Genomic DNA, 52,726 nt, shown 5'->3' on the forward strand with positions numbered 1-52,726 from the left:
CCCCCAAGGCCTCGGCCAAGGCCCGGGGGGGGCTTTGGGTCACGGCCAGCCCCGCCCCCCAGCGCTCCACATTCTCCAAAAGCCCCTTAAGCCGCTTCCCATCCACCTCGTTGGCGAGGAGAAGCCCCTTCCCCCCCATCCGGGCGGCGAGGTGGGTGGTCTTGCCCCCCGGGGCCGCCGCCAAGTCCAAGACCCTTTCCCCGGGCCTCGGGTCCAGGAGAACCCCCACCGCCTGGGCGCTTGGCTCCTGGATGTAGTAAAGCCCGGCGTAGAAGAAGGGGTGGGGGCCGGGCCTCGAGGCCTCCTCATAGTAGAAGCCCTCTTCGCACCAGGGGATGGGCCATAGGCCCCAGGGGGAGATCCGCCGAAAGGCCTCGGGGGAAAGCTTCAGGGTGTTCACCCTAAGGCCATAGGTGCGCCTTCCCTCCGTGAGGGCCTTGAGGAAGGCAGGGAACTCCTCCCCCAAAAGCCCGGCCATCCGGGTGAGGAAGGCCTTGGGCAGCACCCGAGTACCCTAGCACGGGAGGCCCCAGGGCCTCAAGGGATACCATGGGCCCATGATCGTGGCCCTGGGCGCTGACCTGGTGGAGATCGCCCGCGTGGAGAGGCTTTTCGCCCGCCACGGGGAAAGGGCCTTAAGGCGGCTTTTCCACGAGGAGGAGGCGGCCTACGCCCTCGCCCGCCAAAACCCCTTCCCGAGCCTCGCCGCCCGCCTCGCCGCCAAGGAGGCCTTCCAGAAGTGCTGGCCGGAAGGCCTCGCCTGGCGGGATGTCTGGGTGGGGATGGAAGGGAAAAAGCCCGTCCTCCGCTTCGCCCCTTCCCTGGGGAGACGCCTGGAAGAGGCGGGCCTCCTCGCCCACCTCACCCTAAGCCACGAGCGGGCCTACGCCCTCGCCGTGGTGGTCTTGGTCAAGGGACGAGGCGAAGGATAAGGGCGTAGCGGTACCCCTCTCCCCGACCGGCGGCGAGGGCCCCCATCACCATGTTGTAGAGGGCGAGGCCCAAGAGGAAAACCCCGAGGGGGAGGACCAGGACCAGCCCCACCACGGTCAGGGCCAGAAGGAGGAGGAAAAGCCCGTAGAGGGTGTAGCTGATCTGTCCGTTCAGGGATTCCTTGGCGTGGGCCTGGACGAAGGGGCTCCTCGGCCCCCAGAGGAGGATGGCGAGGGGAAGGAGGATCTGGCCGATGAGGACGAAGTACCCCACCAGGGGGGCGAGGTGGGCCACCGCGGCCCAGGTGCGGTCCCTGTCGGTCTGAGGAGCATCCATGGCGGAGAGCCTACCCCAGGTGGGCCGCCTTCTGCAAGGGGCACCCCTTTGGGGTTGTGGTAGCCTTGTTCTTTGTGCGGGATGTCCTCGAGGTCCTGGAGTTCCCGAGGGTGCGAGCCCTTCTCGCGGAGCGGGCCAAGACCCCCTTGGGGCGGGAGCTTGCCCTGAGCCTCTCCCCCCTCTCCCGCGAGGAGGCGGAAAGGCGCCACCAGCTCACCCAGGAGGCCTTAAGCTACCCCTACGCCCTCCCCGAGGCCGGGGCCCTGAGGGAGGCCTACCAGAGGGCAGTCCAGGGGGCGAGGCTTTCGGGCCCTGAGCTCCTAAAGGCGGCCCAGGTCCTGGAGGAGGCCATGGGCCTCAAGGCGGAGCTCCTTCCCCTCGGGAACGCCCTGAGCCAGGTGGCGGAGGGCATCGCCGACCACGAGGCCTTCCTCGCCCGGGTGAGGAAGGCCCTGGACGAGGAGGGGGCGGTGAAGGACGAGGCCAGCCCCCGCCTCCTGCAGATCCGCCGGGAGCTCAACCCCCTGCGCCAGGAGATCCTGAACCGCCTCTACGCCCTTATGGACCGGCACCGGGAGGCTGTCCAGGACCGCTTCGTCACCCTAAGGCGGGAACGCTACTGCATCCCCGTACGGGTCGGGATGGCCCAGAGGATCCCCGGAATCCTCCTGGACGAGTCCGAGTCCGGGGCCACCCTCTTCGTGGAGCCCCTCTCCGTGATCAAGCTCAACAACCGCCTCTACGCCCTGCGGCTGGAGGAGGAGGAGGAGGTGAACCGCATTCTGCGGGAGCTCTCCGAGCGCCTGGCCCAGGACCCGGGGGTGCCGGGGACGCTGGGGGCTTTGGGCCTTCTGGACCTCGTCCAGGCCCAGGCGGCCCTGAGCAGGGACCTCGGGCTCTCCCGGCCCCGGTTCGGGGAGCGCTACGAGCTCGGGGAGGCCTTCCATCCCCTCATAGAAAACCCGGTGAGGAACAGCTTCGCCCTGGACGAGGAGCGCCGCCTCCTCCTCATCTCCGGGCCCAACATGGGGGGGAAGACCGCCCTCCTCAAGGCCCTGGGCCTCGCCGTCCTCATGGCCCAGTCCGGCCTCTTCGTGGCGGCCAGGCGGGCCACCCTGGCCTGGCCCGACCGGGTGTATGCCGACATCGGGGACGAGCAGTCGCTGCAGGAGAGCCTATCCACCTTCGCCGGGCACCTCCGGCGCCTGAAGGAGATGCTGGAGGGGGCCACGCAGGGGAGCCTCGTCCTCATTGACGAGCTGGGGAGCGGCACCGACCCCGAGGAGGGGGCGGCCCTCTCCCAGGCCATCCTCGAGGCCCTCCTGGAGCGGGGGGTCAAGGGGATGGTCACCACCCACCTCTCCCCCCTGAAGGCCTTCGCCCAGGGGAGGGAGGGGATTCTGAACGCCTCCATGCGCTTTGACCTCGAGGCCTTGCGCCCCACCTACGAGCTCGTCCTGGGGGTGCCGGGCCGGAGCTACGCCCTTTCCATCGCCAGGAGGCTCGCCCTGCCCGAAGGGGTCCTCAAGCGGGCCGAGGCCCTCCTCCCCGAGGGGGGGAGGCTCGAGGCCCTCCTGGAGGAGCTGGAAAGGGAAAGGCTTCGCCTGGAGGAGGAGAGGCGGCGCCTGGAGGAGGCGCTCAGGGAGGCCGAGGCCCTGAGGCAACGGCTGGAGGCCCGGGAAAGGGGGTTTGAGGAGGAAAGGAAGAGGCGCCTGGAGGCCCTGGAGGAGGAGGTGCGGGCCGAACTGCGCAGGGTGGAGGCCGAGCTCAAGGCCCTCAAGGAGAAGGCCCGGACCGAGGGCAAGCGGGACGCGCTCCGGGAGCTCATGGCCCTCAAGGAGCGGTACGCCAGGAAGGCCCCGCCCCCACCCCCCCCGGACCTGGCCCCGGGGCAGGCGGTGGAAATCCCCTCTCTGGGCAAACGGGGCCGGGTGCTGGAGCTAAAGGGGGAGGAGGCCTTGGTCCAGGTGGGCCCGGTGAAGATGCGCTTCAAGGCCAAGGAGCTTCGGCCCCTCCTCGAGGCGGAATCCCCCAAACCTCTCCTCGCCAAACCCCGCCGGGAGGTGAGGGAGGTGGACCTCCGGGGCCTCACGGTGGAGGAGGCCCTCCTGGAGGTGAATAGCGCCCTGGAAGAGGCCCGCGCCCTGGGGCTTCCCACCCTCCGCCTCCTTCACGGAAAGGGCACGGGGGCCCTGCGCCAGGCCATCCGGGAGGCCCTGCGCAAGGACAAGCGGGTGGAAAGCCTCGCCGACGCGCCGCCCCACGAGGGGGGACACGGGGTCACGGTGGTGTTCCTCAAGGACTCCTAGCGAAACAGGGTGAGAACCCCAAGAACCACCGCAATCGCCGTGAAGTAGAGCATGGCCTTGTTGAAGGCCGTGTTGATCTCGCCCTTCACCTCCTGGCGAAGCCCAGAGATCTCGGCCTTCACCTCCTGCCTTAGGCCATTGAACTTTTCCTCCATCTCCTGCCGAAGGCCGGCGATCTCACCCTTCACCTCCTGCCGGAGGCCGTTAAACCCCTCCTCCATCCCCTGCCGAAGGCCAGAGATCTCCCCCTTCACCTCCTGCCGGAGGCCGTTGAACCTCTCCTCCATCCCTTGGCGGAGCCCGGAGATCTCGGCCTTCACCTCCTGGCGGAGAAGGTCTATCCTCGCCTCCAGAGCGGACACCCGGTCGGGGAGGACGGCCATCACGCCCTCCACGATGCCCTCCAGCTTGTAGAGGCGTTCCTCTAGGGTCATCTGGCTTTCAGGATAGCAGAATCAGGGCCCTCCCGAACCGCCCTCGTGGGACCCCTCAGAAAGGGGCCTGCCTTCCACCTCGGCGATGCGCGCCCGCACCGCCTGGGGGAGAGGGGCGGGCCTTCCCCCCTCCAGCCACACCAACACGGCAAGCCCCCGGGCCGCAGGAACCCCGTTCGCCAGGATGAGGTGCTCCATGCGCAGGCTGGAGCGCCCCATGCCCAAGGCCCGCACCCCTACCAGGACCTCGTCCTCCAGCAGAATGGGCTTCAGATAGTCCACCTCCACCCGGGCCACCACGAAGTGGCCCTCTTCCAGCCAGTCCGGAGAGATCCGCTGGAAGTAGCGGATGCGAGCGAGCTCCATGTAGGAGAGGTGGACCGCGTTGTTCACGTGCCCCAGGGGGTCCAGGTCCCGGAAGCGGACGTCCACGCGCACCCTGACGGGAAACGCCTCCAGCATAGGCCCCCAGTTTACCCTTCCCGAGCCCTCCCGGGTTCGGGGGGATCTGACCCGCGGGTCAGGTATAGTGGGGGCATGACTGAGACCACCTGGGACCTAACCCCTCTCTTCCCCGGCCTGGAAAGCCCCGAGTTCCAGAGGGCCTGGGAGGGCCTCAAGGGGAGGATCGGGAGGCTAAAGGAGCTTCTGGAAAAGCAGGCTCTCCTCCTGGAGGTCCTCGAGGCCCTGGACGCGCTTTTGGAGGAGGCCACCCCCCTCCAGGCCTACCTCTACGCCCGCTACAGCGCCGACACCCGAGACGAGGCCGCCCTGGCCAAGCTCTCCGAGCTGGAGGTCCTCCTCTTGGACTTTAGGCGCCTCACCCCCCGCCTCACCCGGTACCTGGCCCTGCAGGACCCCGAGGAGGCCGGCCCTTACCGCCTTCTGGTGGAAGAGGCCAAGGAGGAGGCCCTCCACCTGATGCCCGAAGGCGAGGAAGTTCTGGCGGCGGAGCTCAGCCTTTCGGGCCGGCAGGCCTGGAACAAGCTCCACGAGAGCCTCACGAGCCAGATCACCGCTCTCCTAGACGGGGAGGAGATGCCCATCACCAAGGTGCGGAACCTCTACTTCCACCCCGAGGAAGCCGTGCGGAGGAGGGCCTATGAGGCGGAGCTCAAGGCCTGGGAGGCCCACGAGGTGCCCCTGGCCTTCGCCCTAAACGGGGTGAAGGGAGAGGCCTCGGTCCTGAACCGGAGGAGGGGCTATAGGGACGACCTCGAGCCCACCCTCCTCAAGAACCGCATCCCCAGGAAGGTCCTCGCCGCCATGCAGGAGGCGGTGCGGGAAAGCCTCCCCCTCTTTTGGCGCTACTTCCTCCTTAAGGCCAAGGCCCTGGGGAAAGAGCGCTTGGACTGGTGGGACCTCTTCGCCCCCATCGGCCGGGGGAGGCGGTGGACCTTGGAGGAGGCGAGGAGCTTTCTGGTGGAAAAGCTCGCCCCCTTCCTCCCCAGGGCGGCCGAGGTGGCGGAAAGGGCCTTTCGTGAGCGCTGGATGGACCTCCTCCCCCGCCAGGGCAAGGTGGGCGGGGCCTACTGCATGCCGCAGGGCCAGGGGAAAAGCCTCATCCTCGCCAACTACGAGGAGAGCTTTGAGTCCGTCTCCACCCTGGCCCACGAGCTGGGCCACGCCTACCACAACCTGGCCCTGGCCCGGGTCCCCGCGAGCCTCCGCGATGTCCCCATGACCCTGGCGGAAACCGCCAGCATCATGAACGAGACCCTGGTGGTGGAGGCGGCCCTAAAGGAAGCCTCCCCTGAGGAGGGCCTCCTCATCCTGGACGCTTACCTGCAGGGGGCGGCCCAAGTGGTGGTGGACATCCATAGCCGCTTCCTCTTTGAGTCCTGGGTGTTTGCAAGGCGGAAGGCACGGGAACTTTCCCCGAGGGAGTTCAGGGAGCTCATGGTGCGGGCCCAGGACGAGGCCTACGGGGAGGCGCTCGCCACCCGCCACCCCTACATGTGGGCGGTGAAGGGCCACTACTACGGGGCCGACTTCTACAACTACCCCTACACCTTTGGCCTCCTCTTCGGGCTTGCCGTCTACCAGGAGGCCAAGGAGGACCCCGCCTTCGCCGAAGGCTACGAGGCCCTCCTCGCCGAGTCCGGCATGCACCGGGCCAAGGAGCTCGCCCTGCGCTTCGGCTTTGACCTGGAAAGCCCCGCCTTCTGGCGAAAGGCCCTGAAGGTGCTGGAGGAAAAGGTGGAGGAGCTTACGCGCCGCCTACCGGCCCCCTAGGGCTTGTCCCCCACGTGGACGGCCGCCACCCCGAAGGTGAGGAGCTCGTAGCGCACGGAAAACCCCGCCTCCTCCATCATGGCCTTCAGGGCCTCAGGCCTGGGAAAGGCCTCCACGCTTTCGGGCAGGTAGCGGTAGGCCCCGAAGTTTCCCGAGATCAGGCCCCCGAGGAAGGGGAGGACCCTCTGGAAGTAGACCCGGTAGACCAGGCCGAAGGCGCCTCCGGGAGGCGGGGGGAACTCCAGGATCACGAGCCTCCCCCCGGGGGAAAGGACCCGGAAAAGCTCGGCGAGGGCCTTCCTGTAGTCGGCGAAGTTGCGGAAGCCAAAGGCGACGGTGACCGCGTCAAAGGCCCCCTCGGGGAAGGGTAGGGCCAGGGCGTCCGCCTCGAGGAAGGTCACAGGAAGCCCAAGGTCCCGGGCTTTCCTGCGGGCGATCTCCAGCATGGGCGGGGCGAAGTCCGCCCCCACCACCTCCGCTTCCCCCGCCCGGGCCTTGAGGAGGAGGGCCAGGTCCCCCGTGCCCGTGGCCAGGTCCAGGATACGCCTCGGGGCCTTCTCCAGGGCGAGCTCCACCGCCCGCCTCCGCCAGCGGAGGTCCGCCCCGAAGGAGAGGAGGCGGTTGAGGAGATCGTACCGAGGGGCGATCTCGGAGAACATCCGGCGCACCCGCCTCGCCTTTTCCTCGGGGGAAGCCGCCACGAGGGGAAGTCTAAGGGGGTCGCCTTGGGTTTGGCAACGGCGAAGGCCAGGGCCTCGAGGGGGGGCCCCTTTGGCCTAGGGTACAATCGGGGGCGTGCGGGCGGACTCTAGGCGCCTGGGACTTCTCGTTCTCCTCGGCGGGGGCCTCACCCTCCTCCTTTGGTACCTGGCCCCCTGGGCGGTACCCCATCGGCTCTTCGGCGGGGAGGGGGTGCTCCTCAACCCCTTCGGCCACCACCTGCCCACAGGGGGCCTTCCCCACGGCTACCGGGACGCGTGGCTCTTCCCGTGCTTCTCCCTCGCCCTGGCCTGGCTCCTCCTCAGCCTGGGCCTGCCCTGGCGGGCCGGGCCCAGGGGGCTCTACCTGGCGGGGGCCCTGGGCCTGGGGCTCTTCCTCCTCACCTACCTCCTCTTCCAAAGGAGCGTGGCCGAGGTCAACTGGGGGGCGGAACGGCCCCTCCTCCGCCGCTACAGCCTGGGCCTCGGAAGCTACGCCACCTTGGGCTACAGCCTCTACCTCCTCCTCCTCGCCCGGGTCTATTCCCCAGGGGGGCTCGCCTTCCTGGTGCGCAGGCGGGAGGTGGTGGTGCCCCTCTTTTCCCTCCTCCTCGCTTCCCTTCTAGGGGGGGCCATGGTGGCGGTCCTCAAGGAGAGCCCCGGCACGGCAGGGAGCCTGCGGGAGGCCCTCATGCTCAAGCTGGACCTGGTCACCTACGCCTACCAGCTCCTCTACAGCCCCCTGGTGAACCCTTCCGGCTTTCTGCAAAGCCTCCTCCTCGCCACGCCCCTGATCTTCACCGGGCTTTCCGTGGCCTTGGGCTTCCGGGGCGGCCTCTTCAACATCGGCGCTCCGGGCCAGCTCATCCTGGGGGCCATCGCCGCCATGCTGGTGGGGGTCTACCTCCCGGGCCCCCGGGCCCTCGTCCTGCCCCTCGCCGTGCTCGCCGCCGCCCTGGCCGGGGGGCTTTGGGGAGCGCTGGTGGGCTGGCTCAAGGCCCGCTTCGGGGCCCACGAGGTCATCAACACCATCATGTTCAACTACATCGCCGCAAGCCTCTTCCTCTTCCTCATCTCCGCCAACGAGTACAAGTTCCTCGGCCACACCCTCTACCTCCCCTTCAAGTACCCCGGCTACGAGGCCCGGAGCTACGAGGTCCGCCCCGAGGCCAGGATCCCCCTCTGGACCGACCTCCTGGCCCCCGGGGGGGAGCTCTCCTTCGCCCTGCCCCTGGCCCTCCTCCTCGGCCTTTTGGGCTACCTCCTGGTGCGGAGGAGCCTGGGGCACCGGGTCCTGGCCGCCTTTCTCCTGGGGACGGCGGGGTACGCGGTGGGGGGGCTTCTCCCCGGCATCCCCGTGAGCTTCGGCCCCGACCTCACCTCGGTGCGCCTCAACGGGGCCTTCCTCCTCGCGGTCTTGGCCCTCTTCTTCTTCCACCTCTACGTCTTCCGCACCGTGGGGGGGTACGAGCTCAGGGCCATGGGCCTCGCCCCCAAGGCGGCGGAGTACGGGGGGGTGCCTCCCGGAAAGAAGGCCGTCCTCATCCTCTTCCTCTCCGGGGCCTTGGCCGGGCTCGCCGCCACCCACTACGTCCTGGGGGGCGGGATTGACGAGTACCGCCTGAAACAATCCCTTCCCTATTCCGTGGGCTTTGACGGGATCGCCGTGGCCCTCATGGGGCAGAACACCCCCCTCGGGGTGGGCCTCGCCGCCTGGCTCTTCGGCATTCTCCTCACCGGGGGGCTCCAGGTGAACCTGCAGCTCGGCATCAGCCGGGAGCTGGTGGCGGTCCTCCAGGCCCTCGTGGTCCTCTTCATCGCCGCAGGGGGCTTCCTGCCCCGCTACTTCACCGATCCCCTGAGGGCCGCAGAGGTGGAGCTCAGGGAAGAGGCGGCGAGGGGGTGAGGGGATGAACCTGGACGCGGCCTTTCTCACCGCCCTCCTCCTCTCCACCCTGCGCCAGACCACCCCCCTTCTCCTCACCGCCTTAGGGGGAATGTTTTCCGAAAGGAGCGGGGTGACCAACATCGCCCTCGAGGGCATCCTCCTCTTCGGCGCCCTCACGGCCGCGGTGGTGGTGGAGCGCCTCGAGGCCGCCCTCGGCCCCGGGCCCCACCCCTGGCTCCCCTGGGTAGGGGTGCTCGCCGCCATGGGGGTGGGGGGGCTTGTGGCCTTCGTGCACGCCCTGGTTTCCATCCGATACCGGGCGGACCAGATCATCAGCGCCACCGCCCTCAACCTTCTGGCCCTGGGGGCCCCCAGCCTCGTCCTCACCTACTTCTACGGGAACGCCACCAGCTCCAAGGAGGTGGCGAACCGCCTCCCCCTCCTCCTCGGCCTCTCCCCCCTCGTCTACCTGGCCTTCCTCCTGGTGCCCGTGGCCTGGTGGGTCCTCTTCAAGACCCCCTTCGGCCTCCGCCTCCGGGCCGTGGGGGAGCACCCCGAGGCCGCGGACACCCTGGGGGTGAACGTCCACCGCATGCGCTATGTGGGGGTCGTCCTCTCTGGCGTCCTCGCGGGCCTCGCCGGGGCCTACCTCTCCATCGGCTTCCTGAACCAGTTCGTGCGGGGAATGTCGGCGGGGATGGGCTTCATCGCCTTGGCGGCCATGATCTTCGGCAACTGGCACCCCCTGGGGATCCTCCTCTCCACCCTCCTCTTTGGCTTCGCCTCGGCCCTAGCCATCCAGCTCCAGGGCACGGAGATCCTGCCCGCCGTTTTGGTCCAGGCCTTCCCCTACGTGGTCACGGTGCTGGTCCTGGCGGGGTTCATCGGCAGGAGCCGTCCCCCAGGGGCGGTGGGCAAGCCCTACGAGAAGTGAAGCCTCCTTAGGCGCCCGAGGCGGAAGAAGAGCCGGAGGCGGCTTCCGTCCCGGAAGGCGAGCTCCACCCCGCCCCCAAAGAGGGCGAAGCCCATAAGCCCTTCCGCCCCCTCCCCCTGGGCGAAGCGGGCATGGCCGTCTTGCCGCAGGTAGAGGAAGCCCTCCTCCAGCCACACCTGGGCCTCGGTCCCCTGGCGGTTCAGGGCCAGGCGGCGCACCCTCCGGGCCCAGACCTCGGCCTCGCTCACGGCGTGAAGGCCTCCTCGGCGGGGCGGCCGTAGAGGCCCTTGCCGTAGTAGAGGAGGGAAAGGCCGGGCAAGGGCCTCCCCTTTTCGTCCAGAAAGCCCTCCTCCTCCCACACCGCCACCACCCGCCCCACGAAGAGGTCGTGGTCCCCGAAGGGCCGCACCTCCACGAGCTCCAGCTCGTAGGCGGCGTAGGCCCCCTCCAGGATGGGCACCCCAAAGTGGCCCAGGAAGTGGGGGGCCCGGCCCTTGTCCACCTCCCGGCCCGAATGGCTTCCCAGCCAGTGGACCAGGGCCCCTTGGGCGTGGGGGTGAAAGCTCGCCGAGAAGCGCCGGGCCTTTAGCAGTAGCCCGTGGGTGAAGCGCTTGGGACTGATGGAGACCCCGAAGAGGGGCGGGTCGGCGGAAAGCCCCGTGTTCCACACGGCGGGGCAGAAGTTCACCCTCTCCCCCGCCCGCACCTCCACCACGGCGGGGACGCCGGGGTAGTAGTGGTAGAAGGCGGGGAGGGGGCCTTGGGGCAGGTAGCTCCTCACACGAGCTCCTCCTTGGGAACCTCCAGGCTCTTCCCGTCCTCCAAAAGCACCTCCACCGTGCCCTTCAGGGGGTTGAGCTTCTGCACCTTGCCGCAGAGGCCCGCCTTGGTGCAGACGCGGGCGTTTTTGCGGGGAAGGTCCTTGAGAAGCTCCTGGTAGACGGGGTGCTCGTAGGCCAGGCAGCAGAGGAGCCTCCCGCAGGGGCCCGAGATCTTCTCGGGGGAGAGGGGGAGCTGCTGGTCCCGGGCGAGCTTGATGGAGACCTGGGCGAACCCCTGGAGCCAGGTGGAGCAGCACGACTCCATGCCGCAGGCCCCCAAGGCGCCCAGGTAGCGGGCCTCCTCCCGGGGGCCCTCGGCCACGAACTCCACCCGCACCCGGTAGCGCTCCTGGAGCTCCCGGGTGAAGCGCCTGAGGTTGACCCGCTCTTCTGCGGCGTAGTGCACGGCGAGGTGGCGGCCGTCCAGGGTGAAGTCGCACCCCAAGACCTTGGCCGCCACCCCCTCCTCCTTGAGGCGGGCCTTCAGGTAGAAGAGGGCCTCCTCCCCCCTGGCCCGAAGCTGCGCCGCCCGGTCCAGGTCCTCCTTGGTGGCCAGGCGCACCACCTCCCCCGCCTCCCGCTCCCGCCTCGGGGGGGTGCGCACCCGGCCCACCTCGAGGCCCCGGCTGGTGCGCACCACCACGTAGGCGTCCAGGGGCGGGGGCTCCCCCTGGAAGCGGAAGTAGCGGAGAAGGGGGGTGCGGAAGCGGACGCCCACAGTCATAGCTCTAAGTCTAAGGCCAGGCGGGCCAAGACCAGGTCGGGGCTCACGTAGGCCTCCAGGGCCTCCCGCGCCCTATCCAAGGCCAGGAGGGCCCGGGGGCGGTCCCGGAGGAGGGCGCGGAGGAGGTAAAACCCCTCCTCCTCGGCCAAAAGCTCCTCCAAAAGGCCAAGGCGCTCTAAGGGGGGGCTTTCCAGAAGCCGCCTCGCCCGCTCCAGCCTCTCGGGGAAGGCGGGGTCGGCCAGGGCCCGGAAGAGGCGACCCGGGGCCCCGGCGGCGTAGGCCAGGAGGTGGGGGTCCTGGGTGAAGCGCCTTAGCCTCTCCTCGGGCACGGGGCCAAAGGGCACCTCCAGGGCCCGGCTCGCCAGGGTGGGGAGGAGGGTCTTTCGGCTTGGGGCGATGAGGACGATGCGCCCGTAGGAGGGGGGCTCCTCCAGGAGCTTGAGGAGCGCGTTGGCCGCGGCCTCGGTGAGGAGGTGAGCCGAGTCCAGAAGGGCCACCTTCACCCGCTCCCGGGGGTGGGTTTGGAACCAGGCGAAGAGGGGCTCCACCTCCTCCAGGCGCACCTCCTTCTCCCCGCGCAGGCCCCGCTCCTTTGGACCCACCTCCAGGAGGTCGGGGTGGGCCTCCAGGGAGGGCGGGGGGAAACCCCGGTTCAGGCCCTGGGCGTACCAGCGGGCCACGAGGCGCCTTCCCACCCCCTCAGGGCCGGAGAAGAGGAGGGTGGCGGCCCCAAGCCTCGGCAGGAGCTCCAGCACCCCCTCGTGGCCGACTATTCCCCCAGGGTGAGCCGGGTGTAGAGCCATAGGGGAAACCCCTCCTCGGCGAGGCGGTGGCCCACGTCCTCCAAGGGGTAGGCCACCCGGAAGAACTCCAGCCGCTCCCCCTCCCAAAGGAGGAAGGCGGCCCCCGGAACCCCGTCCCGGGGCTGGCCCACGGAGCCCGGGTTCACCAGGGCCCGCACCCCCGGGGGAAGGAGGAGCTCCCCCCCTTGGGGAAAGGCCTGGTAGCGCACCCAAGGGCGGGGGCCAGGAAGCTCCAAAAAGGCCCCCGCCAGGTGGGTGTGCCCGTGGAGGGCGAGGCGGGCCCCGGTGCAGCCGAAGGCCTCCCGGGCCAGGGCGAGGTCGTCCAGGTACTCCAGGGGATCGCAGGGGCTCCCGTGCACGAGGAGCGTCCCCTCCACCTCCCTCTGCCAGGGCCAGGAGGCCAGGAAGTCCAGGTGGCGGGGGGAGAGCCTCTCCCGCTGCCAGGCCAGGATCTCCATCACCGCCCCCTTCACGGGGAGGCGGTCCAGGGCCAAAAGCCAGGCGTCGTGGTTGCCCAAGACGCACTCCGCCCCCACCTCCAAAAGCCAGTCCAGGACCCGGTCCCCGTCCGGGTAGTAGCCCACCGCGTCCCCCAGGAAGAGCACCCGGTCAAAGGCCGGGGCCCCTTGGAGCACGGCCTCGAGGGCGGGCCAGTTCCCGTGGATGTCGGAGAGGACCAGGTAGCGCACGGGGTTTAGGATAGCATGAGCCCATGGCCTCTCTGCTTCTAGAACGCCTCTCCCAAGACCTCGAGGTCCTCTCGGAGCACGTGCGGGCCTGCCTGGACGAGTTCGGCACCCTCCTCTGCTACCTGGAGGGGGGAAGGGGAGGGCGCACCACCCTCCTCCACGCCCCCTACACCGAGGCCATCCCCGTCCTGAAGGCCCTAAATGGCCTGGCCTTCCGGGGGCGCCTCCTCCTCGCCCTGGACCCCTCCCCCCTCTGCCCCACCCGGGAAGGCCTTCCCCTCAGCGGCCCCACCCGCACCCCCCTGGCCCGCCTCCTCGAGGTCCACCGGCCCCACCGCCTCCTCCTCGCCTTTCCCGGCCAGGGCCTGGGGATCCGCTTCCCGGGGGGTAAGGAGACCGAGGGGGGCTGGCGCCCCCTGGAGGCGGAGGGCGAGCCCCTGGTCCTCCACGTCCAGGCCCCCACGGGCCTCACCTACCCGGAGGTGCGGGCCTACGAGGCCTGGGAGAGCCCGCCCCTGCCCCTCCCCCTGCCCCAGGGGGAAGGCCCCTACCTGGGGGCCGTGGGCTTCGCCCTGGGGGTTCCCACCTATGGGGTTGGGCTGGTAAACTTGGGGCCAGACCTGGAGGCGGTCCTCGGCCTCGGGTAAGGGAGGGAAGTATGGTCTATATCGCGCTCTTCGCCCTGGGGGCGGCCCTGGTGACCCTGCTCTTCTACCTCATCCTCAACCCCCGCGTCCTCACCACCGAGGGGGAGACCTTTGACCTGCGCTTCATCCTCTTCATGCTGATCCTGATCGTCCTCGCCGCGGGCACCGTGGCCTTCATGCTGCTCCTGGGCCGCATGCACCACCTGCTCTAGTCCCCCAAGCTCTGGAGGTAGGCCAGGTCCTCCTCCAGGGCGGACCGGGTGGCCTCGAGGACCGGCAGGAAGGCCTCGGGGAACTCCGTTTTCAGGTGGGCCACGCAGCGGAGAAGCCCCTCCACCAGCTCCCGCTCCTGCTCCCGCCGCCTCCTGCCCCCCCGGAGGGCGCTTCGCGCCAGGTGGTGGAGCCTCCCCACCAGGCAGGCCCGAGGCTCGCCCCCCACCCCCTGGCAGGGGAGGCCTTCGGCCCCAAAGCAGCGGGCGTAGGCCTCCTCGTAGAGGGGGCCGAGCTCCGGATGGCCAAGGAGGGCAGGCCCCAAGGGGCCTGCGTGGGCCGCGGCCAGGCGCAGATAACGGGCATGGCGAGCCCAGCGAACCCGGGCCTCCTCCCCCATGCCCTGAGCTTACACCCCAGGGGCGGGACAAATGACCCCAGTTTAGGGTTCCTGCTGGGGGTGGCCTGAGAGCCGAAAAGGGCGCCTCAGGCCGGCCTGGGCGATGGAGCGGGCCTCCTCCGGGGCCCAGGAGAGGGCCAGCACCCCCCGGTAGGCCCTCAAGGCCCGCTCCCTCTCCCCGGCCAGGTCCAAAAGCTGCCCGAAGCGGGCGAGGACGTAGCCCGGTAGGTACTCGGGGTGCTGGAAATCCCCCCGCACCACCTCCTCCATGAGGCTCAAGGCCTCCCGCCACTCCCCCGCCGCCAGGTACACCTGGGCCGCGAGGTACAGGGCCTCGGGGCTCCCGAGGGCAAAAAGCCCCTCCAGGAGCTTTCCCCAGTCGTCCTCCTCCCTGAGCTGCCAGGCCCGGTCTAAAAGGGCCCTCTCCCTTTCTGCCTCTCCTGGCTCGTGGGCCTTGGGTAGGGCCTCAGGAAAGGCCTCGGCCAAAAAGGGGTAATCCAGGAGGTCCGCCACCACCGCCCCTTCCTTCCCCCGTAGGGCCTCCGCCACCCGCGCCATGCGCCTTTTGCGGAAGCCCGTGGCCGGGCCCTCCCCGAAGGCCTGGGCGAAGCCCCCGTAAACCTCCCTAAGCCGGCCCAGGAAGGCCTCTGAGGCCAGGGCCTCTGGGGTGAGAGGCTCCTTCAGGAGGGCGAGGAGGGCCTCGTCAAAGGCGGCCATCCGCTCCAGGTGGAGCCTCCCCCCGGGAAACTGGCCCAGGGCCTCCCGGAAGGCCTCGGCCTCGGCCTTAAGGTGGGCCTCCTCGTCCAGGGCCACCACAGGGATGCCCCTCTCCTCCGCCCAGGGCAGGAGGTGGAAGAGGAGGGGGTCCTCCTCCCGCCAGCGCCCCTCTTTCAGCCCCTCCTCCGAGTGGGAGGCCAGGTAGAGGACGGGGGGCTTGGCCCTTTCCAGGATGGAAAGGACCGTGGCGGCGTTGTAGCGTGGGTGCAGGATGTGGAAGGCCCCGAGGGAGGGCAGGAGCACCATCCTCACCATCTTAGACCTGCGGGAGCGGAACTACCGCCTGGCCGTGGTGAACGGCTGGCTGGTGTGGCTAGGGGACGCCTTTCTCAACCCCAACATCGTCCTCTCGGGTTTCGCCGCCAAGCTTGGGGCCCCCGGGGCCTTCATCGGCCTCCTCCCCGCCCTCCTCCAGGCGGGGGGGATGGTGCCCCAGGCCTTCCTCGCCCCCTGGGTGGCGAGGCTTCCCCGGAAGATCGTGCTCTACCGGAAGGTGGCCGCCCTGAGGCTTTCCGGGGTCCTCCTCATGGCCCTCTCCGCCCTCCTCTTTGGGCAAAACCCCTCCCTCCTTCTCCTGGGCTTCCTCCTGGGCCTTCTCCTGAACGCCCTCTTCACCGGGGTCTCTAGCCTCCCCTTCTGGGAGGTGGTGGCCAAGACCACGCCCCCAGGGAGGCGGGCCGCCCTCTTCTCCGCCCGGAACCTGGTGGGGGGGCTTCTCGCCTTCCTGGCGGGGTTTGGGGTGCGGGAGGTGCTTGCCCTTCCCCTCCCCTTCCCCCTGCCCTACGCCCTCCTCTTCGCCCTGGGGGCCTTGGCCTACGGCGCAGGCTGGTACCTCTTCGGCCTCACCGACGAGCCTGAGGAAGCCCCTAAGGAGGCGAGGCTGGACCTTAAAGCCCCCCTCCTTCGCCCCGCCTTCCGCCGCTACCTGGGGGTGCGCCTTCTCCTCGCCCTCGCGGGCCTCGCCGAGCCCTTCTACGCCGCCTACGCCGTGCGGGTCCTGGGGCAGGGGAAGGAGCTCGGCCTTTACCTCGCCCTCTACGCCCTGGCCTTCACCCTCTCCAACCTCCTCTGGGCCCGGATGGCGGCCAGGGGGTCCAGGGGGGTGCTCCAGGTGGGGGCGGGCCTTGCCCTCCTCGCGCCCCTCCTCGCCCTTTCCCTCTCCCCCGGCCTCTTCGGCCTGGTCTTCCTCCTCCAGGGGGCCTACCTGGCCGCCTTGGGCCTCGCCACCACCACCTACCTCCTGAACCTGGCCCCACCCGGGGAAAGGAGCGCCGCCATCGGCCTCGCCAACACCCTGGCGGGCCTTTTCGCCTTCTCCCCGGTCCTCGGGGGGTACCTGGCGGACCGCCTGGGCTTCGCCGCCCTTTTCCTCTTGGCCGCCCTCCTCTACGCCCTAGCCCTCCTCCTGGGGAGGAGGCTCCCGGAGGAGGGCTAAGGCACTATAGTGAAGGGCATGACCGTGTACCTGCCGGATGGGAAGGCCCTGGACCTGCCCGAGGGGGCCACGGCCAAGGACGTGGCCCGGGCCCTAGGGCCCGCCTGGGAGCGGGAGGCGGTGGGGGCCATTGTGAATGGGGAGCTCTACGACCTCCTGAAGCCCCTCCCGGAGGGGGCGAAGGTGCGCCTCCTCACGGAGAAGGACCCCGAGTACCAACACCTCTTCCGCCACACCCTGGCCCACGTCCTGGCCCAGGCGGTGAAGGAGCACTTCCGGGAAAAGGGCTACGACCCGGAACGCGTCAAGCTGGGGGTGGGGCCGGTGGTGGAGAAGGGCTTTTACTACGACATAGACGCCCCCGAGCCCCTCTCGGAGGAGGACCTTCCCGCCCTAGAGGAGAGGATGCGCAGGATCCTCAAGCGGGACCTCCCCTTGAGGCGCTTCGTCCTCTCGCGGGAGGAGGCCTTAGCCCGCTACCGGGGGAAGGACCCCTACAAGACGGAGCTCATAGAGGAGATCCCCGAGGGGGAGGAGATCAGCTTCTACCAGCAGGGGGAGGGGGAGGAGGGCTTCACCGACCTCTGCCGGGGGCCCCACGTCCCCTCCACGGGCAGGATCCCCCCCCACTTCCGGCTCACCCACGTGGCCGGGGCCTACTTTAGGGGGGACGAAAGGCGCCCCATGCTGCAAAGGGTCTACGGGGTGGCCTTCCGCACCGCCGAGGAGCTTAAGGAGTACCTCTGGCAGCTGGAGGAGGCCAAAAGGCGGGACCACAGGCGGCTTGGGCGGGAGCTGGAGCTCTTCCTCCTTGACCCCATGGTGGGGAAGGGCCTGGTGCTTTGGCTTCCCCGGGGGAACGCCATCCGGGAGGAGCTCATGGCCTTCATGCGGGAGGAGCAGGTCAGGCGGGGCTACCAGCTCGTCACCACCCCCCACATCGGGAGCCTGGAGCTCTACAAGACCTCGGGCCACTACCCCTACTACGCGGAAAGCCAGTTCCCCCCCATGCGGCTAGAGGAACGGGGCGAGGGCGCCCCGCCGGAAGGCGAACGGGTTCTGGAGGAGTACCTCCTCAAGCCCATGAACTGCCCCCACCACATAAGGATCTACGCCTACCGCAAGCGCTCCTACCGGGAGCTTCCCCTAAGGCTTGCCGAGTTCGGCACGGTCTACCGCTACGAGAAGCCGGGGGAGCTTCTGGGCCTCACCCGGGTAAGGGGCTTCACCCAGGACGACGCCCACCTCTTCTGCACCCCCGAGCAGGTGAAGGGGGAATTTCTGGGCGTCTTGGACCTGGTGCTGAAGGTCTTCGCCACCCTGGGCCTCAAGGAGTACCGGGCCCGGATCGGCACCCGCGACCCCAAGAGCGGCAAGTACGTGGGGGAGGAGGCCAAGTGGGCCCTGGCCGAGCGGCAGATTGAGGAGGCCGCGGCCGAGGCCGGGCTTCAGTACACGGTGGAGCCGGGGGACGCCGCCTTCTACGGGCCCAAGCTGGACTTCGTGGTGAAGGACGCCCTGGGGAGGGAGTGGCAGCTCGGCACCATCCAGGTGGACTACAACCTGCCCGAGCGCTTCGGCCTAAGCTACGTGGGGAAGGACGGGGAGGAGCACCGCCCGGTGATGCTCCACCGGGCTCCCTTCGGCTCTTTGGAGCGCTTCATCGGCATCCTCATTGAGCACTTCGCCGGGGACTTCCCCCTTTGGCTTGCCCCGGAGCAGGTTTTGGTGGTGCCGGTCTCGGAGAAGCAGGAGGACTACGCCCTCCTGGTGGCGGGAAGGCTGAAGGAGGCGGGCCTGAGGGCCGAGGCCGACCTCCGCCCCGAAAGGATGCAGGCCAGGATTCGGGACGCCGAGCTGAGGAAGGTGCCCTACGTCCTGGTGGTGGGGGAGAAGGAGAAGGCCGAGGGGACGGTGAGCGTGCGCCGGCGCCACCGGGGGAACCTGGGAGCCATGCCCCTCGCCGCCTTCCTGGAAGGGGTCCTCCGGGAGTACCGGGAAAGAAGGCTGGAATCGGTTTTCTGATGCGGGCTCGCTCCACCCTCTTCACCCTCTTTTTGGAGTACGTTTACCCGGAGAGGCAGACTCCCGCGCGGGCCCTGGTGGCCATGATGGAGGCCCTGGGGTTTTCGGAGATGGCGGTGCGGGCGGCGCTTTCCCGGAGCGCCAAGCGGGGCTGGGTGGTGGCCTCCAGGGAGGGCCGGACCGCCCGGTACGCCCTCTCCGACCGGGTCTATTGGCAGGTGGGCCAGGTGCGGCGCCGCCTCTACGGGCCCCTTCCCCCCTGGGACGGCTCCTTTCTCCTGGTATTGCCGGAGGAGCCGAGGGCGCGGGGGGAGAGGGAGCGCTTCCGCCGGGAGATGGCCCTTCTGGGCTACGGGAGCCTGCAAAGCGGGGTCTACCTGGGGGTGAGCGCCGAGCCCAAGGCCACCCGGGAGCTCCTCGCCTTCTACGGCCTAAAGGCCACCTTCTTCCGGGGCGCGCCCCTGGGGCAGGAAGGGGCGTGGCTTGGGGCCTTTCCCCTGGAGCGGGCGGAGGCCCACTACCGGGTCTTGGACCTGGAGGGCCCCCTCCCCCAGGACCCCCTCGAGGCCTTCCGCACCCTCACCCGCCTGGTCCACGAGATGCGCAAGATCCTCTTCCTGGACCCCCTCCTGCCCCCCGAGCTCCTGCCCCCGGGGTTTTCCGGGCTTCCCTTGAGGCGGCGCTTCCTCGAGGTGCGGGAGGCGCTTAAGGGGCGGGCCCTCCCCTTCCTTAAGGCCCTGGGCCTTCCCCTTAAGGCCCTCTCACCCGAGGCCCGGTAAGCTTAGGGGGATGCGGCGCTTTGGTTTCCTGCTTTTCCTCTCCCTCGCCCAGGCCCAGGTGGTCCTCCCCTTCTGGCACACGGCGGGCCCCCCGGGGGACCGGGTGCTTTTGGAGGCGGTCCAGAGCTTCAACGAGAGCCAGAAGGCCTACCGCATAGAGCCCCGCTACGTGGGGGACTACCGCGAGGCGGGGGTGAAGCTCCTCTCCGCCCTGCGCTCCGGGGGGGCCCCGGCCCTCTTCCACGGGGAGCTCTCCTTCCTGGCCCGGCTCGCCCAGGAAGGGGTGGCCCTCCCCTTGGACCCCTACCTGCAGGGCCTCCCCAAGGACCTCTACCCGAGGGCCCTCGAGGCGGGGGGGGTAAAGGGGAAGACCTATGGCCTTCCCTTAGGGCTTTCCGTGCCCGCCCTCTACTACAACAAGGACGCCTTCCGGGCCAAGGGGCTCAAGGCCCCCAGGACCTGGAAGGAGGTGGAGGAAGCGGCGGCAAGGCTCTCGGGCCGCACCACCAAGGGGCTTGTGATCTCCACGGACATCTGGAGCTTCAACGCCATCGTCATGAGCCTGGGGGGAAGCCTGGTCCGGGGAAACCTGCCCAACTTCACCTCTAAGGAGGCGGTGGAGGCCCTGGAGATGCTCTACCGCCTGGTGCAGAAGGGGTACGCCCAGGCCCGGAACCTGGCCGAGGCCCCCTTCGCCGTGGCCGACTTCCTGAGGACCAAGGCCTTCATGGGCCTGGCCCCCACCACCGCCCTCCCCGTGGTCCTGGCCCAGACCTCCCTCCCCTTCGGGGTGGGCCTGGCCCCCCTGCCCAGGGAACAGGAGGGGGCGGTGCCCCTCTCGGGGGCGGTCCTCACCGTGCTCAAGGGGGCAGGCCCCGAGGGGGCCCGGGGGGCGGTGGCCTTCTGGCTCCACTTCCTGGAGCCCAAGCGCCAGGCGGCGTGGGTGCGCACCACCTGGTACCTCCCCTTGCGCAGGGAGGCGGAAAGGGAGCTTTCCGACTTCCTCAAGGACCCGGAGAGGGCCCAGGTCTTCGCCCAGGCCGAGGTGGCCCGCCCCTGGAGCCAAGACCCGGAGATGGTGGTCTGGTACGGCTTCCTGGAGGAGGCCCTGGAGCGAAGCCTCAAGCAGGGGGTGCGGCCCCGGGAGGCCCTCGAGGAGGCCCAAAGGAAGGCCCTGGCGGTGGAAGGGCGCTAGGAAGGGCTTACGGCCCTGGGGGATTCCTAAAGGCCTTGGGTTAGGCCTGGCCAGGACCCCCAACCGGAAAGGTGGTAGAATCCGCCCCATGGGAAAGCTCTGGCCCCTGGCCTTCCTCCTCCTCCCCGCCCTGGCCCAGACCGAAATCCCCTTCTGGCACGCCATGGACGGCCCGGCGGGGAGGCTCCTTGCCCAGTTCGCCCAGGAGTTCAACGCCCGCCAGGCCCGGTACCGCGTCCTCCCCCAGTACGCCGGGGACTACCGGGAGGCCGAGACCAAGCTGGTGGCCGCCCTGCGCGCGGGCACGGGCCCCGTGCTCTTCCAGGCGGAGCTCTCCTTCCTCCCCCGGCTCGTGGGGGAGGGGAGGGCCCTAGCCCTAGACCCCTACCTGGGCCTGGACCGGGGGTTCGTGGAGGACCTCTTTGAGCCCGCCTGGAACTACGGGGTGGTGGAGGGGAGGCGGTATGGCCTTCCCTTCAACACCTCCACCCCGGTCCTCTTCTACAACCTGGACGCCTTCCGGGCCAAGGGGCTCAAGGCCCCCAGGACCTGGAAGGAGTTTGAGGAGACCGCCAGGGCCCTCACCTCCCGCCAGGCCAAGGGGTTCATCTTCGTTACCGACCCCCAGGCCTGGCTCTTTGAGGCCATGGTGACCAGCCGCGGGGGGAGCCTGGTCAAGGAGGGGGGGCCCAACTTCACCGCCAAGGAGGCCCTCGAGGCCCTGGGGATGCTCCACCGCCTGAACCGGGCGGGGGCCCTCTCGGTGCGAAGCCTGGCCGAGGCCACCTTCGCCCAGCTGGACTTCGTGCGCACCAAGGGGATGATGGTCATGGCCTCCATCGCCAACTGGCCCGCGGCCGAGAACTTCTCCTTCGCCTTCGCCCTGGGGGTGGCCCCCGTGCCCCGGGAGGAGGGGGGGAAGGTGCCCATGGGCGGGGCCCAGCTTGTGGTCCTGAAGGGCGCCTCCGAGGCCCAGGCCCGGGGGGCGGTGGAGTTCTGGAAGTACCTCATGGAACCCGCCAACGTGGCCCGGTGGGTGCAGGCCAGCTACTACGTGCCGGTGCGGAAGTCGGCCCTCCCCCTCCTGGAGGGCTTCTACCGGGAGAACCCCTTCCGCAAGGTGGCCTTTGAACAGGTGGCCTACGCCCAGGAGCGCCCCCGCCTCCCCCAGTTCTCCGCCTGGGCGGGCGTGCTGGCCGAGGCCTTGGAGAAGAGCCTCAAGGGGGGCGTGCCGCCCGAGAGGGCCCTGGAGGAGGCCCAGCGGAAGGCGGAGGCCCTGCGCTAACCTAAGGCATGCGCCTGGGCTACAGTCCCTTCAACGCTGAGATGGGCTACGAGGAGGCCTTCCGCCTAGCGGCGGAGCTCGGGCTGGACCTCGAGGTGGCCTACGACCTGCACGAGGCCCTGCCCCTTCCGGGCCCCAAGGAGCTCTGGGCCACGGGGGAGGCCCTGGGGGTGGGCTTCACCCTCCACCTGCCCTTCGTGGAGCTAAACCCGGCAAGCCTCATCCCCAGCGTCCGCAAGCTCGCCGAGGAGCGCCTCCTCAAGGCCCTGGAGTTCGGTGAGGCCCTGGGGGCCCGGGTGGGGGTTCTGCACACGGGCCAGGTGCCCGTCCGCCACCCCCTGGCCCTCTCCCTGGCCCGGGAGGCCCTGGAGCAGACCCTCTCCGCCCTCCTTCCCCTCCCCTTCCCCGTGGCCCTGGAGAACCTGGCCCTGGGGGAGGAGGACCTCCTCAAGGGGCCGGAGGCCCTTAGGGACCTCCTGGGGCGCTTCCCCCAGTACGGGTTCTGCCTGGACGTGGGCCACGCCCTGGTGGAGCTCGGGCCCAGGGGGCCCCTCCTCTACTGGGAGGCCCTGGGGGAGAGGCTTCTCCACCTCCACCTCCACGACAACCACGGGCGGAGGGACGACCACCTCCCGGTGGGGGCGGGGCGGGTTCCCTGGGAGAGGCTTACCCCCCTCCTCCGGGGCTTTTCGGGCACGGCGGCCCTGGAGGTGGGGGGCGGGGCCGGGGGGGTGCGCCGGAGCCTGGCCCGGCTCGGGGCCCCGGCCTAAGGACATATGTCCTGGGCCTCGAGGGCGTATAGTGGTGGGGTGGGGTCTTGTACCCCTGTTCACAAAGGGAGGCAGGATGGTCGTAGACCGGATTGAAGTCTACCTGGACGAGTCCCAGGAGCCCCTGGCGGTCCTCCGGGAGCCCCCCTACCGCCTGCGGCTGGACACCCGGAGGATCCCCGACGGGGAGCACCTCCTGCGGGTGGTCACCCACTTCCGAGGCGGAGGCCAGGAGGTGCGGGAGATCCCCTTCGCCGTCAACAACTACCCCGACGTCCTGGTGGTGGGCCTGGACGAGGGGGGGGAGGTGGCGGGAGAGGTGGAGCTCCGCCTCGCCGTGGGCGAGCCCGAGCTCCCCGTGGAGCCCGTGCGCTTCAACCCCCTTTGGTACGTGGTGGCCTCGGTGGTGGTCCTGGGAGGCATCTGGGCCTACTTCGCCCTCTCCCCGGCCGCGGAGAAGATCGTGGCCGAGGTGGCCCCTCCGGCCGCGCAGGAGGCCAAGGCCCCGGAGGGCGGGGCCCAGCCCGCAGCGGGGGTGGACCCGGCCCTCATGGAAAAGGGCAAGGCCGTGTACGAGGCCAACTGCGCCAGCTGCCACCAGCAAAACGGCCAGGGCGTCCCCGGGGCCTTCCCGCCCCTGGCGGGCAACCCCCACCTGGCGGACGCCAACCACATCCTCAACGTCCTCAAAAACGGCCTCCAGGGCCCCCTCACCGTGAACGGCCAGACCTACAACGGCCAGATGCCGGCCTTCCCCCAGCTCTCCGAGGCCGACATGAAGGCCGTGGCCACCTACATCCGCAACAGTTGGGGTAACGCCTTCGGACCGGTGGAGTGAGCCATGTACCGGAACGATCCTGTCCTTCCCACCTTCAGCCTGATCCTGGCCCTGGGCCTCTTCTACGCGGCCTACCTGGACGGGCGCCTCCTCGCCCGCCTCCAGGGCCACACCCCCATGGAGCTCTCCGTGGGGCAGATCGGCCTCATGGCCTTCGGGGCGGTCCTCCTCCTCTACGGCCTCATGGGCCTCGTCTCCTTCTGGTTGGAGGGGGTGGAGCTGCGCCCGGGCCGCCACTTCCCCGCCCCCTCCACCGCCCCGATGGCCGTGGGGGTGATCCTGGTCCTCCTCCTCACCGCCCTCTCCGGCTTCTTCGCCCGGCTCATCGTCTACTCCGCCCAGACGGGACACAACCCCACCTGGCTCCAGGGCCTCATCTTCGGGAGCATCAGCCTGGTGGTGGCCGCCCTCTTCGGCATCTACAAGAAGTTCTTCGGCCGCGACGAGGCGGTCACCGAGGACGAGAAAGGCGAGTTCCCCTGGTAAGGAGGAGCATGGACGAGCGCGAGATCCGCCTGCGCACCTCTCGGCGCCGCCTCTTCCTGAAGGCGGCCATCGGCACGGGGATCGGGCTTTCCCTGGTCTCCGCCTTCTACGTGGGGGCGAGCCTCCGGCCCAAGGTGGTGGTGACCCCCGACAAGGAGCCGCTGAAGCCCGGGGACATCCTGGTCTACGCCCAGGGGGAAGGGGAGGGGAAGCCCATCGCCCTAAAGGACCTGAAGGTGGGCTCCCCCCTGCTTCTCGCCTACCCCATGGACCCCAAGACCAAGGTGGTGAAGAGCGGGGAGGCCAAGAACACGGTCATGCTGGCCCGCTACCGGCCGGAGGACCTCTCCCCGGAGACGGCTAAGAACGCCGTGGAGGGGATCGTGGCCTACTCGGCGGTCTGCACCCACCTGGGGTGCATCATCAGCCAGTGGCTCGCCGACCAGGGCGCCGCCCTCTGCCCCTGCCACGGGGGCACCTACGACCTCAGGAACGGGGCCAAGGTGGTGGCCGGGCCTCCGCCCCGCCCCGTCCCTCAGCTTCCCCTGAAGGCGGAGGGGGGCGTCCTGGTGGCGGCGGGGCCCTTTACGGGCAAGATCGGGGTGCAGGCCAAGGGTCCTTGCCCAAAGGGGCGGGAGGAGGTGTAGGGTGTACCGCTGGTTAGACGAACGCCTGGACCTGACCGGCCTTTACCACAAGGTCCTGCGCAAGGCCTTCCCCGTCCACCATTCCTTCTTCCTGGGGGAGATCACCCTCTTCGCCTTCGTGGTCCTGGTCCTCACCGGGGTCTTCCTCACCCTGAACTACGAGCCCTCCATCCGCGAGGTCCGGCTCCCCGACGGGCGCACGGTGCCCGCCGCCTACGCCAGCATCCTCTACATTGATAGCCTCCCCTTCGGGGCGGTGATCCGGAGCCTCCACCACTGGTCGGCCCACGCCATGATCGCCGCCGCCTTCTTGCACATGCTCCGGATCCTCCTCACGGGGGCCTACAAGAAGCCCCGGGAGCTCAACTACCTGGTGGGGCTCGCCCTCTTGGGCCTGGCCGTGGTCACCGCCTTCACCGGTTACGCCCTTCCCTACGACAACTACGCCGTGACCGCCACCCGCATCGGCTACGGGATCGCAGGCTCCATCCCCTGGATCGGGGGCACCCTGTCCCAGGTCCTGTTTGGGGGCGAATTCCCGGGCTCGGAGAGGTCCATTCCCCGCCTCTACAGCCTTCACGTCCTCTGGCTGCCCCTCCTCCTCATGGGCCTGATCGGGCTTCACCTCCTCATCATGATCAAGCAGAAGCACACCCAGCCCCGCTACGCCGAGCGGGTGGCCCCGGGGAAGATCCTGGGCGTGCCCATGTACCCGCAACAGCTGGTCATGATGGTGATCCTCTTCGCCCTCTACGTGGGGATCATGACCCTGATCGCCGGGGCCTTCCTCGCCCACCCCGTGGAGGCCTTCGGCCCCCCCACCCCCAACACCCCCGCGGTGAAGCCCGACTGGTACTTCCTCTGGATCTACGGGATCCTGCAGATCATCCCCTCCAGCTGGGAGTTCCGCCTCTTCGGGGCCACCATCGGGCCCGAGTTCATCGGGGGGGTCCTGGTGCCGGGGGTCTTGGGCCTGGTGGGCCTTCTCCTGCCCTTCGTGGACGTCCGCAAGGACAAAATGCGCTACCTCGAGCTCCCCTCCGAGCACCCCGTGCGCACCAGCGCCCTCCTGGCCCTTTTGGTCTTCTTCCTCATGGCCAGCCTCGCCGGGTACAAGATTGACTTCCAGCAGCAGGGTTCCCTCCTGGGGAACAACGCCGTGCTGTGGACCCTGGTCCTGGGAGCGCCCCTCCTCACCTTCGCCCTCTCCTACACCCTGATGCGCGTCTTCTACGGAAAGGAAGCGGCGGGGCGGGAGGCCCTCTGAGGCCACCCCATGCTGGCTTAGGCCAGCATGGGGGCCCCGGGCTTCCTGGTAGGCTTCCCTAGGCCCATGCGGTAGGGAAAGCCCCCGCCAGCTGGCGGGGGCTTTCCCTCAGGGCAGGGAAACTACTTCTCCTCCTCCAGGCCCAGGCTTGCGAGGAGGTCGCCGTAGAGGTCGCCAAGCTTGACGCTGGTGGTGGGGAGGGCGGAGGCGTCGTAGAGGTTGTACTCGGCCACGGCCCCGTACTCGTACTCCCGTCGCTCCTCCGGGCGGCCCTTGGGCTTGCGCTTGCCCCGGGCCTCCTTGCCCTTGGCCCGGCGCGGGCGCTCCTCCTCCACCCTGGGCGGGGGCGGGGGAAGGAGGCGCTTGCGGGAGAGGGAGATGCGCTGCTCCACGGGATCTATGTGAAGGACCACCACCTCCATCTCCTCCCCCTTCTTGAAGAGGGCCGCGGGGTTCTCCACGCGCCCGTGGTCCAGCTCAGACACGTGGACCAGGCCCTCCATGCCGGGCTCCAGCTCCACGAAGACGCCAAAGTCCGTGACCCCGGTGATGCGGCCCTTGACCACCGTCCCCGGGGGGTACTTCTCGGTGAGCTGCTGCCAGGGATCGGGCTGGGTCTGCTTGAGGCCCAAGGAGAGGCGGCGCTCCGCGGGGTCCAGCCGGAGGACCACGGCCTCCACCTCGTCCCCCTCCTTCACCACCTCGGAGGGGTGCTTGGGGCGCTTGGTCCAGGAGAGCTCGGAGATGTGGATCAGCCCCTCGAGGCCCGGCTCCACCTCCACGAAGGCCCCAAAGGGGGTGAGGCCCACCACCTTGCCCCGGACCCGGGTGCCCACGGGGTACTTCTCCGCCACCGTGGACCAGGGGTCGGGGACGAGGGCCTTGATGGAAAGGTTGACCCGCTCCCGGGCGGGGTCCACGGACACCACCCGGGCCTTGACCCGCTGCCCCTTGTGGACCACCTCGCGGGGGTGGGTAAACCGCCCCCAGGTGATCTCCGAACGGTGGACGAGGCCGTCCACGGGGCCCAGGTTGACGAAGACCCCGAAGTCGGTCACATCCGCCACGGTGCCCTCCACCACCTGGCCGGGCTCGAGGCTCTGGAAGAAGGCCTCCTTGGCCCGCTTCTGCTCCTCTTCCAGCACCGCCCGGCGGGAGAGGAGCACCCGCCCCTTCTTGCGGTTCAGCTCAATGATCTTGGCCAGGATCTGCTGGCCCACGTAGGCGTCCAGGTTGGGAATGCGCCTCAGGTCCAGCTGCGAGGCCGGGATGAAGGCCCGAACGCCGTCCAGCTCGGCGACCACGCCCCCCTTGACCTTCTCCTTCACGGTGACGGTCACCGGCTCCCCCTTCTCGTAGAGCTCCTGGATGCGGTCCCAGTGCTCCTGGGCCTCCACCTTCCTGCGGGAGAGGAGGATCTGGCCGGTCTCAGGGTCCACCCGGAGCACCTGGACCCTCACCTCATCCCCGGGCCGGAGGAGGGCCTTGAGCTCCTCCTCGGGGAGGGGCCTTTCCGTGAGCTGGTTGAAGGGGATAATGCCTTCCGTCTTGGCGCCGATGTCCACCGCTACGCCTTCGGAACCCACCAAGACCACCCTGCCCGTCAGGACCTGGCCGGGGCGAACCCGCTTCTCCAGGCGGGCCTCCGTCTCCTGAAGGGCCTGTTCCATGCTGAAGGTCTTTTCCGGGGTCTGGGTCGCCTTTTCTTCCATGCCGCCTCTTTCCTCCTTACGCGCCTTCCCTGGGGGAAGGCGGGCGCTTTACGCGCGGGTTCACACGAAAAGACGGGGGAGAACCCTCACTCCCCGCTTCCGGTGAACCAGCCCCGAAGGGCATACCCTTCCTTTATACCACGGGGGGCTTGGCTTGCCAAGGGGCAATGCGGGCATAATGAGCCTATGGAAACCCTAGCCTGGATGCAGGCGAAGCTCCCCGAAATCCTTGCGGACCTCGAGGCCTTCGTGCGCCGGGAATCCCCCTCGGGGGACCTGGCAGGCCTAAAGGAGGCCGCGGCCTTCCTCGAGGAAGCCTTCGGGCCCTTAGAGGGGAGGCTTGCCCGCAAGGAAACCCCCAAAGGCCCGGTCCTCCTCCTGAAGCGGGAAGGGGAGGGAGCCCCTGTCCTCCTCCTCTGCCACTACGACACCGTCCACCCCAGGGGGAGCTTCCCCGAGGCCTTCCGCCTGGAAAGGGAGAAGGCCATCGGCCCCGGGGTCTACGACATGAAAGGGGGCATCATCGCCCTCCTCTACGCCCTGCGCCACGCCGAGGCCAGCGGGCGGAGGCTTCCTGCCCTGGAGGTGCTCTTCACCCCGGACGAGGAGGTCGGCTCCCCGGAAACCCGCCCCCTCATTGAAGCCGCGGCCAGGAAGGCCCGGGCCGTCCTGGTCCTGGAACCCCCCACGGCCGAGGGGGACCTGAAGGTGGCCCGGAAGGGGGTGGGCCTCTACCGCCTCAAGGCCCTAGGCAAGGCCGCCCACCAGGGGGTGGAGCCGGAGAAGGGGGTGAACGCCGTCATAGAGCTCGCCCACCAGATCCTCAAGGTGGCGGCCCTGGAGGACCGGGAAAAGGGCACCACCCTGGGCCCCAACGTGGTCCGGGGCGGCACGGCCTCCAACGTGGTGGCGGAGGCGGCAGAGGTGGAGATTGACCTCCGGGCCTGGACCATGGAGGAGGTCCAGAGGGTGGAGGCGGGGCTTAAGGCCCTTACCCCCATCCTGCCGGGGGCGAGGCTGGAGCTTTCGGGCGGCCTCAACCGCCCCCCCATGGAACCCACCCCGGAAAGCCTCGCCCTCTTTGAACGGGCCCAGGCCATCGGAAAGGCCCTAGGCCTCTCCTTAAGGCCGGGCCGGGTGGGCGGGGGCTCGGACGGGAACTTCACCGCCGCCTTAGGGGTGCCTACCCTGGACGGCCTGGGGCTTTTGGGCGGGGATGCCCACCAGCGGACGGAGTACGTGGTGGTGCCGGAGATCCCCCGGCGGATCGCCCTCCTCGCCGAGCTCCTCTACACCCTATGAGCCTCTCCCCTTCCGCCCAAAGGGTGCAGGAGGCCCTGAAGGCCCTGGGCTTCCCCCACCTCCAGGTGAGGGAGCTTCCCGCCTCCACCCGCACCGCGGAGGAGGCGGCGAGGGCGGTGGGGGCCGAGGTGGGCCAGATCGTAAAGAGCTTGGTGTTCATGGGGGAAGGGGGCTACCTCTTCCTGGTGAGCGGCAGGAACCGGCTGGACCTCCGCAAGGCCGAGGCCCTGGCCAAGGAGTCCTTGCGCCGGGCCACCCCGGAGGAGGTCCGGGCCCTCACGGGCTTCGCCATCGGCGGGGTGCCCCCCGTGGGCCACGCTACCCCCCTCCCCGCCTTCTTGGACGAGGACCTCCTCCTCTACCCCCAGGTCTTCGCGGCCGGGGGCACCCCAAGGGCCCTCTTCGCCCTCACCCCGAAGGAGCTCCTCGCCCTCACCCAGGCGCGGGTAGCGGACCTGAAGGAGGCTTAGCCGTGTGGTTCTTCCGCAAGGATCCCCACGTGCAACCCGATGGCCCCCTGGCCTTCCGGGTCCGGGTGCGCACAAAAAGCGGGGAGGTGGTGGAGCTCAGGCTTTCCAAAAGCGCCGAGATCTCCCCCACAGAGGCAGGCTTCTACGTGCGCAAGGAGATCGTGGCCCCAAAGAGCCTGGACCGGGCGGTGCTGGAGATCTGGTTTGATCGGCGCTTCCGCCCGGTGCGCAAGGAGGTGGTGGGGGGCGAGCTGGTGCCCATCCGGGAGTGGGACTAATACCCCCGGTAGAAAGTCCCCGCGAGGCCCCACCGCGGCCAAGCCCCAAAAGGGCCTCCTTACAGCCCTAGTTTGGCCATCCCATGTTGCGAAACCCACGTGGGGACCCTTAGCGGGGAGGAACCCAGGGCTCCCCCCGGAAGAAGCCGTAAACGAGGCGCCCCACCACCGGTCCCAAGAGCACCAGGCCGAGGAGGTTGGGGATGGCCATGAGGCCGTTTAGGGTGTCGGAGATGGCCAGGAAGGCCTCGAGGCCCCCCAGGGGCCCTACGAAGGCCAGGGTGGCGAAGGTGAGGCGGTAGGGCCAGCGGATCCCCTCGCCCAGGAGGAAGGCCGCGGCCTCCTCCCCGTAGAAGCCCCACGAGATCATGGTCCCCAGGGCAAAGACCGCTACGGTGAGGGCCAGGATTACCCCGCCCAGGGGGTGGGCCTGAAAGAGGGCCTGGGCCGCCTCGGCGGCGCTTCCCCCCTTCTGCCAAAGCCCCGAGGCGAGGAAGGTGAGGGCGGTGAGGGAGGTCACGAGGAAGCTCACGAACATCTCGGTGACCCCCCAGAAGCCCTGGCGCACGGGGTGGTCCACCTGGGCCTGAGCGTGGGCGATGGGAGCCGAGCCGAGGCCCGCCTCGTTGGCGAAGATGCCCCGGCCGAGCCCGGCATTGAGGGCGGCGAAGAGGCTGTACCCCGCCGCCCCCCCCAGGGCGGCCTCGGGGCTGAAGGCGGCCCGGAAGACCAGGGCCAGGGCCTCGGGGATCCTCCCGAGGTAGAGGAGGAAGAGGGGAACCACCGCCACCAGGAAGAGGAGGAGCTTGAGAGGCACCACCACCTGGGCGAAGCGGGCCACCCGCACGATCCCCCCACCCAGGACTACCCCCACGAGGAGGGCCAGGAAGAGGCCCACCAGGGCGGGGGGGGCCCCAAGAGGAGCCACGGCCCCTCCTACCGCCCCAGCCTGGGAAAGGTTCCCGATGCCGAAGGCGGCCACCGCGGCGAAGAAGGCGAAGAGGTAGCCCAGGAAGCGGAGGCGGGGAAGCCCCCGCGAGAGGTAGTACATGGGCCCCCCGGAGACGGAGCCATCGGCAAAGCGGCGGCGGTAGTGGACCGCTAGGGTCGCCTCGGCGAACTTCGTCCCAGTGCCTAAAAAGTAGCCCACCCACATCCAGAACACGGCCCCGGGCCCTCCCACGAGCACGGCGGCCATCATCCCCAGAAGGTGGCCCGTGCCCACCGTGGCCGAGAGGGCCACCATGGTGGCCTGGAAGGGGGTGATCTGGCCCCCGAAGCCGTAGGCCCGCTCCCGGATGGCCCCCAGGGTCTCGCTGAAGGAAACCCGCATCATCCGGAAGGGGGCGCTGAACCAGCGAATTTGGAAAAAGACCAGATAAGCCCCCACCAAGAGGAAGACGAGCTTCATGGGGAAGCCGTAAACGATCCGGTTTAGATACTCGTTCAAGGTCAGGATATCCACGCTACACCTCCGGCACCACCTCCACCCTGTCCCCACGGCGCAGGCGGAGGCGCTTGAGGTCCCCCTCCAAAAGCCCGAGCCGTTCAGGGAGGTTAGGCCTAGGGCGTACCTCCATCACCGCTTCCGGGGCGCGCAAGCGGAGCCGGAACCCGTGGCGGATGGCCCGGGCCCACTCGGCGTAAAGGGCCTCGTCCACGTAGGCCACCCCCGATCCTGTCCCGTAGATGGGGAGGACGAGGAGGGGCACCGGAGCCAGGGCCACCTGGGGGAGGGCCTCCAGAACCCCCATCCTGAGGAGGGTATTCAAGATGCGGGCCAGGCGCAAGACCCCAGGGGCCAGGAGCACCTCGGCGATGCGCTTACCCTCGAGCTGGGCCAGGACCGAAAGCACCTCCGGGGGAAGCTCCACCTCCTCGCCCTCATTGCCCAGGCGCAGCGCGTAGCCCCTCTCTATGGGAAGGCCGAGCAGGTTCTGCAAGGGGAGGGGCTCGGGGATGTGGGGGCGGAGGACGTACCCCCAGTTGTCGGGAAGGCTCAGGCTTTCCCAGACGGCCTGGGCCTCGGCCAGCCGCGCCGGGACCGAGAGCCCTCCGAGAAGGGTGGTGTGGGGCGGGAGGGCCTCCGGCTCAAAGGCGAAGGGGGCCTGCTTCAGGCCCACCAGGAGGTCCAGGGCCTCCTCCCCCTCGAGGCCCCGCTCCCCGGACCAGGCCCGGGCGTGGACCACCTGCCCCGCCCTCAGGTACACCTCGGCCTCGAGGAAGGGGGGCTTGAGGACGAGCCGCCCGGTGCGCCCCGCGCCCATGAGAGCGCCCACCAGGGAGGGAAAGGGAAACTCCGCAAGGTGGCCCGAAAGCATTCCCCTCCGTTTTACCATGGCCCTTCCCGTCCGTCCAGACGGGCCCAACCGGGAGGCGGGGGTCCAGAACCGACACATTACGATTGAGAATCACTTGTAATAAACTAGAAGCCATGGACGCCCTACCCCTCTCCCCCTTCACCGTCTTCCTCTACGCCCTCCTCACCGCCATCGCCACAGGATTAGGGGCCCTTCCCTTTCTCTTCACCCGGCGCCTCCTAAGCCGGCACCTGGGCCTAGCCAACGCCGCCGCCGCCGGCCTTATGCTGGCCGCCAGCTTCGGCCTCATCTACGAAGGGGTCCGCTCCGGCCTAGGCCGCACCCTGCTGGGGGTCCTCCTGGGGCTCCTCTTCATTCAGCTTTCTCACCGCCACCTCGAGGGCCGGGAGGTGAGCTTCGGCGCCCTAAACGGCCTGGACGCCCGCAAGGCCCTCATGATCGTAGGCATCATGACCCTCCATTCCTTCGCCGAGGGGGTGGGGGTGGGGGTGGCCTTCGGGGGCGGGGAGGCCTTGGGGGTCTTCATCACCCTGGCCATCGCCGTGCACAACATTCCCGAGGGGCTCGCCATCAGCCTGGTGCTGATCCCAAGGGGGGTGAGCGTGCTAGGAGCCGCCCTTTGGAGCGTCTTCTCCAGCCTCCCCCAACCCCTCATGGCCGTGCCCGCCTACCTCTTCGTGGAGGCCTTCAAACCCGCCCTGCCCGTGGGGCTTGGCTTCGCCGCGGGGGCCATGATCTGGATGGCGGTGGCCGAAATCCTCCGCGACGCCCTGAAAGAGGCCGAGGCCGAGGGGGTGGCCACGGTTCTCACCCTTTCTGCGGCCCTGATGGTGGCCTTCCAGATCCTCCTCGGGGGCTAAGCCAGACCCAGGGGAGGGGGGCCTCGAGGTGGAGGGCTTCCAGGGTGGGGCGCACCCGGAAGGCCAGGAGCTGGACCCCGGCCTCCAGAGCCTCCCTGGCGGCCTGCCACAGGACCCGGTCCTCGGGGTCCAGGGCGAAGGCCTGGGCCAGGGGGTGCTGCACCACCCAGACGGCCCAGGCCGCATGGCCCTCCCGGGCTAGGGCGGCAAGAAGCCTCAGGTGCCGGGCGCCCCTCGGGGTGGGGGCATCGGGGAAGAGGGCCAGGCCCCCTTCCACCCGGTTGCAGTTCTTGGCCTCCAGGAAAGCCTCTTTTCCCCCAAGCCTCGCCCGGAAGTCCAGGCGCTCCCCCGCCACGGGGGCTTCCCTCCTTAAGGCCTCCAGGGGGCCGAAGAAGCCCCCGCGGAGGAGGGCCTCGAGGACCCGGGCGGCCAGGGAGGCGTCCACCCCCACCAGGACCCCTTCTTGCTCCACCAGCAAAAGCCGGCCTAGGGTCTTGGGGGTAGGCCTAGGGTGGTAATGGCCCGGGGTGCCGGGCCGGAGGAGCTCGGCCATGCGGCCGCTATTGGGAAGGTGCAAGGGTCCCACGTCCGCCTCCACCAGGAAGCGGTGGGCCCGCCGGAGGACCCGGCAGGGCCAGAGGGCCGGGAGAGGGAGGCGCACCTCCACCCCCCCAGGCTACACGAGGAAGGGCCCGGGGAAGCCCCGGGCCCTTTTGGCGGAGAGGGCGGGATTCGAACCCGCGGCACCGGTTTTCCCGGTGCAACACCTTAGCAGGGTGCCGCCTTAGACCACTCGGCCACCTCTCCTCGCCTTTGGCGGAGGGTGAGGGATTCGAACCCCCGGTGGGCGCTGGGCCCACAGCGGTTTTCAAGACCGCCGCCTTCAACCGCTCGGCCAACCCTCCGGGACTGGCCGCAAGCCCCACTATGCGCCAAGCTTCCCTCCCTGTCAAGGCATTAGCCCCCCACCAGGGAGGCGAGGGCCTCCTTGAGGGCCCGCCGCCGGGGGTAGGCGAGGAGGAGCCCCCGGGCGGCCTGCCGCGCCCCCTCCGGGTCCAGGCGGGCGGCCCGCCGGAGCAGGTCCGCCGCCTCCTGGTAGCGCGCCCTTCCCCCCTCCTCCACCAGATGGCGGGCGGCCTCGAGGTAGAGCCGCTTCGCCTCCTCGGGAAGCCGCTCCTCCAAGGCCTCCGCCAGGGCGGGGTAGGCCTGAAGGGGCGCCCGCCTCAGGAGGCGGTCCAAGGAGCGCCAGTCCTCCTCCAGGAGGTGGATGCGGGCGAGGAGGGCGGGGTCTTCCACCCTGCGCAAAAGCTCCTTCCGCCTCTCCGGGAAAGCCCGGCCCAGGAGGGCCCGGAGGGCAGCGTAGTCCTCGAGGCTGGGCCGGAAGGCGAAGCGCAGGAACAGGTCCTCGGGCCGTCCCCGCCGGCTCGCCAGGAGGTCCGCCAGGGAGAAGAGCCTGGGGTCCTTGCCGAACCACTCCAGGGCCTCCTCCGCGTAGCCCAAGGCCTCCGCCTCCCGCCCCAGGGCGAGGAGGCGCTCCACCAGGGCCAGGTAGTCCTCGGGGGCCTCCAGGTGCTCCCGCATGAGGCCCAGGGCCTCCTCCTCCCGCCCCAGGGCGAAGAGGAGTTTCACCCTCAGGGCCCTTTTTAGGCCCCCCGGGTCCCGGCCGGAGAGAAGGGGGAGGAGGGCCTCCGGGGCCGCCTTCCCCAAGGCCAAAAGGGCCTCCTCCAGGGCGGGAAAAGGAGCCTTCTCGTAGAGGCCAAGGAGGGGGGCAGGATTCCCGGCGACCTCCAGGTACCGCCTCAGCCCCGCCCTCAGGTAGGGCTCGGGATCAAAGGGGGCCTCGAGGAGGGCCTGCAAAAAGGCCAGGACCTCCTTCTCCCCCACCCGGGGGAGGCGGAGGAGGAGGGCCTTGGCCTCCTCCTCCCCACCCCCCAGGAAGAGGGCCTGGCGGAGAGCCCGCACCCCCTGCAGGAAGGTCCTCTCCGGAAGCAGGGCCTCCCCGAGGAGCCACGCCACCTCGGGCACCTGGGCGAGGGCCTGGAGGAGCCCCTTGGCCTCCTCCGCGGAGAGGCGCCCCAGGGCCTCGAGGAGGTCCTCCCTGGGGCGGCCCTCCACGTAGGCGTAAAGGAGGGCGGCCGCGTGCTTGCAGGGAAAGCCAGGGTAGGGGCAGGTGCAGCCCCCGCCCCCCCCGGGCCCCACCTCCACCCGGTAGGGCGCGGGGGCCGAGCCCTGGACCTCGCCCAGAAGCCTCTCCCCCACCCGATAGACCCTAAGGACCCGGCCCTCCCGGGCGTAGGCCAGGCCCCGGCGCAGCACCTCCTGGGGGAAAAGGGAGGCGAAGTCCTCCTCCCTTTTAGGCGGAAAGGAGCCCACGGCCTTAGTGTGCTCCAAGGGCGCCCGGGCGGCCAGGGGCTAGAGCCGGAGGAGGGGGCGGAACCAGGGGATGGAAAGGGCGAGCACCAGAAGGGCGAGGGCGAAGAGGAGCCGGGCGCGGGGCTTCCCCTTCCGGGCCTGGGAAAGCCCTGCGTGGGCCAGCCCCAGGGCCACCACCCCGCCCACCCAGTGCTCGGCCACGAAGTAGCGGGCCTCCCCCGGCGTCCGCATCACCTGCCCCAAGGCGGCTAGGGCCCCCTGGAAGAGGGGGCTGGCGAAGGCCAGGGCCAGCCCTAAGAGCACCTGGAGGGTAAGCGTGTGGGCGAAGAAGGCCCCGGGGCGGGGCCCAGGGCGGAGGAGGGCCCATAGCCCGAAAAGGAGGACGAGCCAGCGCACGAGGCTGTGGAGAACGAGCAGGGCCTCGTACATCGCCCCCAGCTTACCCCAAAAGGGCCAGGGCCTCCCGCAGGTCCCTCACCGCTAGGTGGGGGGGGAAGCGGGGGTCGGGCGGGCGGTGGCCCCGGTCCACCCACACCGCCTTGGCCCCGGCCAGGAGGGCCCCCTGGACGTCCCTTTGGGGATTATCCCCTACCATGACCGCCTCCTCGGGGGCCACCCCGTGGGCGCAGAAGGCCATGCGGAAGAGCCTGGGGTCGGGCTTGCCCAGGCCCACCTCCCCGGAGATGAGGGTGAGGCTGAAGGCCTCGAGGAGCCCCGCCCCGGCGAGCTTCTCCCGCTGGAGGTCCGGGACCCCGTTGGTGAGGAGCACGAGGTGCGCCCCCCTCTCCCGAAGGGCAAGGAGGAACTCGGGCACCTCGGGGAAAAGGGGATAGCGGCGCCTCCTTTGGAAGAAGGCCTCCGCCAGCTCCCGGGCCCTTTCCGCCGGACCCCCCAGGGCCTCCAGGGCCTCGCGGAAGACCTGCTCCCGGAAGGGCCAGGCCCAGGCCGCCCACCCCTCGAGGCCCGGGGTGGAGTAGCGGGCCCAGAGGGCCTCGAGGGCCGAGTGCCCCAGGCGCTCGGCCCAGGGGTAGAAGGGAGCCTGGCGGAAGAGGGCCTCGGCCCGCGCCCGCACCGCCCCGAAAAGCCCCTTCACCCCCGCCTCCTCCCCTAAGGCCTCCAGAACCTCCCGGGTCACGGAGAGGTCCTGGAGGAGGGTGTCGTCCAGGTCCAAAAGCCAAAGCCTGGCCCCCACGCCTCACCCCTCCCGCACCAGGATGGGGTTCTCCCCCGGGTCAAAGAGGAGGAGGTGCGCCCCCGCCTCCAGGAAGGCCAGGCCGTACTTGGCCAGGCGAAGGCGCTCGTGGGCCAGGTCCTCCACCAAGAAGACCAGCCTCCCCTCCTCGAGGCGGAACCGGGCGAAACCCCGGCCCTCGGGGCTCGGCCTCTGCGGTCCCCGCTCCACCCCTCCCGCCCCCGGCCGGAGGAGGAGGAGGGGGCCTTCCCCCGGGGCCAAAAGGGCCTCCTTTTCCGGGAGGAGCTCCTCCAGGACCAGGCCCAGGGCCTGGTAGAAGCTCACCCCCTGGCCCAGGTCGGGGACGCGAACGAGGAGGGTCTCGCTCATAGGCCCCTCAGGAAGGCGCGCAGATCCCCCTCGTCCGCCACCACCCGCAGGAGGGCCAGGTCCCCCGGGGCGATCTCCCCGTGGGGGCGCAGAAGGGAAAGCCAGTAGGGGTCCACCGCCAAGGGCCGCCCTAGGCCCCGCCTCAGGTAGAGGAGGTTCCAGGCCAGGACGAGCTCGGCCAGGGTCCCCACCCCCCCCGGCAGGGCCAGGTACCCCGCCCCCAGGTCCAGAAGGCGCCCGATGCGCTGGGGGAGGGTGGCGGCCGGGAGCTCCACGTCCACGTAGGGGCTAGGGCCGGGCCTCTCCGGGAAAAGCCCCGGGGCTGTAACCCCCACCACGAGCCCCCCCCGGGCCTTCACCCCCTGGGCCAAGGCGGCCATCCCTCCCTGGTACCCCCCGCAGGCCAGGCCGAACCCCTCCTCGGCCAGCACCTCCCCGTAGCGAACCAGCTGGGCGTAGAGAGGGTCCTCCGGGGCGAGGCGGGAGGAGACAAAGGCGGAGACCAGGCGCATTTAGCGGCAGCGCACCACCAGGACGGGAACGGAAACCCGGTGCAGGACCCCCTCCGTCACCGAGCCCAGGAGGAGCTTGTCCAGACCCGTGCGCCCGTGGGTACCCATGACAAGGAGGTCAAAGCCCTTGGCGGCCTCCACGATGGTGGGGATGGGCACCCCCTCCTTCACCTCCCCCGTGGCCTCCACGCCCCGCTCCCGGGCCAAGGCGAGGGCCTTCTTGATGGCCTCCTCCCCCGCCCGCTTTAGGTCCTCCAAAAGCTCCAGGCCATAGGGCACGCTCTCGGGAGCAATCCAGATGGCCTGGGCCGGGTTTTCCAGGACGTAGAGGAAGTGGACCCGGGCGGAAAGCACCTTGGCCAGGTCCAAGCCGTGGCCAATGGCCTCCAGGCTACAGGGGCTTCCGTCCGTGGGCATGAGGATGCTCCGGTACATGGCTTCATCATACACTAAGGCGGTGTGGATCTACGGGCGGAACCCGGTCCTCGAGGCCCTAAGGGCGGGCCAGGCCCGGCGCGTCCTCGTGGCCCGGGGGGTGGAGGGCTGGTTCCTGAGGGAGCTGGAAAGGCTCGGGGCCGAGTACACCCTGGTGCCCCGGATTGAGCTGGACGCCCTCCTCAGGACCACCCACCACCAAGGGGTGGCGGCGGAGGTGGCGGAACCCCCCTACGCCACCCTGGAGGACGCCTTCCGCCTGGCGGAAGCCCGGAAGGAGATGCCCCTCCTCGTGGCCCTGGACGGGATCACCGACCCCCGGAACTACGGGGCCATGATCCGAAGCGCCCTGGCCCTTGGGGCCCACGGGGTTCTCTCCGAGGAAAGGCGCGCCGCCCCCCTCTCCCCCCTCGCCCTAAAAGCGAGCGCCGGGGCTGCCCTGAGGCTTCCCGTGGTGAAGGTGAAGAACCTTCCCCGGACGCTGAAGGCCCTCAAGGAGGCCGGGCTTTGGGTCTACGGCCTGGACGTGGGGGGGGAGAAGACCCCGAGGGAGCTGGACTACCAGAGGCCCCTCGTCCTGGTGGTGGGCTCCGAAGGGGAGGGGATGCGGCGGCTCGTGCGGGAAGGGTGCGACGAGCTCTTCCGCATCCCCATCCGCGAGGAGGCCGAGTCCCTGAACGCCTCCGTGGCCTTGGGGATCGCCCTCTACCAGGCGGCCCTGGCCCGGAGTGTAGGATAGGGGCGTGGACTGGGTCAGGCTCCTCTCCCGCCTCCTCCAAGCGGCAAGCCTCCCCGGGGAGGAGGGGGAGGTGGCGGGCCTCCTCCTGGAGGCCCTGAAGGGGATGGGCCTCGAGGCCACCCTGGACGAGGCCGGGAACGTGGAGGCCCTCCTGGGGGAAAAAGAGCCCGAGGTGGTCCTCGCCGGGCACATGGACGTGGTGCCCCCAGGCGACCCCGCCCGCTGGCCCCACCCCCAGGGCGCCGTGGCCGAGGGCGCGGTGTGGGGCCGGGGGGCGGTGGACATGAAGGGCCCCCTGGTGGCCATGCTCCTGGCCCTGGAGGCCCTCAAGGAAAGGCCCCTGCGGGGCCGGGTGCGCTTCCTGGCCACGGTGCAGGAGGAGGTGGGAGGGCTTGGGAGCCGCTACGCGGCGGAGAGGCTTTCCCCCTTGGCCTTCCTCCTGGGGGAGCCCTCGGGTAGACGGCTTGTGCGGGGGCACCGAGGCCGGGCAGAGGTATGGGCGGACTTTGAGGGGGAGGAGGCCCACGCCGCCCTAGCGGGCCCCGAAAACCCCCTCTTTGACCTGGCGGAATACCTCCTCGCCCTAAGGGAGCTTCCCCTGCCCCAAGGGGTCAAGCTCACCCCCACCCGGGTGGACACCTACCCCGGGGCCAGGAACCAGACCCCGGGGGTGGTGCGGCTCTACCTGGACCTGCGCTACGAGCCCGAGGCCGACCTAGACGGGCTTCTCGCCGCTTTGCGCACCCTGGGGCGGGCCTCGGTCTACGTCCCCGAGGAGGAAAGGGCCTCGGGGGAGGTGCGCCTCGTGATCCCCGCCCTCTGGCCGCCCTACCGCCTCCCCGAGGACCATCCCCTCCTCCTCCTGGCCCTGAAGGCCCTGGGCCAGGAGAGGGCGGGGCTTTGGCCCTTCACCACCGACGCCCCCTACCTGGGGGCCAAGGCCCCGGTGCTGGGCTATGGCCCCGGGGACCCGGCCCTGGCCCACACCCCCAAGGAGCACATCCCCCTCGCCGAGGTGGAGGCCGCAGGCAGGGACTACGCCCGCCTCGTGGAGGCCCTATGGAGCGCCGCCTGATCGCCGGGACCCCTTACCGCAAGCTTCTCACCGCCCCCCGCCCCGTGGCCGAGGGGCTAAGGGCGCGCCTCGAGGCCCGGGGCATCCCCGTGGCCCTGGAGACCCCCTTCGCCGACCTTCCGGAGGCCGCTTTGGGCACCTACATGGGGGACGTGGCCCTCTGGGTGCCCGAGACCCTTTTGGGAGAGGCCGAGGCCCTCATGGAGGAGGGGATCCCATGACCGTGGTGGGCCTGGACCTGGGCGGCACCAAGATCGCCGCCGGGGCCTTTGACGGGACGCGGCTCCTTTCCCAGGTGGTCCTCCCCACCCCCAAGGAGGGCGGGGAGAAGGTGGTCGGGGCCCTGGCGGAGGCGGCGCGCCAAGCGGAGGAGAAGGCGGGGGTGAGGGCGGAGGCCCTCGGCCTGGGGACGCCGGGGCCTTTGGACTTCCGGGAGGGGGTGATCCGCTTCACCCCCAACATCCCGGGGCTTTTGGACTTCCCCATCCGCCGCCTCCTGGAGGAGGCCACGGGGCGGCCCGTCTACCTGGAAAACGACGCCAACGCCGCCGCCCTGGCGGAGCACCACCTGGGGGCGGCGAGGGGGGAGGCGAGCTCCCTCTACCTCACCGTGTCCACGGGGATCGGGGGCGGTGCGGTCCTGGGGGGAAGGGTGCTCCGGGGGGAGCGGGGGCAAGGAGGGGAGTTCGGCCACACCACCCTCCTCCCCGGAGGGCCCCTGTGCGGCTGCGGCCTGGAGGGGTGCCTCGAGGCCCTGGCCGCAGGCCGGGCCCTGGAGCGGGACGCCGCCTACGCCTACCAGCGGCCCGTGGACACCCGGGAGCTCTTCCGCCTCTTCCAGGAGGGGGAGCCCAAGGCGGAGCGCCTCCTCCTCCAGGCCGCCCGCTACGTGGGGATGGGCCTCGCCAGCCTGGTGAAGGCCTTTGACCCCGGGGTGGTGGTGGTGGGCGGGGGGCTCGCCCTGAACGCCCCCCAAGGGTACTGGGAGGCCCTCCTGGAGGCCTACCACGGCTACCTTAAGGGCTGGGAGGTCCCCCCCCTGCGGAAGGCCCTCCTGGGGGCCGAGGCGGGGCTTCTGGGGGCCGCCCTCACGGCCTTCCTGGAGGTGAAGCATGGGGGTGGGTAAGGTCCTGGTCTATGCCGGGCTTTTCCTGCTCCTCTTGGGGCTTTCTCTCCTTTACTTTCCCAAGCTCTTCGCCTGGTTCGGCCACCTGCCCGGGGACATCCGCATTGAGCGGGAGGGCCTAAGGGTGTACATCCCCCTCACCTCGGCCCTGCTCCTTTCCCTCCTCCTTACCCTGCTCCTCAACCTCTTCCGCCGTTAGGTCCAAGGCCCAAAGCCCGCCCGCCCGGGGCCGGAAGGTCCTGAGGGTGAACTCCGCCACCCCCAGGCCGAAGAGCCGCAAGGCCAAGGGCCCCGGAGGCGCGAGGAAGCGGTGGAGGAAGACCCCCCGGAGGCCCACGTACCCCTCTTTCCTCGAGGCCCTGAGCCCCAGGAAGAGGCCCAGGGTGTCCTCGGGGGCATAGGCCTGCCCCGCCACCTCCAGGACCAGGACCTCCTCCAGGGGCTCCAGGACCAGGCGGGCCTCGTCCCCGGGCTCCACGAGGGCGGCCCAGAAGCCCTTTTCCCCGGCGAAGACCCCTTCCTCGCGCAGCGGAAGGAGGACCCGCTCCCCCCCCAGGCCCACCGCCCGCCTCCTCCCCCCCTCGCCCGCCAGGGCCTGGCGCAAGGGCCAGGGAAGGAGGCTCGCCACGGGTTCCCCCAGGGCCAGGCGGTGGAGGGCCTCCTCCTGAGGGCGGCCCGAGAAGGCCAAGGCGGTGGCGGCGCGCCCATGGAGCTCCTGCCGCCGCCCCGGGGCCAAAGCGGCGTAGAGGAGCCGCCTCTCCCCCTCCCGGGCGAAGCGGTACCCTCCCTGGTAGACCAAAAAGCCCTTGCGTTCCAGCTCGTCCAGGTAGGCCATGGCCTCGAGGGCGTCCAGCACCTCCTCGGGGATCCGCCCCGGGTGCACGGAAAGCCGCTCCAGGGCAAGCCGCGCCGGCTCGCTGAGGAAGCGGGTCTGCAGGCGGAGCTGGGCCAGGGGGCGCCTGGGCCCTTCGGGGCAGGCCCGCCACTCGGGGATCCATTCCGGCTCCCCCCCGGCGAAGAGGTACGCCCGGGCCGCCTCGGGAAAGGGGACCCCCGAAAGGATCTCCCTCCTGGCCTCCGCCCAGGTGAGGGGGGGCAGCTCCAGCACCCGCAGGCGCTCCGGTGGGTAATGGGCCCTAAGCTCCAGGAAAAAGCGGGGCTCCTCCCCGGGGTCCAGGCGCAGGACCAAAAAGGCCCGGGAGCGCAGGAGGTCCCGGGGGGAAAGGGGAGGGTAGGGGGGCTCCAGGTAGACCAGCCCCTCGGGGCGCAGGGCCTCGTGGAAGGCCAGGCCCAGCACCCCGGCCAGGGCCCGGGCAAAGGCCTTCTGGCCCGTCCCCAGCCGCCCCCGGAGGACCAGGAGGAAGGGGGGGCGGAGGGAGGCGAGCCCTTCCAAAAGCCTCTGCCGCCCCGCCGCCCCGGGGGAGGAGGCGTAGCGGTCCCGCACCTCCAAGACCCAGTCCATAAGCCCGCCCACCCCCTCCAAGCCCTCCAGGACCTCCCCTGTGCCCCCGGGTTCCAGGCGCACCCACCCGGGGAGGACCAGGGGGTCCTGCCCCTGGGGGAAGACCGCCCGGCCCAGGGCTTTTCCCAGGCGGTGGAGCTCCACCCGCAGGTTCTGCAGGCCGGAGGCGTGGCCGTAGAGGAGGTCGGCCAGCCTCGCCCGGGAGGCGGGGCCCTCGACGGCCAGGTAGTAGAGGAGCGCAAGCCCCTTCTTCGGCAGGCGCACCTCCCGGCCCTGGACCAGAAGCCTCGGCCGGCCCCGCAGGGGCAGGACGTGAAGGGGAATGTTAACCGCCCGTTTCAACGCGTTACCGCCTTTGCCTCAAGGGTACCACGATCTCCCCTTTAGCGGGAGGCCAAGGCCCCAAAAGGGCGTAACGCCGGGGTTACGGGGAGGCGGGTACGGTGAGGGCGTCCTCGGAGGCCACCACCTCCGGGGGCGGATTAGGAGGCCATCATGCGCAAAAGGATTTTGGCAGCAGTCCTCGTTTTGGCGCCCCTGGCCCTGGCCCAGGCGCCCACCGTCGCCCCGACCAAGGGGAACGGGCCCGACGCCTACGCCAAGGGGCAGGACTCGGCGGCGGTGAACCAGACCATTGAGCTCATCCTCCCCAAGGCCACGGCCCTCCACCTGGACGTGACCAAGCTCACCTTTGACCTCACGGGGCTGGACGGGGCCACCTGGCCCAACTCCACGCCGGACTTCGGGGGGCAGATGGTGTGCGTCTACGGGCTCAGCGACCAGGACGTGAAGTCCCAGCTCGGGGACAACTTCTACAACCAGGTGCAGGTCCTCCCCTTGGGCACCAGCTACAGCACGGCCACCTGGCCCAACATCACCATCAACGGCGGCGGGGCCGTGACCGCCTACCCACCCATCAAGCTGGACAAGAATGGGGAGCTCGTGCCGGGGAGCAAGAACCACTTCGTCTGCTACCGCAGCTTCATCCTGCAGAAGTTCTCCAACGGCAAGCAGTGGCACCTGACCGTGAACCGCAACGACCCCCAGGGGGCCCAGGGCATCCAGCACCTCTACATTCAGGACAACCCCTGCGACACCTTTGGCGCGGCCACGGGTCTTTACGAGCTCCCCAACGGGGCCACCCTGGAGCTCGTGCCCAGGAACCTGCAGGCCGGGCCCACGGGCACCCGTTCCGGCAACAATCCCCAGCAGTGCGGCTACAAGAGCTGGCTGGATGACCTGGTGGTGGTGGCCGTCAAGGTCAACAGCGACCTCTGGGGCAAGAGCACCGCGAACCTCACCTACACCCTCGCCACCACCGCCTGGTAGCGGGCATGGAGCCTGGCCCAAAGGGCCAGGCTCCGCCCTTTTGGGAGCACCATGAAGCGAATCTTCCCCCTTCTCCTCCCCCTGGCCCTAGGCGCCCTGGCCCAAAGCACCCTGGGCGTGGAGCCCCCGGTCCTCCTCGAGGAGGCCAAGCCGGGGGAGAGCCTCACCCAGACCCTCCTGGTCCACAACGTGGGCACCCGGCCGGTACGGGTCCGGGTAAGCCTCGGGGACTGGACCTACGACCCCATGGGAAAGATTCAGTTCCTGCCCCCAGGCACCCTGAAGGAGAGCGCAAGCCCCTGGACCGCCTTCTCCCCGGCGGAGTTCCTCCTGGGGGCGAAGGAATCCCGCCCCCTCACCTACACCCTCACCCTGCCTAAGGACGCGGCCCCGGGCACCCACTGGGGGGTGCTCTTCCTGGAGTCGGAAGACCCCAATCCGCCCCCCGGGGTGCCCCTGGCCATCTTCCGGGTGCGCATGGCCCACATCTTCTACGTCAACGTGCCTCCCCTAAAGACCTCGGGGCGCATCACCGGGATCGTCCCGAGCCCCCCTCAGCGGCCCCAGGACCCCTTCCGCTTCGCCCTGCAGTACCAAAACACGGGCAACACCGCCCAGAAGCTCTCGGGGCGCTTTGAGGTGCGGGACGCCACCGGAAAGAAGGTGGCTGAGGCGGAGGTGGAGGAGGTGGTGGTCCTGCCGGGCCAGGTGCGGGTCCTCCCCGTGGCCCTGGTGGGGCCTTTGCCCGTAGGGAACTACACCGCCCTGGCCATCCTCAACTACGGCGACCCCGCCAAGGACGTGGCCGCCGACCTGCCCTTCGTCCTGCGCGCCCCCCTGGCCCCACCCCCCTCCCGGGAGGGGGAGAAAGGAGGCACCCCGTGAGAGCCCTTTTGGTCGGCCTCTTCCTCGGACTGGCCCCCGCCTTAGCCCAGGCCACCTGGATCCTCCAGACCCTGATCCCCGAGACCGTGGCCATCCGCACCCCCACCACCCAGATCGCCTTTGAGCTCAAGGACTACCCTCCCAAGGCCTTCCCCGCCCTCTACCCCGCCAGCAACCTGGAGGGGGGCGTCCTTCCCGTCCAGGTCTTCTCCAACGCCCCAGGGGTTTGGAGCCTGCTCCTGCAGATCCCCGACCTCAAGGACCCAGGCGGTGCGCTCCTCCTGCCCGCCCGCCAGGTGCTCTACCGGGTGAACGGCGGGCTTTGGCTCCGGGCCGACGGCACCCCGCAGATCGTCTACACCCAGACCGGCCCCACGGGGGACTGGCTGGAGATCCGCCTGGAGTTCGCCCTGGAGCTTCTCGGCAACGAGCGCCCCGGAACTTACGTGGTCCAGGCCCTGGTCACCGCCTTGAGGCAGCCTTAGGATGCGCCTCCTCGCCCTCTCCCTCCTCCTGGGCCTGGCCTGGGCCCAGGTGCGCTTCCTCCCTTCCCCGGAGCTTTCGGGCCCCCCGGGGGAGTACCTGACCCTGGCCCTGCAGGTGGAGGGCAGGGGCACGGTGCGCTTCCGCCTCGAGCCCCCAGAGGGCTGGCAGGCCCTCTCCACTGAGCGGGTGGCGGCGCTGGAGGGGGGGGTGGAGACCCTGAGCTTTACCCTGCGGGTGCCTTCCCTGCCCGCGGGCACCCGGGGGCTGGCCCGGGTGGTGGCCTACCAGGAGGAGCGGGAGGTAGCCCGGAGCGAGGTGGGGCTCCTCGTGCTCCCGCGTACGGAGATCGCCCTCGCCGCCCCGGCCACCCTCGAGGTGGAGCTTGGGGGGCCCTTTGAGTTCCCCGTCTACGTGACGAACCGCTCCAACCAACGGGAGGAGGTGCTCTTGGAGGCGGAGGCCGCCATGGCCCAGGTTCTCCTCAGCCCTCCGGGCCTCAGCCTGGCCCCCGGGGAAACCGGGGTGGCGCGGGTCCTGGCGAGCCCCCAGGGCCAGATCTCCGCGGGCTACCGCTTCTACCTGAAGCTCCGGGCCACCCCCAAGGGGAAGGCCGAGGCCGGCAAGGAGGCAGGGGTCATCGTCCTCTTCCGCGACCCCCTAGGCCGCCGCGGCCAGGGCAGGGATCCCGAGCTCACCCTGGGCCTGGCCCTGTCCCTCGCCCTGGGGGCCACCTGGGAGCGGGGCCAATGGCAGGGGCAGCTGGGCTACCAGGTGGCCCCGAGCCTCTTTGGGGCCCTCTCCGACTACGTGACCGCCGCCGCCACGCCCGACCCCCTGAGCGGGGACCTGGAAAACCCCCTGCGCCCGCCCCAGACCCTCACCCTGAGCCTCAAGGGGGAGGGGTGGGAGGCGCGGGCCCAGGGAGGTGGGGGGAGGTTCGGCCTCTCCGGGAGCTTCCGCCTGCAGGCCGTGCGCCTAAGCCTGGAAGGGACCTACCGCCCCCAGGCCCTGGGTTTCCGGGCGGGCGGGGTGAGCCTGAACCGGGCCCTGGACCTGCAGGGAAGCCTCAGCACCCAGTCCACCCCCACGGGGCGGCAGGACGCCCTGAGCCTCCGCTACCGGATGCCCTTGGAGGCGGGACTGAGCCTGGGCCTGGGCACCGACCTCTCGGGCCAGGCGGCGGGGGTCTACCGCCTTTCCTTCGGGTTCAGCCAGAACCTCACCTGGCAGACCCAGGAGGTGGAGTGGGTGCAAAGCTATAGCGGCGTCCCCTTTTCCGGCATCCACACCCTGGGGCTCACCGGGGGCACGCGGAGCCTTTACCCCTTGGGCCTTCGGGCCAGCACCAGCCTCCAGCTGGGCTCCCAGGCAGGGGTTTGGCAGAACCAGGTGACCCTGTACTACCAGCCCGCGGCGGGCACCTTCCTGAGCCTCACGGGAAGCTACCAAAAGCAGGGGGAGAACCAGGGCTACGGCCTGGCGCCGAGCCTCAGCGTGGTCTTCGGCCAGCCGGGCGCCTTCACCGGGAGCCTGGGCCTGGGCTACGGCCTCTCCCGGGCCCTTTCGGGCGAGGCCCCGGAGAGCCAAAGCTACCAGGGAAGCCTGTCCCTTTTCACCAGCGACCTCAGCCTTTCGGGGTCCGTGCGCTACGTGAGCCAGCAGTCTCCCCTCCTTGAAGGCAGCCTCCTCCTGCGCTACGCCTTCTTGGGGGGGAGCCTCGAGGGCCAGTACCTGGTGAAGCGGGGGACGGACAAGGACCTCACCCTTTACGGGGCCGCCTGGAACCAGCTCTGGCCCGGCGCCCTGCAGAGCCGCCTCTTCTACGAGTACCGGCTGGAGGCCGGAACCAGCCAGCGCCTCGGCCTCGCCCTTTACCAGAGAAACTTCCTGGAGCCGGGCCTGGCCCTGGGGGCCTCCTACACCCTCACCCTTCAGGGCGGAGAGGCCCGCCACGGCTTCGGCCTCACCCTGGCCTACGCCCAGGCCCTCACCTTCCCCACCCCCAAGGAGGTGGTGGACCTCTTCGGCGGGCGCCAGGGAGGGGAGGTGGCGGGCCAGGCCTTCCGGGACGAGAACCTAAACGGGCGCCTGGACCCTGGGGAAGCCCCGCTGGCAGGCCTTAAGGTCTGCCTGGGGCGGGTCTGCGAGACCACGGACGCCGAGGGGCGTTACCGCCTCTTCGCCGCCCCCGGCCAGGGCCGCCTCCTCTTCCCCAACCTGCCCGCCACCCTGGCCCTCGAGGGGGAGGAGGACCTGGAGGTGAGGCTGAACGCCCGCCTGGAAAAGCCCCTGCCCTTCGCCCAGGCCACCCGCCTGGCGGTGGAGGTCTGGGACCAGGAGGGGGAGCGGGGGCTCCCCTACGCCGGGGTCTGCGCCCAGGGGCCCGTGACCCGGTGCGCCCGGGCGGACGCCGAAGGGAGGGCCCTCCTGGGAGGGCTCTTCCCGGGCACCTACCGCGTCTACCCCGATGCCCGCTACCTGCCCGGGGGCTACCGGGAGGCCAGGGCCCTGGAGGTGCGGGTAGGCCTCGAGGGTCCCCCACCTGCCCTCCGGCTGGAGGTACTGCCGCCCAAGCGGGAGGTGGAGGTCACCTACACCGCCGAGGGCCTGAGCCTGGTGGCGGCCCTGGACCCCTCCACCCCCATCGCCGGGGCCGAGGTGGAGGTCAAGGCCCTGGTCCAGGGGGAGGTCAAGGAGGTCTGGCTGGAGCTCCCCGCCGGGCCCGTACCCCTCCTTCCCCAGGGGGGCAACTACTACGCCGCCAAGGTGCGCCTCCCCCTCCCCCCGGGGTTCCACGCCTTGAAGGTTCGGGCCAGGGGCCGGGAAGAGGCCGAGACTCCCCTCCTCCTCCAGGTGGTGCCGGGCCTCCTCTACAGCCCCCAGGCCCTCGAGGGCCCCGAGGTGCGCCTCACCCTGCGCTTTCGGGCCAGGGAGGTGGCCCTCCGGGGGGAAGGCCAGTCCTTCGCCCTCAGGAGCGAGGACGGCTACACCTGGACCGGGAAGGTGGCCTTAAGCCCCGGCCTACACACCCTTTTGGTGCTGGCCGACGGGGAGGCCTTAGGACAGGTGGGCCTGAGCCTCCCCTCGGAGAGCGCAAACCACTGATTGGGAAAGGAAGGGATTGACATGCGCCATTGGTACAGCATCTTTCTGGCACTAGGATTCCTCGCCGCCTGCTCCCAGAGTCCCCAGGGGGCGAAACCCCAGGTGGCCGCGGGTCCCGCGGTTACGGTGGAGAAGACGGCCAACCCGAGCTTCAAGCGGACCTACACCTGGACCATCAAGAAGCGCGTCACCGACCCGGCCACGGGGTTTCTCCTCCTCGCCCCAGGGCAGTCCTACCTGGTGAAGTACGCGGTGGACCTGGTGGGCACTCCCAAGGACACGGACTTCAAGGTGGAAGGCACCGTTACCATCCAGAACACAGGGGTCGGGCCCGTGGTGCTAAAGGCGCCCACGGATACCCTTTCCACCGGGGAAAGCGTGAGCCTGAGTTGCGGGGTGAGCTTCCCCTACACCCTTTCCGAAGGGGCAAGCCTGGCGTGCACCTACAGCCAGCTCCTCCCCGACGGGCAGGCCCGGACCAACACCGTAGCCGTCCCCTGGGGCACCGACGGCACCACCTTCCCCAACACCGCCTCCGCCCAAAAGGCCTTCAGCTTCACCGCCCCCACACAGGTCGTGGACGGCAGCGTCAACGTGGCGGACCCCTCGGCCACCCCCGCCGGGTCCAACAGCAACATCACCCCGGAGGGAATCATCTCCAAGACGTACTTTTTTGAGCGCTGGGTGCGCTTTGAGGCCTGCGGGGAGTACCGGGTGGAGAACACCGCCACCTTCACCACGAACACCACCGGCACCCAGGGAAGCGCCTCGGCCACGGTGGCGGTGTCCGTGCCCTGCCAGGGCGGCTGCACCCTCACCCAGGGCTACTGGAAGACCCACTCCCGCTACGGCCCTGCCCCTTACGACCCCAACTGGGCCCGTATCGGCGAGGATACCGCCTTCTACCTCTCAGGCCAGACCTACTACCGGGTGCTCTGGACCTCCCCCCGGGGAAACGCCTACTACATCCTGGCCCACCAGTTCATCGCCGCCAAGCTGAATCGTCTGAACGGGGCCGGCACCACCCCAGCCGTGGACGCAGCCCTGGCCTGGGCCGAGAGCTTTTTCAATAGCTACGCCCCCGGAAGCGTTCCTGCCGATCAGGCCAGCCAGGCCAAGGCCTACGCCGCCACCCTGGACCAGTACAATAACGGCCTCATCGGCCCAGGACACTGCTCGGAGTAAGGACGCCCAGCCCCCGAGCAGCCCCACCCTGCCCGGGGGCCTCCAAGGAGGAAGAGATGAAAAAGACCCTTTTCAGCCTGCTTCTCCTCGCTGCCTGCTCCATGCCCCAAGGGATCCGGACCACGGGGGACCTGCGCCTCCAGTCGGTCCAGCCCGACGTGGTAGCGGGCTGCCCCGTGCGGGCCGGGGATTGGATGGCCCTCAAGGGGAACCGCTTTGGCTCCCAGGCGGACTGGGACCAGGGGAAAAGCTACGCCCTCTTTCCCCCGGAGCCCGGGCTTAGGGCGGAAGCCCCGGAGATCACCCAGGCGGCCAACCCCGCCACCCTAATGTTCCGCGTTCCCAAGGGGGCAGAAAGCGGAATCCTCCACCTTCACGTGGAGGGCGTGGGGGACGCGGAGATCCCCGTAACGGTTCAGGGAATAGCCCCCCAAATGGCCGTCCCTGGGTGCGAGATCCCGTCGCCGCCCCCTCCTCCGAGGTAGAACAGGGGCCCTTTTTTAGGGCTTCAGGTGGCTCAGGAACTCCTCCCGGGTCTTGGCGTCCTCCCGGAAAACCCCCAGCATGGCGCTGGTGATGGTGCGGGAGTGCTGCTTCTCCACCCCCCGCATCATCATGCAGAGGTGGACCCCCTCCACCACCACCCCTACCCCGCGGGGTTTCAAGACCTCCTGGATGGCCTCGGCGATCTGCACCGCAAGCCTCTCCTGCACCTGGAGACGGCGGGCGAAGAGGTCCACGATGCGGGCGAACTTGGAGAGGCCCAGGATCCGCTCGCTGGGGATGTAGCCGATGTGGACCTGGCCAAAAAAGGGGAGCATGTGGTGCTCGCAGAGGGAGTAGAACTCTATGCCCTTCACCACCACCATCTCGCTCCCCTCGGCCTGGAAGACCGCCCCGTTCACGATGGCCTCCAGGTCCTGGCGGTAACCCCGGGTCAGAAAGGCCCAGGCCTTGGCCACCCGCTCCGGCGTCTTCAAAAGGCCCTCCCGGCCCGGGTCCTCCCCAATCACCTGGAGCCACTCCGTGGCCAGCCCCTTGAGGCGCTCCAAGTCCAGATCCGTTTCAAAGGCCAGGCCGGTCTCCTCTATCTCCACCATCTTGCGTCCCATGGTGCTCCCTCCGGGGCCTTCCCTGTGTGGCCCCCGCCTCACTCCGGGGCGAGGAGCCCCTCCTCCAGGAGGGGCAAGGCCTCCTCCAGCCCCAAGGGGAAGCCCTGGGCCGCCCGCCTAAGGGCCTCCAGGGCCTCCTTCCTCGTGCGCTTGAGCCGCAGGTGGACCTCGCTGAAGGGGTTCAGGGCGTCCTGGCCCCTAAGGGTAAGGCGGTAGCGCTTGGGGGGCTCCACGGGGAAGAGGGCCTTTCGGTAGCGCTCCGCCAGGTCCTGGTAACGGAGGGCGTTCCCTTGGGGCTTGGCGGGGCCCACCACCCGGGCGGGCACCCCCAGGGCCAGCGTCCCCTCCGGGACCTCCATCCCCGCCGTCACCACCGCCCCCGCCCCCACCACGGCCCCCTTCCCGATGCGGGCCCCGTTCAGCACCACCGCCCCCATGCCCACGAGGGCCCCCTCCTCCACCACCGCCCCGTGGACCACGGCCCGGTGGCCCACGGTCACCCGGGCCTCGAGGAGGCAAGGGAAGCCGGGATCGGCGTGGAGCACGGCCCCGTCCTGCACGTTGGTCCCGGGCCCCACCACCACCCTCTCCAGGTCCCCCCGTACCACGGCCCCAAACCAGATGGAAGCCCCCTCCCCCACCTCCACCTCCCCCACCACGAAGGCCCCGGGGGCGAGGAAGGCGGTGGGGTGGACCTTGGGGGTCTTCTCCTCAAAGCGGTAGACGCTCAAGGGCCACCTCCAGAAGCCTCAGGTCCTCAGGGAAGGCGAGAAGGGCGCGGGCCTCCTCCAGGGCAAACCAGCCCGCCCCGGTCATGCCCCGCTCCAGCCTCGGCTCCCCCTCTCCCCGCATGAGGAACCAGTGGACCACCCGCTCCACCCCCTTGGGGTTCACGTAGCGGGTGGGGAAGAGGGGAAGGAGGACCTCCGCCCGGATCCCCGTCTCCTCGTAGACCTCGCGCACCGCCGCTTCCGGAAGGCCCTCCCCCTCCTCGGGATGCCCCTTGGGGAAGACCCAGAAGCCCATGCGGTCCCGGAGGAGGAGGACCTCCCCCTTGGCGTTAAAGACCACGCCCCCGGCTCCTAGCTCCACCCGAACCTCCCCTTGAGGTACTCCAGGGTGACCTCGTCCACCTCGGGCCCCCCCTGGTAGCGCTCCTCGAGGTTCTCCATGCCGATGAGGGCCAGGAAGGCCCGCTCCGTCTCCGGACCGAAGACCCCGTCCACCTCGCCCCGGTAAAGCCCCTGGCGCCGGAGGACCCCCTGGAGCCAGCGCACCTCCTCCTCCGTGAGGGGGCGCCGTTCCTTGGGCTTTTCAAAGAGGAGGCGGTGGAGGGCGAGGAGGCGGAAAAGCTCGTCTATGGGCTCGGGGTGGTCGTCGACCCGAAGGTCCAGGTACCGGTCCCAAAGCCCCCCGTACCCCTTCCCCTCCCCCACCACCAAGAGGGCGGCAGACTGCTTTCCCCGCTTGTCCCCCCCGGCCCTCTCCCCGGCCTTCAAGGCGAGGAGGAGCCTTTCGGGAAAGGGGGCTTGGGCGGTGAGGAAGACCTCCACCATGGCCTCCACCACTTCAGGGCCCGCAAGGAGGTTCCCCTGGGCCGCGTACCCCTCCCCCGCAAGGCCCCCGGCCCAGGGGTGGCACTCGGCCCCGGTGAAGGTGAGGCTCTCCCCCGTGGCCGCCACCAGGCCGAACTGGCGCCGCTCCAGGTGGGGGTCGGTGCGGCGGAAGGCCTCGAGGACCCCTTGGGGGCTGGCCCCTTGGCGAAGGAGGGCGAGGCCCTGGGGCCCGAACCGGGGGTTGGCGTAGGACTGGGTGGCGAGGGCCCCCACGCCCGCCTCGGCGAAGGGCACCACCGCCCCCACCGCCAGGAACTTGCTGGCCACGGCCACGCCCAGGTCCCCCGTCTTTGGGTCCCGGGCCACCAGGGAAAAGGTGGCCACCCGCATACCCTTATCCTAAGCGCCTTTCCCGGGCAGAGGTGCGGCTCTTGCCAAAACCGCCAAGGGGTGTACAATCCTCCTGATGAAACGCCTGCTTCTCCTGCTTGCGGCCCTCCTTGGCCTCGGCCTGGCCCAGGCCCCGGTCAAGGTGCGCATCGGCTTCAACCCCACCCAGAACTCCGACCAGCTCAAGGCGGCGGCCCAGGCCATCGCCGACTACATTGAGAAGGAGTTCCGGGGCACCGTGGAGGTGGAGATCTTTGTGCCCACCGAGTACCGCGGCCTCATTGAGGCCATGAAGGCGGGCAAGCTGGAGTTCGCCTTCTTCCCCCCGGACGGGTACGTGCTGGCCCACCGGGAGGCGGGGGCCGAGGTCCTGCTCAAATCCGTGCGCAACGGCAACCCCTACTACTGGTCGGCCATCATCGTGCGCAAGGACTCGGGGTACAGGCGCATCGAGGACCTCGAGGGCAAGACCATCGCCTGGGTGGACCCCCTTTCCGCCGCGGGCTACGTCTTTCCCCGGGCGGCCCTGGTGAGCCGGGGCATCAACCCCGACACCTTCTTCGCCAAGCAGGTCTTCGCCGGCAAGCACGACGCCGCCGTCTTGGCGGTCCTCAACAGGTCGGTGGACGCCGCCGCCACCTTCGCCAACGACGACAAGAACAAGTCCGGGGCCTGGACCCAGTTCCTCAAGCCGGAGGAGGCCCGGCAGATCACGGCCATCTTCTACTCCAAGCCCATCCCCGGGGACACCTTCTCCGTGGCCAAGGACTTCCTGGCCAAGTACCCCAACCTGGCCCGAGGAATCGCCGCCGCCATCCAGCGGTGCAAGGCCCCGAACTGCAAGCTCCTGCAAAACCTGTACCGCATTGACTACATGGTCCCCGCCA

At 70.0% G+C, this 52,726-nt stretch carries 60 protein-coding genes and 2 tRNA genes (2 of these 62 running past the window's edge); 33 read left to right on the plus strand and 29 right to left on the minus strand.

Annotation, left to right across the window (positions count from 1 at the left end; translation table 11 throughout):
- Nucleotides 1-505, minus strand: partial view of a 16S rRNA (cytosine(1407)-C(5))-methyltransferase RsmF gene (gene rsmF / locus H531_RS0100540; protein ID WP_022797419.1) — the 5' end (the start) only. Its footprint begins 866 nt before the window's first position; the window shows 505 of its 1,371 coding nt (coding positions 1-505); it begins with the start codon at nucleotides 503-505; the stop codon falls past the left edge of the window.
- Between the two features lie 52 nt (nucleotides 506-557).
- Here rsmF and acpS point away from each other — a divergent pair, with 52 nt between their 5' ends.
- Nucleotides 558-932: a holo-ACP synthase gene (gene acpS / locus H531_RS0100545; protein ID WP_022797420.1), complete on the plus strand. Its 375-nt coding sequence runs from the start codon at nucleotides 558-560 to the stop codon at nucleotides 930-932.
- Here the strand turns inward: acpS and H531_RS0100550 are convergent.
- Nucleotides 910-1,269, minus strand: coding sequence for a DUF4870 domain-containing protein (locus H531_RS0100550; protein WP_022797421.1), 360 nt, complete (start codon nucleotides 1,267-1,269; stop codon nucleotides 910-912). The genes acpS and H531_RS0100550 overlap by 23 nt on opposite strands.
- Before the next feature lie 74 nt (nucleotides 1,270-1,343).
- On the opposite strand from H531_RS0100550, the gene H531_RS0100555 reads away from it, so the two are divergent.
- The gene (locus H531_RS0100555) at nucleotides 1,344-3,578 is read left to right on the plus strand and encodes an endonuclease MutS2 (RefSeq protein ID WP_022797422.1); all 2,235 of its coding nucleotides are present in this window, start codon (nucleotides 1,344-1,346) and stop codon (nucleotides 3,576-3,578) included.
- On the opposite strand, the gene H531_RS0100560 is transcribed toward H531_RS0100555, so the two are convergent.
- Together H531_RS0100560 and H531_RS0100565 are read right to left on the minus strand one after the other, a co-directional pair.
- Nucleotides 3,575-4,012: a hypothetical protein gene (locus tag H531_RS0100560; RefSeq protein WP_022797423.1), complete on the minus strand. Its 438-nt coding sequence runs from the start codon at nucleotides 4,010-4,012 to the stop codon at nucleotides 3,575-3,577. The genes H531_RS0100555 and H531_RS0100560 overlap by 4 nt on opposite strands.
- A 21-nt stretch (nucleotides 4,013-4,033) precedes the next feature.
- Entirely contained in the window at nucleotides 4,034-4,471 is a 438-nt protein-coding gene (locus H531_RS0100565) for an acyl-CoA thioesterase (RefSeq protein WP_028490563.1), read from the minus strand.
- A gap of 78 nt (nucleotides 4,472-4,549) precedes the next feature.
- Between H531_RS0100565 and H531_RS0100570 the strand changes: the two genes are divergently transcribed.
- Nucleotides 4,550-6,247 carry a M3 family oligoendopeptidase gene (locus tag H531_RS0100570; protein WP_022797425.1) on the plus strand — a complete coding sequence of 566 codons (1,698 nt, stop codon included), beginning with the start codon at nucleotides 4,550-4,552 and terminating at the stop codon, nucleotides 6,245-6,247.
- Here H531_RS0100570 and ubiE read toward each other — a convergent pair.
- Nucleotides 6,244-6,948 (minus strand): bifunctional demethylmenaquinone methyltransferase/2-methoxy-6-polyprenyl-1,4-benzoquinol methylase UbiE, encoded by a 705-nt coding sequence (gene ubiE / locus H531_RS0100575; RefSeq protein WP_022797426.1) that lies wholly within the window; start codon nucleotides 6,946-6,948, stop codon nucleotides 6,244-6,246. The genes H531_RS0100570 and ubiE overlap by 4 nt on opposite strands.
- 94 nt (nucleotides 6,949-7,042) lie before the next feature.
- Between ubiE and H531_RS0100580 the strand changes: the two genes are divergently transcribed.
- A complete protein-coding gene (locus H531_RS0100580; protein ID WP_022797427.1) occupies nucleotides 7,043-8,851 on the plus strand; it encodes an ABC transporter permease in 1,809 nt (602 codons plus the stop codon).
- 4 nt (nucleotides 8,852-8,855) lie between these two features.
- On the plus strand, nucleotides 8,856-9,767 hold the full coding sequence (locus H531_RS0100585; protein WP_022797428.1) for an ABC transporter permease: 912 nt from the start codon (nucleotides 8,856-8,858) through the stop codon (nucleotides 9,765-9,767).
- Here H531_RS0100585 and H531_RS0100590 read toward each other — a convergent pair.
- From H531_RS0100590 to H531_RS0100610, 5 genes are read right to left on the minus strand one after another with little or no spacing between them, the layout of a single operon-like run.
- Complete coding sequence (locus H531_RS0100590; protein WP_022797429.1) at nucleotides 9,755-10,015, minus strand: hypothetical protein; 261 nt, start codon at nucleotides 10,013-10,015, stop codon at nucleotides 9,755-9,757. The two genes, H531_RS0100585 and H531_RS0100590, sit on opposite strands and share 13 nt — an antisense overlap.
- Nucleotides 10,012-10,548, minus strand: coding sequence for a flavin reductase family protein (locus H531_RS0100595; protein ID WP_022797430.1), 537 nt, complete (start codon nucleotides 10,546-10,548; stop codon nucleotides 10,012-10,014). The genes H531_RS0100590 and H531_RS0100595 overlap by 4 nt, the downstream gene beginning before the upstream one ends.
- Complete coding sequence (locus H531_RS0100600; RefSeq protein ID WP_022797431.1) at nucleotides 10,545-11,312, minus strand: PSP1 domain-containing protein; 768 nt, start codon at nucleotides 11,310-11,312, stop codon at nucleotides 10,545-10,547. Before H531_RS0100600 ends, H531_RS0100595 begins: the two co-directional genes overlap by 4 nt.
- Nucleotides 11,309-12,115 (minus strand): DNA polymerase III delta subunit-related protein, encoded by an 807-nt coding sequence (locus H531_RS0100605; protein ID WP_022797432.1) that lies wholly within the window; start codon nucleotides 12,113-12,115, stop codon nucleotides 11,309-11,311. Before H531_RS0100605 ends, H531_RS0100600 begins: the two co-directional genes overlap by 4 nt.
- The gene (locus H531_RS0100610) at nucleotides 12,082-12,804 is read right to left on the minus strand and encodes a metallophosphoesterase family protein (RefSeq protein ID WP_022797433.1); all 723 of its coding nucleotides are present in this window, start codon (nucleotides 12,802-12,804) and stop codon (nucleotides 12,082-12,084) included. Before H531_RS0100610 ends, H531_RS0100605 begins: the two co-directional genes overlap by 34 nt.
- A gap of 23 nt (nucleotides 12,805-12,827) precedes the next feature.
- Between H531_RS0100610 and H531_RS0100615 the strand changes: the two genes are divergently transcribed.
- Both H531_RS0100615 and H531_RS0100620 read left to right on the plus strand, forming a co-directional pair.
- Entirely contained in the window at nucleotides 12,828-13,451 is a 624-nt protein-coding gene (locus tag H531_RS0100615; protein ID WP_022797434.1) for a hypothetical protein, read from the plus strand.
- 11 nt (nucleotides 13,452-13,462) lie between these two features.
- Nucleotides 13,463-13,663 (plus strand): hypothetical protein, encoded by a 201-nt coding sequence (locus H531_RS0100620; protein WP_028490566.1) that lies wholly within the window; start codon nucleotides 13,463-13,465, stop codon nucleotides 13,661-13,663.
- Here H531_RS0100620 and H531_RS0100625 read toward each other — a convergent pair.
- Both H531_RS0100625 and H531_RS0100630 read right to left on the minus strand, forming a co-directional pair.
- The gene (locus tag H531_RS0100625) at nucleotides 13,660-14,061 is read right to left on the minus strand and encodes a hypothetical protein (protein ID WP_028490567.1); all 402 of its coding nucleotides are present in this window, start codon (nucleotides 14,059-14,061) and stop codon (nucleotides 13,660-13,662) included. The two genes, H531_RS0100620 and H531_RS0100625, sit on opposite strands and share 4 nt — an antisense overlap.
- 42 nt (nucleotides 14,062-14,103) lie before the next feature.
- Nucleotides 14,104-15,093, minus strand: coding sequence for a tetratricopeptide repeat protein (locus tag H531_RS0100630; RefSeq protein WP_028490568.1), 990 nt, complete (start codon nucleotides 15,091-15,093; stop codon nucleotides 14,104-14,106).
- Between H531_RS0100630 and H531_RS0100635 the strand changes: the two genes are divergently transcribed.
- The 10 genes from H531_RS0100635 to H531_RS0100680 all read left to right on the plus strand — a co-directional run bounded on the left by H531_RS0100635 (nucleotide 15,050) and on the right by H531_RS0100680 (nucleotide 25,565).
- Nucleotides 15,050-16,273 (plus strand): MFS transporter, encoded by a 1,224-nt coding sequence (locus H531_RS0100635; RefSeq protein WP_022797436.1) that lies wholly within the window; start codon nucleotides 15,050-15,052, stop codon nucleotides 16,271-16,273. The genes H531_RS0100630 and H531_RS0100635 overlap by 44 nt on opposite strands.
- Nucleotides 16,274-16,291: 18 nt before the next feature.
- Complete coding sequence (gene thrS, locus H531_RS0100640; protein ID WP_022797437.1) at nucleotides 16,292-18,298, plus strand: threonine--tRNA ligase; 2,007 nt, start codon at nucleotides 16,292-16,294, stop codon at nucleotides 18,296-18,298.
- Nucleotides 18,298-19,077, plus strand: coding sequence for a PaaX family transcriptional regulator C-terminal domain-containing protein (locus H531_RS0100645; protein WP_022797438.1), 780 nt, complete (start codon nucleotides 18,298-18,300; stop codon nucleotides 19,075-19,077). Before thrS ends, H531_RS0100645 begins: the two co-directional genes overlap by 1 nt.
- Before the next feature lie 10 nt (nucleotides 19,078-19,087).
- Nucleotides 19,088-20,272 (plus strand): ABC transporter substrate-binding protein, encoded by a 1,185-nt coding sequence (locus H531_RS0100650; protein WP_022797439.1) that lies wholly within the window; start codon nucleotides 19,088-19,090, stop codon nucleotides 20,270-20,272.
- Between the two features lie 88 nt (nucleotides 20,273-20,360).
- Nucleotides 20,361-21,557, plus strand: coding sequence for an ABC transporter substrate-binding protein (locus H531_RS0100655; RefSeq protein WP_022797440.1), 1,197 nt, complete (start codon nucleotides 20,361-20,363; stop codon nucleotides 21,555-21,557).
- An 8-nt stretch (nucleotides 21,558-21,565) separates the two neighbouring features.
- A complete protein-coding gene (locus H531_RS0100660) occupies nucleotides 21,566-22,327 on the plus strand; it encodes a sugar phosphate isomerase/epimerase family protein (protein ID WP_022797441.1) in 762 nt (253 codons plus the stop codon).
- A gap of 76 nt (nucleotides 22,328-22,403) precedes the next feature.
- A complete protein-coding gene (locus H531_RS0100665) occupies nucleotides 22,404-23,165 on the plus strand; it encodes a c-type cytochrome (protein WP_028490569.1) in 762 nt (253 codons plus the stop codon).
- Nucleotides 23,166-23,168: 3 nt separating this feature from the next.
- A complete protein-coding gene (locus H531_RS0100670) occupies nucleotides 23,169-23,651 on the plus strand; it encodes a hypothetical protein (protein WP_022797443.1) in 483 nt (160 codons plus the stop codon).
- 8 nt (nucleotides 23,652-23,659) lie between these two features.
- Nucleotides 23,660-24,298, plus strand: a complete 639-nt coding sequence (locus H531_RS0100675; protein WP_022797444.1) for a QcrA and Rieske domain-containing protein — start codon at nucleotides 23,660-23,662, stop codon at nucleotides 24,296-24,298.
- A gap of 1 nt (nucleotide 24,299) precedes the next feature.
- Entirely contained in the window at nucleotides 24,300-25,565 is a 1,266-nt protein-coding gene (locus H531_RS0100680) for a cytochrome b (RefSeq protein WP_022797445.1), read from the plus strand.
- 122 nt (nucleotides 25,566-25,687) lie between these two features.
- On the opposite strand, the gene H531_RS0100685 is transcribed toward H531_RS0100680, so the two are convergent.
- On the minus strand, nucleotides 25,688-27,277 hold the full coding sequence (locus H531_RS0100685; protein ID WP_022797446.1) for a 30S ribosomal protein S1: 1,590 nt from the start codon (nucleotides 27,275-27,277) through the stop codon (nucleotides 25,688-25,690).
- Nucleotides 27,278-27,463: 186 nt separating this feature from the next.
- Between H531_RS0100685 and H531_RS0100690 the strand changes: the two genes are divergently transcribed.
- From H531_RS0100690 to H531_RS0100700, 3 genes are read left to right on the plus strand one after another with little or no spacing between them, the layout of a single operon-like run.
- Nucleotides 27,464-28,579, plus strand: coding sequence for a M20 family metallopeptidase (locus tag H531_RS0100690; protein WP_022797447.1), 1,116 nt, complete (start codon nucleotides 27,464-27,466; stop codon nucleotides 28,577-28,579).
- Nucleotides 28,576-29,049: a YbaK/EbsC family protein gene (locus H531_RS0100695; RefSeq protein WP_022797448.1), complete on the plus strand. Its 474-nt coding sequence runs from the start codon at nucleotides 28,576-28,578 to the stop codon at nucleotides 29,047-29,049. The genes H531_RS0100690 and H531_RS0100695 overlap by 4 nt, the downstream gene beginning before the upstream one ends.
- A 2-nt stretch (nucleotides 29,050-29,051) precedes the next feature.
- Nucleotides 29,052-29,327, plus strand: a complete 276-nt coding sequence (locus H531_RS0100700) for a hypothetical protein (RefSeq protein ID WP_022797449.1) — start codon at nucleotides 29,052-29,054, stop codon at nucleotides 29,325-29,327.
- A 109-nt stretch (nucleotides 29,328-29,436) separates the two neighbouring features.
- Here H531_RS0100700 and H531_RS0100705 read toward each other — a convergent pair whose 3' ends face one another.
- Complete coding sequence (locus H531_RS0100705; RefSeq protein WP_022797450.1) at nucleotides 29,437-30,792, minus strand: alanine/glycine:cation symporter family protein; 1,356 nt, start codon at nucleotides 30,790-30,792, stop codon at nucleotides 29,437-29,439.
- Between the two features lies 1 nt (nucleotide 30,793).
- Complete coding sequence (locus tag H531_RS0100710) at nucleotides 30,794-31,648, minus strand: DUF4388 domain-containing protein (protein ID WP_022797451.1); 855 nt, start codon at nucleotides 31,646-31,648, stop codon at nucleotides 30,794-30,796.
- A 113-nt stretch (nucleotides 31,649-31,761) separates the two neighbouring features.
- Here H531_RS0100710 and H531_RS0100715 point away from each other — a divergent pair, with 113 nt between their 5' ends.
- The gene (locus H531_RS0100715; protein ID WP_022797452.1) at nucleotides 31,762-32,508 is read left to right on the plus strand and encodes a ZIP family metal transporter; all 747 of its coding nucleotides are present in this window, start codon (nucleotides 31,762-31,764) and stop codon (nucleotides 32,506-32,508) included.
- Here H531_RS0100715 and H531_RS0100720 read toward each other — a convergent pair.
- From H531_RS0100720 to H531_RS0100760, 9 genes are all read right to left on the minus strand, one after another.
- Nucleotides 32,456-33,169 (minus strand): DNA/RNA nuclease SfsA, encoded by a 714-nt coding sequence (locus tag H531_RS0100720; protein WP_028490570.1) that lies wholly within the window; start codon nucleotides 33,167-33,169, stop codon nucleotides 32,456-32,458. The genes H531_RS0100715 and H531_RS0100720 overlap by 53 nt on opposite strands.
- A gap of 53 nt (nucleotides 33,170-33,222) precedes the next feature.
- Nucleotides 33,223-33,315, minus strand: a tRNA-Ser gene (locus H531_RS0100725).
- 7 nt (nucleotides 33,316-33,322) lie between these two features.
- Nucleotides 33,323-33,413: transfer RNA gene (locus H531_RS0100730), tRNA-Ser, on the minus strand.
- A gap of 52 nt (nucleotides 33,414-33,465) precedes the next feature.
- Entirely contained in the window at nucleotides 33,466-34,881 is a 1,416-nt protein-coding gene (locus tag H531_RS0100735) for an SWIM zinc finger family protein (protein ID WP_022797454.1), read from the minus strand.
- A 39-nt stretch (nucleotides 34,882-34,920) separates the two neighbouring features.
- Nucleotides 34,921-35,310 carry a hypothetical protein gene (locus H531_RS0100740; protein WP_022797455.1) on the minus strand — a complete coding sequence of 130 codons (390 nt, stop codon included), beginning with the start codon at nucleotides 35,308-35,310 and terminating at the stop codon, nucleotides 34,921-34,923.
- A 10-nt stretch (nucleotides 35,311-35,320) separates the two neighbouring features.
- Nucleotides 35,321-36,073, minus strand: a complete 753-nt coding sequence (locus H531_RS0100745; protein ID WP_022797456.1) for an HAD family hydrolase — start codon at nucleotides 36,071-36,073, stop codon at nucleotides 35,321-35,323.
- A gap of 3 nt (nucleotides 36,074-36,076) precedes the next feature.
- Entirely contained in the window at nucleotides 36,077-36,442 is a 366-nt protein-coding gene (locus H531_RS0100750; RefSeq protein ID WP_022797457.1) for a hypothetical protein, read from the minus strand.
- Nucleotides 36,439-36,954 (minus strand): LOG family protein, encoded by a 516-nt coding sequence (locus H531_RS0100755; RefSeq protein WP_022797458.1) that lies wholly within the window; start codon nucleotides 36,952-36,954, stop codon nucleotides 36,439-36,441. The genes H531_RS0100750 and H531_RS0100755 overlap by 4 nt, the downstream gene beginning before the upstream one ends.
- Nucleotides 36,955-37,389, minus strand: coding sequence for a universal stress protein (locus H531_RS0100760; RefSeq protein ID WP_022797459.1), 435 nt, complete (start codon nucleotides 37,387-37,389; stop codon nucleotides 36,955-36,957). It abuts the gene before it with no gap.
- Nucleotides 37,390-37,411: 22 nt separating this feature from the next.
- Between H531_RS0100760 and rlmB the strand changes: the two genes are divergently transcribed.
- From rlmB to H531_RS0100785, 5 genes are read left to right on the plus strand one after another with little or no spacing between them, the layout of a single operon-like run.
- Nucleotides 37,412-38,128, plus strand: coding sequence for a 23S rRNA (guanosine(2251)-2'-O)-methyltransferase RlmB (gene rlmB, locus H531_RS0100765; RefSeq protein WP_022797460.1), 717 nt, complete (start codon nucleotides 37,412-37,414; stop codon nucleotides 38,126-38,128).
- A 4-nt stretch (nucleotides 38,129-38,132) separates the two neighbouring features.
- Nucleotides 38,133-39,203 (plus strand): M20 family metallopeptidase, encoded by a 1,071-nt coding sequence (locus H531_RS0100770; RefSeq protein ID WP_022797461.1) that lies wholly within the window; start codon nucleotides 38,133-38,135, stop codon nucleotides 39,201-39,203.
- Nucleotides 39,188-39,424 carry a hypothetical protein gene (locus tag H531_RS0100775; protein WP_022797462.1) on the plus strand — a complete coding sequence of 79 codons (237 nt, stop codon included), beginning with the start codon at nucleotides 39,188-39,190 and terminating at the stop codon, nucleotides 39,422-39,424. Before H531_RS0100770 ends, H531_RS0100775 begins: the two co-directional genes overlap by 16 nt.
- Entirely contained in the window at nucleotides 39,421-40,329 is a 909-nt protein-coding gene (locus H531_RS0100780) for a glucokinase (protein ID WP_022797463.1), read from the plus strand. The genes H531_RS0100775 and H531_RS0100780 overlap by 4 nt, the downstream gene beginning before the upstream one ends.
- The gene (locus H531_RS0100785; protein WP_022797464.1) at nucleotides 40,316-40,528 is read left to right on the plus strand and encodes a DUF2905 family protein; all 213 of its coding nucleotides are present in this window, start codon (nucleotides 40,316-40,318) and stop codon (nucleotides 40,526-40,528) included. Before H531_RS0100780 ends, H531_RS0100785 begins: the two co-directional genes overlap by 14 nt.
- Here the strand turns inward: H531_RS0100785 and H531_RS0100790 are convergent.
- Nucleotides 40,448-42,133 carry a hypothetical protein gene (locus H531_RS0100790; protein WP_022797465.1) on the minus strand — a complete coding sequence of 562 codons (1,686 nt, stop codon included), beginning with the start codon at nucleotides 42,131-42,133 and terminating at the stop codon, nucleotides 40,448-40,450. The genes H531_RS0100785 and H531_RS0100790 overlap by 81 nt on opposite strands.
- Nucleotides 42,134-42,286: 153 nt before the next feature.
- On the opposite strand from H531_RS0100790, the gene H531_RS0100795 reads away from it, so the two are divergent.
- The 6 genes from H531_RS0100795 to H531_RS0100825 are packed head-to-tail and all read left to right on the plus strand — an operon-like array spanning nucleotide 42,287 to nucleotide 49,266.
- Nucleotides 42,287-43,120, plus strand: a complete 834-nt coding sequence (locus H531_RS0100795) for a hypothetical protein (protein WP_022797466.1) — start codon at nucleotides 42,287-42,289, stop codon at nucleotides 43,118-43,120.
- Nucleotides 43,121-43,171: 51 nt separating this feature from the next.
- Nucleotides 43,172-44,005: a hypothetical protein gene (locus H531_RS0100805; RefSeq protein WP_022797467.1), complete on the plus strand. Its 834-nt coding sequence runs from the start codon at nucleotides 43,172-43,174 to the stop codon at nucleotides 44,003-44,005.
- The gene (locus H531_RS0100810; RefSeq protein ID WP_022797468.1) at nucleotides 44,002-44,490 is read left to right on the plus strand and encodes a hypothetical protein; all 489 of its coding nucleotides are present in this window, start codon (nucleotides 44,002-44,004) and stop codon (nucleotides 44,488-44,490) included. Before H531_RS0100805 ends, H531_RS0100810 begins: the two co-directional genes overlap by 4 nt.
- Nucleotide 44,491: 1 nt before the next feature.
- The gene (locus tag H531_RS0100815; RefSeq protein WP_022797469.1) at nucleotides 44,492-47,596 is read left to right on the plus strand and encodes a COG1470 family protein; all 3,105 of its coding nucleotides are present in this window, start codon (nucleotides 44,492-44,494) and stop codon (nucleotides 47,594-47,596) included.
- A 21-nt stretch (nucleotides 47,597-47,617) separates the two neighbouring features.
- Complete coding sequence (locus H531_RS0100820) at nucleotides 47,618-48,781, plus strand: hypothetical protein (protein ID WP_028490571.1); 1,164 nt, start codon at nucleotides 47,618-47,620, stop codon at nucleotides 48,779-48,781.
- Nucleotides 48,782-48,837: 56 nt separating this feature from the next.
- Nucleotides 48,838-49,266 (plus strand): hypothetical protein, encoded by a 429-nt coding sequence (locus tag H531_RS0100825; RefSeq protein ID WP_022797471.1) that lies wholly within the window; start codon nucleotides 48,838-48,840, stop codon nucleotides 49,264-49,266.
- A 15-nt stretch (nucleotides 49,267-49,281) separates the two neighbouring features.
- On the opposite strand, the gene folE is transcribed toward H531_RS0100825, so the two are convergent.
- From folE to H531_RS0100845, 4 genes are read right to left on the minus strand one after another with little or no spacing between them, the layout of a single operon-like run.
- Nucleotides 49,282-49,893, minus strand: coding sequence for a GTP cyclohydrolase I FolE (folE, locus tag H531_RS0100830; RefSeq protein WP_028490572.1), 612 nt, complete (start codon nucleotides 49,891-49,893; stop codon nucleotides 49,282-49,284).
- 38 nt (nucleotides 49,894-49,931) lie between these two features.
- Complete coding sequence (locus H531_RS0100835) at nucleotides 49,932-50,624, minus strand: gamma carbonic anhydrase family protein (protein ID WP_022797473.1); 693 nt, start codon at nucleotides 50,622-50,624, stop codon at nucleotides 49,932-49,934.
- Nucleotides 50,605-50,985 (minus strand): NUDIX hydrolase, encoded by a 381-nt coding sequence (locus tag H531_RS0100840; RefSeq protein ID WP_022797474.1) that lies wholly within the window; start codon nucleotides 50,983-50,985, stop codon nucleotides 50,605-50,607. Before H531_RS0100840 ends, H531_RS0100835 begins: the two co-directional genes overlap by 20 nt.
- Nucleotides 50,976-51,839, minus strand: coding sequence for a DUF1028 domain-containing protein (locus H531_RS0100845; RefSeq protein WP_022797475.1), 864 nt, complete (start codon nucleotides 51,837-51,839; stop codon nucleotides 50,976-50,978). The genes H531_RS0100840 and H531_RS0100845 overlap by 10 nt, the downstream gene beginning before the upstream one ends.
- A gap of 76 nt (nucleotides 51,840-51,915) precedes the next feature.
- Between H531_RS0100845 and H531_RS0100850 the strand changes: the two genes are divergently transcribed.
- Nucleotides 51,916-52,726: the 5' portion of a phosphate/phosphite/phosphonate ABC transporter substrate-binding protein gene (locus H531_RS0100850; protein WP_022797476.1), read on the plus strand. 59 nt of this gene lie beyond the right edge of the window; only the first 811 of its 870 coding nucleotides appear in the window; its start codon is at nucleotides 51,916-51,918; its stop codon lies off the right edge, out of view.

The organism is Thermus islandicus DSM 21543 (assembly GCF_000421625.1).
Classification (GTDB): Bacteria; Deinococcota; Deinococci; order Deinococcales; family Thermaceae; genus Thermus; species Thermus islandicus.

What these genes read in the sequence shown, in the direction of transcription:
- acpS (WP_022797420.1), top strand. Translation starts at nt 558, where the DNA reads ATGATCGTGGCCCTGGGCGCTGACCTGGTGGAGATCGCCCGCGTGGAG.
- H531_RS0100550 (WP_022797421.1), bottom strand. Translation starts at nt 1,269, where the DNA reads ATGGATGCTCCTCAGACCGACAGGGACCGCACCTGGGCCGCGGTGGCC.
- H531_RS0100560 (WP_022797423.1), bottom strand. Translation starts at nt 4,012, where the DNA reads ATGACCCTAGAGGAACGCCTCTACAAGCTGGAGGGCATCGTGGAGGGC.
- H531_RS0100570 (WP_022797425.1), top strand. Translation starts at nt 4,550, where the DNA reads ATGACTGAGACCACCTGGGACCTAACCCCTCTCTTCCCCGGCCTGGAA.
- H531_RS0100585 (WP_022797428.1), top strand. Translation starts at nt 8,856, where the DNA reads ATGAACCTGGACGCGGCCTTTCTCACCGCCCTCCTCCTCTCCACCCTG.
- H531_RS0100600 (WP_022797431.1), bottom strand. Translation starts at nt 11,312, where the DNA reads ATGACTGTGGGCGTCCGCTTCCGCACCCCCCTTCTCCGCTACTTCCGC.
- H531_RS0100605 (WP_022797432.1), bottom strand. Translation starts at nt 12,115, where the DNA reads ATGGCTCTACACCCGGCTCACCCTGGGGGAATAGTCGGCCACGAGGGG.
- H531_RS0100615 (WP_022797434.1), top strand. Translation starts at nt 12,828, where the DNA reads ATGGCCTCTCTGCTTCTAGAACGCCTCTCCCAAGACCTCGAGGTCCTC.
- H531_RS0100620 (WP_028490566.1), top strand. Translation starts at nt 13,463, where the DNA reads ATGGTCTATATCGCGCTCTTCGCCCTGGGGGCGGCCCTGGTGACCCTG.
- H531_RS0100625 (WP_028490567.1), bottom strand. Translation starts at nt 14,061, where the DNA reads ATGGGGGAGGAGGCCCGGGTTCGCTGGGCTCGCCATGCCCGTTATCTG.
- H531_RS0100635 (WP_022797436.1), top strand. Translation starts at nt 15,050, where the DNA reads ATGTGGAAGGCCCCGAGGGAGGGCAGGAGCACCATCCTCACCATCTTA.
- H531_RS0100630 (WP_028490568.1), bottom strand. Translation starts at nt 15,093, where the DNA reads ATGGTGAGGATGGTGCTCCTGCCCTCCCTCGGGGCCTTCCACATCCTG.
- thrS (WP_022797437.1), top strand. Translation starts at nt 16,292, where the DNA reads ATGACCGTGTACCTGCCGGATGGGAAGGCCCTGGACCTGCCCGAGGGG.
- H531_RS0100645 (WP_022797438.1), top strand. Translation starts at nt 18,298, where the DNA reads ATGCGGGCTCGCTCCACCCTCTTCACCCTCTTTTTGGAGTACGTTTAC.
- H531_RS0100650 (WP_022797439.1), top strand. Translation starts at nt 19,088, where the DNA reads ATGCGGCGCTTTGGTTTCCTGCTTTTCCTCTCCCTCGCCCAGGCCCAG.
- H531_RS0100655 (WP_022797440.1), top strand. Translation starts at nt 20,361, where the DNA reads ATGGGAAAGCTCTGGCCCCTGGCCTTCCTCCTCCTCCCCGCCCTGGCC.
- H531_RS0100660 (WP_022797441.1), top strand. Translation starts at nt 21,566, where the DNA reads ATGCGCCTGGGCTACAGTCCCTTCAACGCTGAGATGGGCTACGAGGAG.
- H531_RS0100665 (WP_028490569.1), top strand. Translation starts at nt 22,404, where the DNA reads ATGGTCGTAGACCGGATTGAAGTCTACCTGGACGAGTCCCAGGAGCCC.
- H531_RS0100670 (WP_022797443.1), top strand. Translation starts at nt 23,169, where the DNA reads ATGTACCGGAACGATCCTGTCCTTCCCACCTTCAGCCTGATCCTGGCC.
- H531_RS0100675 (WP_022797444.1), top strand. Translation starts at nt 23,660, where the DNA reads ATGGACGAGCGCGAGATCCGCCTGCGCACCTCTCGGCGCCGCCTCTTC.
- H531_RS0100685 (WP_022797446.1), bottom strand. Translation starts at nt 27,277, where the DNA reads ATGGAAGAAAAGGCGACCCAGACCCCGGAAAAGACCTTCAGCATGGAA.
- H531_RS0100690 (WP_022797447.1), top strand. Translation starts at nt 27,464, where the DNA reads ATGGAAACCCTAGCCTGGATGCAGGCGAAGCTCCCCGAAATCCTTGCG.
- H531_RS0100695 (WP_022797448.1), top strand. Translation starts at nt 28,576, where the DNA reads ATGAGCCTCTCCCCTTCCGCCCAAAGGGTGCAGGAGGCCCTGAAGGCC.
- H531_RS0100710 (WP_022797451.1), bottom strand. Translation starts at nt 31,648, where the DNA reads ATGCTTTCGGGCCACCTTGCGGAGTTTCCCTTTCCCTCCCTGGTGGGC.
- H531_RS0100715 (WP_022797452.1), top strand. Translation starts at nt 31,762, where the DNA reads ATGGACGCCCTACCCCTCTCCCCCTTCACCGTCTTCCTCTACGCCCTC.
- H531_RS0100740 (WP_022797455.1), bottom strand. Translation starts at nt 35,310, where the DNA reads ATGTACGAGGCCCTGCTCGTTCTCCACAGCCTCGTGCGCTGGCTCGTC.
- H531_RS0100750 (WP_022797457.1), bottom strand. Translation starts at nt 36,442, where the DNA reads ATGAGCGAGACCCTCCTCGTTCGCGTCCCCGACCTGGGCCAGGGGGTG.
- H531_RS0100755 (WP_022797458.1), bottom strand. Translation starts at nt 36,954, where the DNA reads ATGCGCCTGGTCTCCGCCTTTGTCTCCTCCCGCCTCGCCCCGGAGGAC.
- H531_RS0100760 (WP_022797459.1), bottom strand. Translation starts at nt 37,389, where the DNA reads ATGTACCGGAGCATCCTCATGCCCACGGACGGAAGCCCCTGTAGCCTG.
- H531_RS0100775 (WP_022797462.1), top strand. Translation starts at nt 39,188, where the DNA reads ATGGAGCGCCGCCTGATCGCCGGGACCCCTTACCGCAAGCTTCTCACC.
- H531_RS0100780 (WP_022797463.1), top strand. Translation starts at nt 39,421, where the DNA reads ATGACCGTGGTGGGCCTGGACCTGGGCGGCACCAAGATCGCCGCCGGG.
- H531_RS0100785 (WP_022797464.1), top strand. Translation starts at nt 40,316, where the DNA reads ATGGGGGTGGGTAAGGTCCTGGTCTATGCCGGGCTTTTCCTGCTCCTC.
- H531_RS0100795 (WP_022797466.1), top strand. Translation starts at nt 42,287, where the DNA reads ATGCGCAAAAGGATTTTGGCAGCAGTCCTCGTTTTGGCGCCCCTGGCC.
- H531_RS0100805 (WP_022797467.1), top strand. Translation starts at nt 43,172, where the DNA reads ATGAAGCGAATCTTCCCCCTTCTCCTCCCCCTGGCCCTAGGCGCCCTG.
- H531_RS0100815 (WP_022797469.1), top strand. Translation starts at nt 44,492, where the DNA reads ATGCGCCTCCTCGCCCTCTCCCTCCTCCTGGGCCTGGCCTGGGCCCAG.
- H531_RS0100820 (WP_028490571.1), top strand. Translation starts at nt 47,618, where the DNA reads ATGCGCCATTGGTACAGCATCTTTCTGGCACTAGGATTCCTCGCCGCC.
- H531_RS0100825 (WP_022797471.1), top strand. Translation starts at nt 48,838, where the DNA reads ATGAAAAAGACCCTTTTCAGCCTGCTTCTCCTCGCTGCCTGCTCCATG.
- folE (WP_028490572.1), bottom strand. Translation starts at nt 49,893, where the DNA reads ATGGGACGCAAGATGGTGGAGATAGAGGAGACCGGCCTGGCCTTTGAA.
- H531_RS0100845 (WP_022797475.1), bottom strand. Translation starts at nt 51,839, where the DNA reads ATGCGGGTGGCCACCTTTTCCCTGGTGGCCCGGGACCCAAAGACGGGG.